Annotated in this window: 48 protein-coding genes (1 of these 48 cut by a window edge); 37 read left to right on the top strand and 11 right to left on the bottom strand. The window is 60.7% G+C overall.

Going from position 1 to position 57,671, the window contains the following annotated elements:
- A partial coding sequence (locus tag BK658_RS30280) for a retention module-containing protein (protein ID WP_259740052.1) occupies positions 1-2,510 on the bottom strand: 2,510 nt, incomplete at its 3' end.
- Between the two features lie 355 nt (positions 2,511-2,865).
- Between BK658_RS30280 and BK658_RS05430 the strand changes: the two genes are divergently transcribed.
- The 7 genes from BK658_RS05430 (at position 2,866) to BK658_RS05460 (ending at position 11,788) form a co-directional block, all read left to right on the top strand.
- Positions 2,866-4,218, top strand: a complete 1,353-nt coding sequence (locus BK658_RS05430) for a TolC family outer membrane protein (RefSeq protein WP_123581401.1) — start codon at positions 2,866-2,868, stop codon at positions 4,216-4,218.
- A gap of 37 nt (positions 4,219-4,255) precedes the next feature.
- Entirely contained in the window at positions 4,256-6,412 is a 2,157-nt protein-coding gene (locus BK658_RS05435) for a type I secretion system permease/ATPase (protein WP_123581402.1), read from the top strand.
- The gene (locus tag BK658_RS05440) at positions 6,402-7,769 is read left to right on the top strand and encodes an HlyD family type I secretion periplasmic adaptor subunit (RefSeq protein WP_123581403.1); all 1,368 of its coding nucleotides are present in this window, start codon (positions 6,402-6,404) and stop codon (positions 7,767-7,769) included. The genes BK658_RS05435 and BK658_RS05440 overlap by 11 nt, the downstream gene beginning before the upstream one ends.
- A 318-nt stretch (positions 7,770-8,087) precedes the next feature.
- The gene (locus tag BK658_RS05445) at positions 8,088-8,984 is read left to right on the top strand and encodes a TauD/TfdA dioxygenase family protein (RefSeq protein ID WP_123581404.1); all 897 of its coding nucleotides are present in this window, start codon (positions 8,088-8,090) and stop codon (positions 8,982-8,984) included.
- Between the two features lie 26 nt (positions 8,985-9,010).
- Positions 9,011-10,036: an ABC transporter substrate-binding protein gene (locus BK658_RS05450; protein WP_123581405.1), complete on the top strand. Its 1,026-nt coding sequence runs from the start codon at positions 9,011-9,013 to the stop codon at positions 10,034-10,036.
- Positions 10,037-10,041: 5 nt separating this feature from the next.
- Positions 10,042-10,902, top strand: a complete 861-nt coding sequence (locus BK658_RS05455) for an ABC transporter ATP-binding protein (RefSeq protein WP_123581406.1) — start codon at positions 10,042-10,044, stop codon at positions 10,900-10,902.
- A 19-nt stretch (positions 10,903-10,921) separates the two neighbouring features.
- Complete coding sequence (locus BK658_RS05460) at positions 10,922-11,788, top strand: ABC transporter permease (protein WP_123581407.1); 867 nt, start codon at positions 10,922-10,924, stop codon at positions 11,786-11,788.
- On the opposite strand, the gene BK658_RS05465 is transcribed toward BK658_RS05460, so the two are convergent.
- Positions 11,757-12,506: a DUF3142 domain-containing protein gene (locus BK658_RS05465; protein ID WP_123581408.1), complete on the bottom strand. Its 750-nt coding sequence runs from the start codon at positions 12,504-12,506 to the stop codon at positions 11,757-11,759. The two genes, BK658_RS05460 and BK658_RS05465, sit on opposite strands and share 32 nt — an antisense overlap.
- 3 nt (positions 12,507-12,509) lie before the next feature.
- Complete coding sequence (locus BK658_RS05470; protein WP_123581409.1) at positions 12,510-14,681, bottom strand: PA5441 family protein; 2,172 nt, start codon at positions 14,679-14,681, stop codon at positions 12,510-12,512.
- Between the two features lie 163 nt (positions 14,682-14,844).
- Between BK658_RS05470 and BK658_RS05475 the strand changes: the two genes are divergently transcribed.
- From BK658_RS05475 to BK658_RS05490, 4 genes are read left to right on the top strand one after another with little or no spacing between them, the layout of a single operon-like run.
- Positions 14,845-15,627, top strand: a complete 783-nt coding sequence (locus BK658_RS05475; protein WP_123581410.1) for an efflux RND transporter periplasmic adaptor subunit — start codon at positions 14,845-14,847, stop codon at positions 15,625-15,627.
- On the top strand, positions 15,624-16,943 hold the full coding sequence (locus BK658_RS05480; protein WP_123581411.1) for an efflux RND transporter periplasmic adaptor subunit: 1,320 nt from the start codon (positions 15,624-15,626) through the stop codon (positions 16,941-16,943). The genes BK658_RS05475 and BK658_RS05480 overlap by 4 nt, the downstream gene beginning before the upstream one ends.
- Positions 16,944-19,040, top strand: a complete 2,097-nt coding sequence (locus BK658_RS05485; RefSeq protein ID WP_123581412.1) for a site-2 protease family protein — start codon at positions 16,944-16,946, stop codon at positions 19,038-19,040. It begins immediately after the preceding gene.
- 16 nt (positions 19,041-19,056) lie between these two features.
- Entirely contained in the window at positions 19,057-19,572 is a 516-nt protein-coding gene (locus BK658_RS05490) for a GNAT family N-acetyltransferase (protein WP_123581413.1), read from the top strand.
- Here BK658_RS05490 and BK658_RS05495 read toward each other — a convergent pair.
- Both BK658_RS05495 and BK658_RS05500 read right to left on the bottom strand, forming a co-directional pair.
- Complete coding sequence (locus BK658_RS05495) at positions 19,565-19,876, bottom strand: DUF6916 family protein (RefSeq protein ID WP_123581414.1); 312 nt, start codon at positions 19,874-19,876, stop codon at positions 19,565-19,567. The genes BK658_RS05490 and BK658_RS05495 overlap by 8 nt on opposite strands.
- A 52-nt stretch (positions 19,877-19,928) precedes the next feature.
- Entirely contained in the window at positions 19,929-20,549 is a 621-nt protein-coding gene (locus BK658_RS05500) for a phage tail protein (protein ID WP_123581415.1), read from the bottom strand.
- A 172-nt stretch (positions 20,550-20,721) separates the two neighbouring features.
- Between BK658_RS05500 and BK658_RS05505 the strand changes: the two genes are divergently transcribed.
- From BK658_RS05505 to BK658_RS05535, 7 genes are all read left to right on the top strand, one after another.
- A complete protein-coding gene (locus BK658_RS05505) occupies positions 20,722-22,314 on the top strand; it encodes a glycosyltransferase family 39 protein (protein ID WP_123581416.1) in 1,593 nt (530 codons plus the stop codon).
- A 296-nt stretch (positions 22,315-22,610) separates the two neighbouring features.
- A complete protein-coding gene (locus BK658_RS05510; protein ID WP_123581417.1) occupies positions 22,611-23,456 on the top strand; it encodes a sulfotransferase family protein in 846 nt (281 codons plus the stop codon).
- Positions 23,457-23,507: 51 nt separating this feature from the next.
- Positions 23,508-31,712, top strand: coding sequence for an Ig-like domain-containing protein (locus BK658_RS05515; protein ID WP_123581418.1), 8,205 nt, complete (start codon positions 23,508-23,510; stop codon positions 31,710-31,712).
- 41 nt (positions 31,713-31,753) lie between these two features.
- On the top strand, positions 31,754-33,268 hold the full coding sequence (locus tag BK658_RS05520; protein WP_123581419.1) for a TolC family protein: 1,515 nt from the start codon (positions 31,754-31,756) through the stop codon (positions 33,266-33,268).
- Positions 33,252-33,857: an adenylyl-sulfate kinase gene (gene cysC, locus BK658_RS05525; protein ID WP_123581420.1), complete on the top strand. Its 606-nt coding sequence runs from the start codon at positions 33,252-33,254 to the stop codon at positions 33,855-33,857. Before BK658_RS05520 ends, cysC begins: the two co-directional genes overlap by 17 nt.
- Positions 33,854-34,645 (top strand): aspartyl/asparaginyl beta-hydroxylase domain-containing protein, encoded by a 792-nt coding sequence (locus BK658_RS05530; protein ID WP_123581532.1) that lies wholly within the window; start codon positions 33,854-33,856, stop codon positions 34,643-34,645. The genes cysC and BK658_RS05530 overlap by 4 nt, the downstream gene beginning before the upstream one ends.
- Entirely contained in the window at positions 34,633-35,622 is a 990-nt protein-coding gene (locus BK658_RS05535; RefSeq protein WP_123581421.1) for a sulfotransferase family protein, read from the top strand. The genes BK658_RS05530 and BK658_RS05535 overlap by 13 nt, the downstream gene beginning before the upstream one ends.
- A gap of 113 nt (positions 35,623-35,735) precedes the next feature.
- Here BK658_RS05535 and BK658_RS05540 read toward each other — a convergent pair whose 3' ends face one another.
- Together BK658_RS05540 and BK658_RS05545 are read right to left on the bottom strand one after the other, a co-directional pair.
- The gene (locus tag BK658_RS05540) at positions 35,736-36,494 is read right to left on the bottom strand and encodes a slipin family protein (protein ID WP_123581422.1); all 759 of its coding nucleotides are present in this window, start codon (positions 36,492-36,494) and stop codon (positions 35,736-35,738) included.
- A gap of 2 nt (positions 36,495-36,496) precedes the next feature.
- Positions 36,497-37,033: an NfeD family protein gene (locus BK658_RS05545; protein WP_123581423.1), complete on the bottom strand. Its 537-nt coding sequence runs from the start codon at positions 37,031-37,033 to the stop codon at positions 36,497-36,499.
- A gap of 216 nt (positions 37,034-37,249) precedes the next feature.
- Between BK658_RS05545 and BK658_RS05550 the strand changes: the two genes are divergently transcribed.
- From BK658_RS05550 to BK658_RS05575, 6 genes are all read left to right on the top strand, one after another.
- A complete protein-coding gene (locus BK658_RS05550; protein ID WP_123581424.1) occupies positions 37,250-37,711 on the top strand; it encodes an aminoacyl-tRNA deacylase in 462 nt (153 codons plus the stop codon).
- A gap of 155 nt (positions 37,712-37,866) precedes the next feature.
- Complete coding sequence (locus tag BK658_RS05555) at positions 37,867-38,112, top strand: DUF2789 domain-containing protein (protein WP_019691148.1); 246 nt, start codon at positions 37,867-37,869, stop codon at positions 38,110-38,112.
- Between the two features lie 99 nt (positions 38,113-38,211).
- Positions 38,212-39,687: a Fic family protein gene (locus tag BK658_RS05560; RefSeq protein ID WP_123581425.1), complete on the top strand. Its 1,476-nt coding sequence runs from the start codon at positions 38,212-38,214 to the stop codon at positions 39,685-39,687.
- Positions 39,688-39,826: 139 nt separating this feature from the next.
- The gene (locus BK658_RS05565) at positions 39,827-40,072 is read left to right on the top strand and encodes a type II toxin-antitoxin system prevent-host-death family antitoxin (protein ID WP_123581426.1); all 246 of its coding nucleotides are present in this window, start codon (positions 39,827-39,829) and stop codon (positions 40,070-40,072) included.
- Complete coding sequence (locus BK658_RS05570) at positions 40,062-40,343, top strand: type II toxin-antitoxin system RelE family toxin (RefSeq protein ID WP_123581427.1); 282 nt, start codon at positions 40,062-40,064, stop codon at positions 40,341-40,343. Before BK658_RS05565 ends, BK658_RS05570 begins: the two co-directional genes overlap by 11 nt.
- A 156-nt stretch (positions 40,344-40,499) precedes the next feature.
- Positions 40,500-40,925 carry a hypothetical protein gene (locus tag BK658_RS05575; RefSeq protein WP_259740053.1) on the top strand — a complete coding sequence of 142 codons (426 nt, stop codon included), beginning with the start codon at positions 40,500-40,502 and terminating at the stop codon, positions 40,923-40,925.
- 39 nt (positions 40,926-40,964) lie between these two features.
- Here the strand turns inward: BK658_RS05575 and BK658_RS05580 are convergent, their stop codons facing one another.
- A complete protein-coding gene (locus tag BK658_RS05580) occupies positions 40,965-41,246 on the bottom strand; it encodes a type II toxin-antitoxin system RelE/ParE family toxin (protein WP_123581428.1) in 282 nt (93 codons plus the stop codon).
- A complete protein-coding gene (locus BK658_RS05585) occupies positions 41,243-41,521 on the bottom strand; it encodes a CopG family ribbon-helix-helix protein (RefSeq protein WP_123581429.1) in 279 nt (92 codons plus the stop codon). The genes BK658_RS05580 and BK658_RS05585 overlap by 4 nt, the downstream gene beginning before the upstream one ends.
- Before the next feature lie 349 nt (positions 41,522-41,870).
- On the opposite strand from BK658_RS05585, the gene BK658_RS05590 reads away from it, so the two are divergent.
- From BK658_RS05590 to BK658_RS05650, 12 genes are all read left to right on the top strand, one after another.
- Positions 41,871-42,302 (top strand): MarR family winged helix-turn-helix transcriptional regulator, encoded by a 432-nt coding sequence (locus tag BK658_RS05590; protein ID WP_123581430.1) that lies wholly within the window; start codon positions 41,871-41,873, stop codon positions 42,300-42,302.
- On the top strand, positions 42,299-44,377 hold the full coding sequence (locus BK658_RS05595; protein ID WP_123581431.1) for an FUSC family protein: 2,079 nt from the start codon (positions 42,299-42,301) through the stop codon (positions 44,375-44,377). The genes BK658_RS05590 and BK658_RS05595 overlap by 4 nt, the downstream gene beginning before the upstream one ends.
- Positions 44,374-44,583 carry a DUF1656 domain-containing protein gene (locus BK658_RS05600; RefSeq protein ID WP_017478036.1) on the top strand — a complete coding sequence of 70 codons (210 nt, stop codon included), beginning with the start codon at positions 44,374-44,376 and terminating at the stop codon, positions 44,581-44,583. Before BK658_RS05595 ends, BK658_RS05600 begins: the two co-directional genes overlap by 4 nt.
- Positions 44,580-45,470 (top strand): efflux RND transporter periplasmic adaptor subunit, encoded by an 891-nt coding sequence (locus BK658_RS05605; RefSeq protein ID WP_123581432.1) that lies wholly within the window; start codon positions 44,580-44,582, stop codon positions 45,468-45,470. Before BK658_RS05600 ends, BK658_RS05605 begins: the two co-directional genes overlap by 4 nt.
- Positions 45,467-46,915, top strand: coding sequence for an efflux transporter outer membrane subunit (locus tag BK658_RS05610; protein ID WP_123581433.1), 1,449 nt, complete (start codon positions 45,467-45,469; stop codon positions 46,913-46,915). The genes BK658_RS05605 and BK658_RS05610 overlap by 4 nt, the downstream gene beginning before the upstream one ends.
- 83 nt (positions 46,916-46,998) lie before the next feature.
- Entirely contained in the window at positions 46,999-47,634 is a 636-nt protein-coding gene (locus BK658_RS05615) for an NADH:ubiquinone oxidoreductase subunit N (protein ID WP_123581434.1), read from the top strand.
- 285 nt (positions 47,635-47,919) lie between these two features.
- Positions 47,920-49,431, top strand: a complete 1,512-nt coding sequence (locus BK658_RS05625; RefSeq protein WP_123581436.1) for a YdgA family protein — start codon at positions 47,920-47,922, stop codon at positions 49,429-49,431.
- A gap of 302 nt (positions 49,432-49,733) precedes the next feature.
- On the top strand, positions 49,734-52,214 hold the full coding sequence (gene pgaA, locus BK658_RS05630) for a poly-beta-1,6 N-acetyl-D-glucosamine export porin PgaA (RefSeq protein WP_123581437.1): 2,481 nt from the start codon (positions 49,734-49,736) through the stop codon (positions 52,212-52,214).
- Between the two features lie 12 nt (positions 52,215-52,226).
- Positions 52,227-54,224: a poly-beta-1,6-N-acetyl-D-glucosamine N-deacetylase PgaB gene (gene pgaB / locus BK658_RS05635; protein ID WP_123581438.1), complete on the top strand. Its 1,998-nt coding sequence runs from the start codon at positions 52,227-52,229 to the stop codon at positions 54,222-54,224.
- 1 nt (position 54,225) lies between these two features.
- Positions 54,226-55,587, top strand: a complete 1,362-nt coding sequence (pgaC, locus tag BK658_RS05640) for a poly-beta-1,6-N-acetyl-D-glucosamine synthase (RefSeq protein ID WP_123581439.1) — start codon at positions 54,226-54,228, stop codon at positions 55,585-55,587.
- A complete protein-coding gene (pgaD, locus tag BK658_RS05645) occupies positions 55,584-56,105 on the top strand; it encodes a poly-beta-1,6-N-acetyl-D-glucosamine biosynthesis protein PgaD (RefSeq protein WP_123581440.1) in 522 nt (173 codons plus the stop codon). The genes pgaC and pgaD overlap by 4 nt, the downstream gene beginning before the upstream one ends.
- A gap of 122 nt (positions 56,106-56,227) precedes the next feature.
- Positions 56,228-56,407: a hypothetical protein gene (locus BK658_RS05650; protein ID WP_123581441.1), complete on the top strand. Its 180-nt coding sequence runs from the start codon at positions 56,228-56,230 to the stop codon at positions 56,405-56,407.
- Here the strand turns inward: BK658_RS05650 and BK658_RS05655 are convergent, their stop codons facing one another.
- Positions 56,408-57,007, bottom strand: a complete 600-nt coding sequence (locus tag BK658_RS05655) for a transglycosylase SLT domain-containing protein (RefSeq protein WP_123581442.1) — start codon at positions 57,005-57,007, stop codon at positions 56,408-56,410.
- A gap of 143 nt (positions 57,008-57,150) precedes the next feature.
- On the opposite strand from BK658_RS05655, the gene BK658_RS30660 reads away from it, so the two are divergent.
- Positions 57,151-57,324 carry a winged helix-turn-helix transcriptional regulator gene (locus BK658_RS30660; RefSeq protein WP_123581443.1) on the top strand — a complete coding sequence of 58 codons (174 nt, stop codon included), beginning with the start codon at positions 57,151-57,153 and terminating at the stop codon, positions 57,322-57,324.
- A gap of 108 nt (positions 57,325-57,432) precedes the next feature.
- Here the strand turns inward: BK658_RS30660 and BK658_RS05665 are convergent, their stop codons facing one another.
- On the bottom strand, positions 57,433-57,671 hold the end of the coding sequence (locus BK658_RS05665) for a sterol desaturase family protein (protein ID WP_123581444.1). Its footprint extends 637 nt past the window's final position; only the last 239 of its 876 coding nucleotides appear in the window; the start codon falls outside the window, past its right edge; it ends in the stop codon at positions 57,433-57,435.

The following is a 57,671-nucleotide window of genomic DNA, read 5'->3' on the forward strand; positions in this document are numbered from 1 at the left end:
TTGTAGACGTCGTTGGCCGGGGTGTCGACCACCACGGAACCGCTGGTTTTGCCGGCCTCGATGTTGATCACCGCGCCGTTCGACAAGGTCACACTCATCGCGGTGCCAGCCGGATTGCTCAGGGTCGCGGTGTAGGTGATCTGACCGCCTTCAGTAACCGAACCGGTCGCCGCCAGGGACAGGCCGGTATTGTCGATCGAATCGGTGATGGTGGTAACGGCCGGCGTCGTGCTCGGGGTCAACTGCTCGAAATTGCCGCCAGTGGTGCTTTCGATGGTGGTGCTGACGGTGCTGCCGTTCTTGTAAACGTCGTTGGCCGGGGTGTCGACTACTACGGAGCCGGAAGTCTTGCCGGCCTCGATATTGATCACGGCGCCATTCGACAGCGTGACAGTCATCGGTGTGCCAGCGGGATTGCTCAGGGTGGCGGTGTAGGTGATCTGACCGCCTTCGGTAATCGTGTTGTTGGCAGTGAGCGTCAGGCCGGTGTTATCGATCGAGTCGGTAATCGTCGTAACGGCCGGAGTCGTGCTCGGGGTCAGTTGCTCGAAGTTGCCGCCAGTGGTGCTTTCAATGGTGGTGCTGACCGTGCTGCCATTTTTGTAAACGTCATTCGCCGGGGTGTCGACCACGACGGAACCGCTGGTCTTGCCGGCCTCGATGTTGATCACTGCACCATTCGACAAGGTCACGCTCATCGCGGTGCCAGCCGGGTTGGTCAGCGTCGCGGTGTAGGTAATCTGCCCGCCTTCGGTGACCGAACCGGTTGCCGCCAGGGACAGGCCGGTGTTGTCGATCGAGTCGGTGATCGTGGTGACCGCCGGCGTCGTGCTCGGGGTCAGCTGCTCGAAGTTGCCGCCAGTGGTGCTTTCGATGGTGGTGCTGACGGTGCTGCCGTTTTTGTAGACGTCGTTGGCCGGGGTGTCGACCACGACGGAACCGCTGGTTTTACCGGCCTCGATGTTGATGACTGCGCCATTGCTGAGCGTGACGGTCATCGGCGTGCCGGCCGGGTTGGTCAGCGTCGCGGTGTAAGTGATCTGGCCGCCTTCGGTGACATTGCCAGTGGCAGTCAGGCTCAGGCCGGTGTTATCGATCGAATCGGTGATCGTCGTAACGACCGGAGTCGTGCTCGGGGTCAGCTGCTCGAAGTTGCCGCCGGTGGTGCTTTCGATGGTGGTGCTGACGGTGCTGCCGTTTTTATAAACGTCATTGGCCGGGGTATCGACGACCACGCTGCCGGTGGTTTTACCGGCTTCGATGTTGATCACGGCACCGTTCGACAGGGTCACGCTCATCGGTGTGCCAGCCGGATTGCTCAGCGTCGCGGTGTAGGTGATCTGACCGCCTTCAGTAACCGAACCGGTCGCCGTCAGGCTCAACCCGGTATTGTCGATCGAATCGGTAATCGTGGTAACGGCTGGCGTGGTGCTTGGCACCAGGTTTTCGAAGTTGCCACCGGTAGCCCCGGTGATGGTGGTGCTGACCGTGCTGCCGTTTTTGTAAACATCGTTCGCCGGGGTGTCGACGTTCACCGTACCGGTGGTTTTGCCGGCTTCGATGGTGATGGTCGAGCCGTTGGACAGGGTCACGGTGACCGGCGTTTGCGCCGGGTTGGTCAAGGTTGCGGTGTAGGTGATCTGACCGCCTTCGGTGATGGTCGAGCCTGCCGTCAGGGTGACGGTGGTGGTATCAATCGTGTCAGTGACCTGTGTGACGGCGGGCGTCGGATCGACGGTCAGCACCAGGCCGCCACCACCGGTGGTGCCGGTGACATTGACGGTGATCTGGTGCGGGTCGTTGTAGACACTGTCATTCGGTGCCAGCGGAACATTGACGCTACCACTGACCTGGCCGGCCGGGATGACGATGACCGAGCCATTGGACAGGGTGATGCTCAGGTCAGTCAACGGCGCCCGCGTGACGTTCGCGGTGTAAACCAGCACGCCGCCGGCTTCGGTGATGGTCGATGTAGCACTGAGGCTCAGGGTCGAGCCAACCAGCACGTTGGTGCCGTTATTGGTGTTCTGGCCACCCGTAGTGACGTCGGCGGCGGAAGTACTCGCGCCAATGCCTGCGGTCGGGAAACCAATGGTCGGGGCTACGCGGGCCGCTGTTTCGTCCAGTGCCACGAAGCTGTGGCCTCCGCCGGCAGCACCACCCGTGCCTGTTGCAGTCGGGCCTGCGGCGGCGGCTTCGATATCAGTGGTCGGGTCGGCGCCCGCGAGGATGGCTTGTTGCAGTTCTGCTACCGAGGGCGCGGCTTGCGCGGTGGCTTGTGCCAGGTCAGTGCTGGAGTCCGGAGCGCTGCCGCTCCACTGGGTATCGCGACCCAGGTCCAACGTGCGGCCGTCGGCCAGTTCAAGCGTCACCGCGCCCGTCGGACCGGTATCGAGCTGGTCGCCCGTGAACAATCGGTCACCCTCAATCAGCACACGTCTGATGCCCTCCGGGGACACCGCGAAAACTTGACCAACAATGCTTTTGACGATGGCAACAACACTGCTCATTGAGGACTCTCCAGGTGTTCCGTTCAGTAGGCTTCCATAGACCTGAAGAGGCTGTCTGCCAATTCAGTCTGGACGTACTTTCAAAGTGGGGCGCATTAACTTGACGCTAACTCGTCAATAATTTGGCTGATTTTTTTTGCTATTAACTTTATGCCAAACTATTGACCTTCTGGGTGCCATCCTAAACAATCGTCCCAGTAATGTCACATTGATATTTATGTGGCGACCTGCCGGCAGTGTGTGACCCAGTTCTGATTTTTAACTTTCCGACATACGGTCATTCCGGTTGCCATTTTTCCGTCGCAGCACTGCGATCTGCTGTGATTTGAGACAAGAAGTCCTGGGAAATTCTTATATGCGCTCACACCTGTTCAAGGCTCTACCCTTTGTCCTTGCCGCCAGTTTTGTACAAGCCCAAACCCTGCCCCAAGCCATGCAACAAGCACTGGATGTCCACCCGGAAATTCAGGCTGGCGTGAACAGTCGCCTTTCCGCGGACTATCAGCTCAGAGCTGCTCAGGGCGGCTACCTGCCAAAGGTCGATCTGCTTGGAGGGTATGGTCGTGAAGGCACTGACAACCCGACTACGCGTGCTGGCACCGGCAACAATCATTGGGAAACCTTGAACCGCGGCGAGTCGAGCGTGCGCTTGCAGCAAATGGTGTTTGACGGCTTTGCGACATCCAGCGAAGTGGGGCGTCAACAAGCCACCGTCAACTCCCGTGCCTACTCGTTGCTGGGGACGTCCGAGCGTACTGCGCTGACCGTGGCCCAAGTTTACCTCGACGTACTGACCCGTCGCGAGTTCGTGCGCTTGGCCGAAGAGAACCTGAAGAGCCACGAACGGATTTTTGACCAGATCAAACTGCGCACCTCGCGTGGCGTGGGCAGCGGTGCTGACCTCGATCAGGCCGAAGCGCGTATGGCCCAGGCCCGCAACAACCTGATCACCGAGCAGACCAATCTTGCGGACGCCGAGACGAACTTCCTCAGCGCAGTGGGTCAGATGCCCGATCAGCTGGAGCGTCCGGCCCCTTTCCTTGCGCTGCTGCCGGCGAATCTGAATGAAGCCCGCCAGCAAATGCTCGAAAACAGCCCGGTACTGCGTTCCGCCGAGTCCGATATTGCCGCGGCCGAGAAGCAGTACGATGCCGCCAAGTCGACGTTCTACCCACGTTTCGATGCCGAACTGGGCCGCACCGCCGACAATAATCTGGATGGTATGGCCGGTCATAACAATGAATGGCAGGCCATGCTGCGCATGCGCTTCAACCTGTATTCCGGCGGCAGCAACAAAGCTGATCTGGAATCGAAGTCTTATCTGTCGAACCAGGCGCTGGATATCCGCAACAACGCCTTGCGCGTGTTGAACGAAGAGTTGGGCCTGGCCTGGAATGCCCTGAACAACGCCAACGCCCAAGTGCCGATCGCTCAGCAATATGTCGATCGCAGCAGTGCCGTACGCACCGCGTATCAGCAGCAATTCAGCTTGGGTCAACGTACTTTGCTCGACTTGCTCGACAGCGAGAACGAACTGTTTACCGCTTCCCGTCGTCTGGCGGAAATCAAAAACATTCAGTTATTTACTCAATATCGAATCAAGGCGACCATGGGCGAATTGCTCAAAAGTCAGGGAGTGGTTGCACCGATGGCCTCCGTCGTGTCGAGCGATGTGAAGCCCAAGGTCCAACTCCCCGGCATGAATTGAGCAGATCCTTTTTAGTCGTTAGCCAAGAGTGCCAAGCGTGGAATCAGAAGCCAGTCGAGTTCATCTCCGTCATGATCCACGCGCGTTGCACGACGATCCGTTACTGGATGGCCTGCTAGCCCTCTGTACGCTGCACCAGAAACCTGCGAGCGCGGCAATGCTGACCACCGGTCTGCCATTGCCCAAACAGCGCCTGAGCGTCGAGTTGCTCCCGCGTGCGGCGGCCCGCGCCGGCCTGCAAGGGCGGGTGCTGCAACGCAAGCTGGCGCAAATTCCGGCGATTGCCATGCCGGCGCTGTTGCTGCTCAAGGACGGTCGCAGTGCCGTGCTGCTGGGCTGGCTCGGCGATGACCAGGCGCGTCTGCTGCTCAGTGAAAGTGATGGCGGTGAAGTTCACGTCAGCCGCGAACTGCTGGCTGACGATTACACCGGGCAAGCCTTTTTCGCCCAGCCTCAACATAAATTCGATGTGAACCACGGCACGCTGATCCCGCGTGCGCGCTCCTGGTTCCGCGACACCCTCAAGCGTTCGCGCTGGTTGTACGCCGACGCCATCGCTGCCAGTTTCCTGATCAACATCATCGCCATGGCCGCGCCGCTGTTCGTGATGAACGTCTACGACCGCGTGGTACCGAACCAGGCCGAAGCGACCCTTTGGGTGCTGGCTCTCGGCATCACCGGGGCTTACCTGTTCGACCTGGTCCTTAAAAGCCTGCGCAGTCTGTGCCTGGACCTGGCCGGCAAAAAAACCGACCTGATCATCTCCGCGACGCTGTTCGAGCGGATCGTCGGCATGGCCATGAAGTACCGCCCGGCGCGGGTCGGCAGCTTTGCCCAGAACATCCACGAGTTTCAGAGCCTGCGCGACTTCCTCGCTTCGCTGACCCTGACCAGCCTGATCGACCTGCCGTTCACCTTGCTGATTTTCCTGGTGATCGCCCTGCTGGGCGGGCACCTGGTGTGGATTCCGGTGTTGGCGTTCCCGATTGCCCTGCTGATCGGCTACGCGTTGCAGAAGCCGCTAGTGGCGACCATGGAGCGAACCATGGCGCTGGGGGCCGAGCGCCAGTCGAGCCTGATCGAAACCCTCGCCGGGCTGGATGCGGTGAAGGTCAACAACGCTGAAAGCGAGCGCCAGTACCAGTGGGAGCAGACTATCGGCACCCTCAGCCGCCTCGAGCTGCGGGTGAAAATGCTCTCCGGCCTGGCGATGAACATCACCTTGCTGATCCAGCAACTGGCCGGGGTGATCATGATCGTCTTCGGGGTTTACCAGATCATTGCCGGCAACCTCAGCATGGGCGGCCTGATCGCCTGCTACATGCTCAGCGGTCGGGCCCTCAGCCCGCTGGCGTCGTTGTCCGGTCTGCTGACCCGTTATCAGCAGGCGCGGGTCACCATGACCTCGGTCGACCAGATGATGGAGTTGCCGCAAGAGCGCAACTTCGAAGAGCGCCCGCTGAGCCGCAAAGTCCTGCAGGGTGGCATCGAGTGCCGTCAGTTGAGTTTCACCTACCCGGGTCAGCAGAATCCGGCGCTGAAGAACATCAACCTGATCATCAAACCGGGTGAAAAGATCGGCATCATCGGCCGCAGCGGCTCGGGCAAGAGCTCGCTGGCCAAACTGCTGGTCGGCCTGTATCAGCCGGACGATGGTGCGTTGCTGGTGGATGGCGTGGATATTCGGCAGATCGACGTCAGCGAACTGCGCCATAACATCGGCTATGTACCGCAGGACATCCAGTTACTCTCCGGTACGTTGCGCGACAACCTGGTGTCCGGCGCCCGCTATATGGAAGACGAACTTGTTCTGCAGGCTGCTGAACTGGCCGGCGTGCATGAATTCGCCCGTTTGCACCCGCAAGGTTACGAGTTGCAAGTCGGTGAACGCGGGCAAAACCTCTCCGGCGGTCAGCGTCAGAACGTGGCCCTGGCCCGTGCCCTGCTGCTCAATCCGCCGATCCTGCTGCTCGACGAACCGACCAGCGCTATGGATAACACCGGTGAAGAACGCTTGAAACAACGCCTGCAAGCCGTCGTAGAGAACAAGACCGTGGTGCTGGTGACGCACCGGGCTTCATTGCTGTCGCTGGTCGATCGGTTGCTGGTGATCGATCGCGGGCAAATACTGGCCGACGGTCCAAAAGCCTCGGTGATGGAAGCGTTGAAGAAGGGGCAGATCAGTGTTGCTTAAGTCCGGAATGCGCGACTCGATCCGCCGCTACTTCAAAGGCTCTGAATCGCTGCAAGGCCAACCCTTGCCCGAGGTGAACAAGGCGCTGATCGAAGACGCCCCGCGGGTGGTCCGCTTGACCATCTGGGCCATCATCGGCTTCTTTCTGTTCCTGCTGTTGTGGGCCAACTTTGCGGTGATCGATGAGGTCACCAAAGGCGATGGCAAGGCGATTCCGTCCTCCAAGCTTCAGAAAGTCCAGAACCTGGAGGGCGGTATCGTCGCTGAACTCTTCGTTCGCGAAGGGCAAATCGTCGAAGCCGGTGCGCCGTTGATTCGTCTGGATGACACGCGCTTTCAGTCCAACGTCGGCGAAACCGAAGCCGACCGTTTGTCCATGTTGCTGCGCGTGGAACGCTTGAGCGCGGAAGTCGACGACCGCCCGCTGAGCTTTCCTGAGGATGCGATGAAAGCTGTACCCGGTCAGGCCGCCAGCGAAAAATCACTCTATGAGAGCCGTCGTCAGCAACTGCATGACGAAATCGGCGGATTGCAGGAACAGCTGATCCAGCGCCAGCAAGAGTTGCGCGAATTCACCTCCAAACAGGCGCAGTACCGCAGCGGTCTGGCGTTGCAACGTCAGGAAATCAACATGTCGGAGCCACTGGTGGCTCAGGGCGCGGTGTCACCGGTGGAAGTGCTGCGACTCAAGCGCGCTGAAGTCGAAACCCGTGGTCAACTGGACGCCACCACCCTGGCGATTCCGCGTGCCGAGTCGGCGATCAAGGAAGTGCAGCGCAAGATCGACGAGACCCGTGGCAAGTTCCGCAGTGAGGCGCTGACTCAGCTCAACGAGGCCCGTACCGACCTGAACAAGGCGAAGGCGACCGGTAAGGCTCTGGAAGACCGAGTCAGCCGGACGCTGGTGACCTCGCCGGTGCGCGGTATCGTCAAGCAGCTGTTGGTCAACACCATCGGTGGTGTGATCCAGCCCGGCAGTGACATGGTCGAAATCGTGCCGCTGGACGATACCCTGCTGGTGGAGGCGAAGATCCGTCCGCAAGACATCGCGTTTTTGCACCCGGGCCAGGAAGCCATCGTCAAGTTCACGGCCTATGACTACACCATCTATGGCGGCCTGAAAGCCAAGCTGGAGCAGATCGGCGCCGACACCATTACTGACGAAGACAAGAAAACCACCTACTACATGATCAAGCTGCGCACTGACCGCAGCCACCTGGGCACCGATGAGAAACCCTTGCTGATCATTCCGGGCATGGTCGCCTCGGTGGACATCATCACCGGCAAGAAGACCATCCTCAGCTATCTGCTCAAGCCGATCATCAAGGCACGGGCAGAGGCGTTGCACGAGCGTTAGTCTCTGGCAGGGCTGATGGCCCCATCGCGAGCAGGCTCGCTCCCACACTGGATCGCGCCAGGCACATATTTTGTGCGCGCAGCCGATCCCTTGTGGGAGCGAGCCTGCTCGCGATGACGGCCTCAGTAGAACCGCATCTCAAAAGCCATATCGTTATTCGCTAACGGTATTTAAATTCGTGTTCTTATATCTATAAAGTCAAACCCCTGCGTACCCACCGACCAATCGGCGTGCCGCACGAAATGAACCCACACGGGACCTCCGTGAGTTTCTGATCGACGCGCACGCCATTGGGCGTGCTCTGCGTGGGAGTAATGTATGTCTTTACTGTCCGTTTTGCCCAGCGCCGCGACCCTTGCGCCGCAATCGTTCGAGATCCGCCCGTTCAGCGGCGCCGTCGGTGCCGAAATCATTGGCCTGAACCTCGCCTTGCCGGTCAACGACCAGGACTTCGCACGCATCCACCGCGCGCATCTGGATCATCATGTCGTGGTGTTCCGAAACCAGCGCATCAGCCCCGAACAACAGATCGCCTTCAGCCGCCGTTTCGGCGTGCTGCAGATCCATGTGCTCAAGCAGTTTCTGCTGGCCAATAACCCGGAAATCCTCATCGTTTCCAACATCATCGAAAACGGCCAGGCCATCGGTCTCGGTGACGCCGGCAAATTCTGGCACTCCGACCTGTCCTATAAAGAACTGCCGAGCCTGGGTTCGATGCTCCACGCTCAGGAGCTGCCATCCGAAGGTGGCGACACGCTGTTCGCCGATCAGCACAAAGCCTGGGACACCCTGCCCGAAGCGTTGCGCAAAGCGGTCGAAGGACGCTCAGCCGCGCACTCCTATACCGCGCGTTACAGCGAGAGCAAATTCGAAGGCAACTGGCGCCCGACCTTGACCCCGGAGCAACTCGCTCAGGTCAACGAAGTGGTGCATCCGGTGGTTCGCACTCACCCGGAAAACGGCCGCAAGGCGCTGTTCGTCAGCGAAGGCTTCACCACCCGCATTGTCGGTTTACCGGAAAACGAAAGCTGGCAACTGCTGGCCGAGCTCTACGCCCACAGCGTGTTGCCGGAAAACATCTACCGCCATCAGTGGCAGCCTCACGACCTGGTGTTCTGGGACAACCGCTCGCTGATTCACCTGGCGGCCGGTTGCCCGAGCCATCTGCGCCGCAAGCTTTATCGCACCACCATCCAGGGCGACGCGCCTTTCTGATCGGCCGCATTTCGGAGATACCTGCCATGTCCAAACGTATTCCATTCGCGCCGCTGGCCGCCGCCATCGGTCTGGGTTTCAGCCTGCTCGCCGGCAGTCTGGTCGCACCGACTGTGGCGCACGCCGAAGGCGAAATCCGTATCGCCGAGCAGTTCGGTATCGTTTACCTGCTGCTCAATGTGGTCCGCGACCAGAACCTGATCGAGAAGCACGGCAAGGAAGAGGGCATCGACATCAAGGTCGACTGGACTCAGCTCTCCGGCGGCGCGGCCGTCAACGATGCGTTGCTCTCAGGGTCCATCGACATCGCGGGTGCTGGCGTTGGCCCGTTGCTGACCATCTGGGACCGCACTCACGGAAAGCAGAACGTCAAAGCGGTCGCCTCGCTGGGCAACTTCCCGTACTACCTGGTGAGCAACAATCCGAAGGTCAAAACCATCGCGGACTTCACCGAGAAGGACCGTATCGCGGTGCCGGCGGTCGGGGTTTCCGTGCAGTCGCGATTCCTCCAGTACGCGGCCGCCAAGCAGTGGGGCGACAAGGAATTCCATCGCCTCGACAAATACACCCTCGCCGTCCCGCACCCGGACGCGACGGCTGCGTTGATCGCTGGCGGCACCGAACTGACCGGGCACTTCTCCAATCCGCCGTTCCAGGATCAGGCGCTGGAAAACCCTAACGTCCATGTCGTGCTTAACACCTATGACCTGCTGGGCCCGAACTCGCCGACCGTGCTGTTCGCCACCGAGAAGTTTCGCAACGAGAACCCGAAAACCTACAAGGCCTTCGTCGAAGCCCTGACCGAAGCTGCCGAGTTCGCCCAGAACGACAAGGGCGCAGCGGCGGACACTTACCTGCGGGTGACCAAAGCGAAAATCGACCGCGCCGCGTTGCTGAAAATCATCGACAACCCGCAGTTCGAATTCAGCGTCACACCGAAAAATACTTACCCGCTGGCCGAGTTCCTCTACCGCGTCGGCGCGATCAAGAACAAACCGGACTCGTGGAAGGACTACTTCTTCCAGGACGCCAAACCGCTGCAAGGGAGCTGATTGCCATGAATGCCCCCTTGCAAGGCCACGCGGCCAGCAACCTGATCGCCAGCACACAGGTGTTGCTCGCGGTCGATAACGTCAGCCTCGAATACCGCACGCCGCAACGGGTGGTGCGGGCAACGCATCAGGTCAGCTTCGAGGTCGATCCCGCCGATCGTTTTGTGTTGCTCGGCCCCTCCGGCTGCGGCAAGTCGACCTTGCTCAAGGCCGTTGCAGGGTTCATTGCGCCCAGTGAAGGGCAGATCCGCCTGCAAGGGCAGGCGGTCAGTGCGCCGGGGCCCGACCGGATTGTGGTGTTTCAGGAGTTCGATCAACTGCCGCCGTGGAAAACCGTCAAACAGAATGTGATGTTCCCGCTGCTGGCCTCGAAAACCCTCAAGCGTCGCGAGGCTGAAGAGCGGGCGTTGCACTACCTCGACAAGGTTGGGCTGACGGCGTTTGCCGACGCTTATCCACACACCCTGTCCGGTGGCATGAAGGCGCGGGTGGCGATTGCCCGGGCCTTGGCCATGCAGCCGAAAATCTTGCTGATGGATGAGCCATTCGCCGCGCTCGACGCGTTGACCCGACGCAAGATGCAGGAAGAATTATTGCTGCTGTGGGAGGAGGTGCGTTTCACCCTGTTGTTCGTCACCCACTCCATTGAAGAGGCGCTGGTGGTGGGTAACCGGATCCTGTTGCTGTCGCCTCATCCCGGTCGGGTGCGGGCGGAGATCCACAGCCATCAATACGATTTGCACAGCCTTGGCGGCGTGGCGTTTCAGCAGTCGGCACGACGCATTCATCGGTTGTTGTTCGATGAAGGCCAGTCTGCCGAGAGCGAACTCGAACTGGATTTCAACGATATCCGCATCGCTTATTGAGCGGCTGGAGGAGTGCCCGATGAGCCATTCATCACCTGCGCGACAAGAATATGAAGTTGAGTTGCAACCCCTGCTGAGCGTTGCGCTGGAGCGCGAATTGCCCCTTGGCCAGCGCCTCTGGCAGCAGGGCTGGTTGCGTAAAAGCCTGATCCTGATTCTGCTGGCGGTGCTCTGGGAAGTCGTCGCCCGCTATCAAGACAATGACCTGTTGCTGCCGAGCTTCCTGCAAACCAGCCATGCGCTGTACGACGGGTTGCTCAGCGGAGAGTTGTTGGGCAAGGTCGGGATTTCGCTGGTGGTGCTGCTCAAGGGGTATCTGATCGGTATCGTCCTGGCGTTTGCCTTGACCACGCTGGCCGTGTCGACCCAGTTCGGCCGCGATCTGCTGAGCACCCTGACCTCGATGTTCAACCCATTGCCGGCGATTGCCTTGTTGCCGTTGGCACTGCTGTGGTTCGGGTTGGGACAGAACAGCCTGATTTTCGTGCTGGTGCATTCGGTGCTCTGGGCACTGGCCCTGAATACTTATGCAGGATTTCTCGGGGTCTCGGAAACCTTGCGCATGGCCGGTCGCAACTACGGCCTGAAGGGCATCCGGTTTGTGCTGTTCATCCTGATTCCCGCCGCGCTGCCGTCGATCCTTGCCGGGCTGAAAATCGGCTGGGCCTTCGCCTGGCGCACGCTGATCGCCGCCGAGCTGGTGTTCGGCGCCACCAGCGGCAAGGGTGGCCTGGGCTGGTACATCTTCCAGAACCGCAACGAGTTGTACACCGACAAGGTTTTCGCCGGGTTGGCGGTGGTGATCCTCATCGGTTTGCTGGTGGAGAACCTGGTGTTCGACACCCTGGAGCGAATCACGGTGAAGCGCTGGGGGATGCAGCGCTAGGCTTCTGGTTCTGCAAAAACACCACATATCCGCGAAACCACTCGCTGTCCTTCAAATACCCCGGCTCCTCCCATTCGCCGCCCTGAATCAGCCCGACCTTGAACGCCAGGCCGAGCCTGTTCAGCCTTGGCAGGTAGGCGGCGTAGTTGGGGATGCTGTGGCGGCCCTGGTAGGTTTGCACCACCACTTCGTCGACCACGCCTTTGAGTTGGCTGATCACCTGCGGATCGGCGTGGCTGCTCCAGTCCATCAGGCCGGTGATGCTCAGGCGATACTGGGCGGGCAGGCGTTGGCGCAGGTCTTTGAGGAAGCTGACGTATTCGTCGAGGTAGCGGGTGCGGGCGTCGAAGTCGATCTGGATGCCGACCACCGGGTTACCCGCTTGCTGCCAGCGTTGCACCTGCCCCAGCAATTGCTGATAGACCGGCTCTGGCCAGCGCAGGGTGTGGGCGCGGTAGGTGACCCAGACTTCGCCCTGGGTCAGGCGCGGGATGGCGATGCCTTGGGCAATGAAGCGCACGCCGCGCTGTGGTGTGCGACGGGATTCGCTGATCTGCCCTTGCAGGACGTACAGGGTTTTGGCCTGGGCCAGCACCGGTTGCGTGTTGACCCCGCTCCACAGCCAAAAAGCGTCGTACTCGCCGGCGTCGACGACCGCAAGGGCCGGGGCGCTGACCAACAGTGCGAGCAGCGCCAGGCCTTGCAGAAAATCTTTCATGGCTTACCAGTAGTACTGCAGCGACTTGCCCCACTGGGTGTCGGCAAAAGCGCTTTTCAACTGGCGGAACCAGGCCTTGCGTACAGCGGGTTCGACGTCTTTGCCGCCGCAGCTGTTGTTGCCCGAGGGCGCATAGCAGTTGATGGCGCGGAACAATGCGTAAGCGCGATCTTCTTTCGGTGCTTTGGCGTTGTCGATGACCTGGCGATAGCCAGTGTGCCGAGAGTAGATTTCGCCTTTGAACGCCGACCCTGTGGCACCGAGTTCGGACTTGTTGGGTTTGGCTTCCAGCGGTGAACTGTCCAGGTCATTGCGCAGGATGAACTCACCCAGGCAGTTCAGGCCTTTGGGGTTCTTGCCGTCCGCCTGCAGGGTCGCGGCAATCTCGGCGATGCTCGGGCAGTGGTAACCCGATTCAGCCTTGTCGCCCTGCCAGCGGAACATCGTCAGCGGCTGACCGGTGCTGTAGAAATAGCCAATGCTGACGCCAAGTTTGTCCGTTGACGGCTCGGCCGGCAGTTGTTTGAAGTCTTCGGCAAACTCGGCGTACTGACTGCGCAGCAACTCTTTGTAGAGCAGCACGAACAGCGCGCTGTTGCGCTCGGTGGCGTCTGCGCCCTGGCTGATTTGCTGACGCAGCAGCGGCGCGTCGGCCACCAGCCGTTGCAGGCGATAACGCACGGCGGGTGTCTTGATCGGTGAGTCGGCGGCGAATACTTTGCCCAGCCGTTGGCTGAGTTCGTAGTTGAAGGCCAGCGCCAGTTCGACCTGCTCACGCTGCAACGGCTGTTTGATCTTGCCCAGCAACGCCAGCCACAGCGCTTCGGCTTCCGGCCATTTGTGCTGCTCATGCAGGGCAATGCCGCGCAGCATTTGTTGGCTGAAGGCCAGGTAGTCGAGTTTGTCCGGGACGCTGCTCGGGAGGACGTTCAGTGCCTGCTCGGGATTTTTCTCGAGGTACACCAACACCGCGGCTTGCAGGTAGTCGTAGAGCGCCGGTTGCTGGGCGAACGAGGCTTTCTGCGTTTGCAGCGCCTTGAGGTTGAAAGGCGTCTGGTAGGTGCCGATGCTCAGCAAGTCTTTGACCGCCAGCAGCAGCGGCGCCTGAATGCCATTGTCGGGCTGGGTCAGCAGTTTGCTGTCGACCTCTTCCACCAGTTCCGGCAGGGTTTTGTTGCGCTGGGCATCATTGGCCTGGGTGAGTTGCCAGGCGTAGTCATCGGCTAGTTTCTGATCCTCGCCGGCCAGCCAGTGCACGCGGCGGATCAGGCCTTTGGCCGACGCGCTGTACTCGCCCTGTGGATAAGTTTTCAGATAGCTGTCGAAACCGGTTTCGGCCAATTGCAGGTTGACGTTATCCACATGCTCGAGCGTCGGCAGGCCCATCTCGTCGAAAGCGTTTTGCTGGGCCGCATTGAGCGCAATGCGCGGCGCCATGTACAGCGCGGTTTCCTTGAGCCAAGGCTGATCACTGTTGTTCAGGCTGGCGAAGGTTTGCGTGGCCTCGGCGAATTGGCCGCCATAGAACTGGGCTGCGCCACGCAGGTACGTGAGAAAAGCTTTACCCGGTTCCGAGGTAACTGAAGCGGCGGGTAGCAGGCTGTCCAGCTGATCGGCTTCCCAACTGCAAGCGGCGAGCATCTGGAGGCGGCTTTGCGCCAGGCGTTGGCGTTCTTCGGCGGGCAGCTGAGTGGTTTTCAGCAGTTGCGTAAGGAACGCGGAGGCGCTCTCTTCACTGTTGCTGCGGCAGCGGCTGCCTTCGCCTTCGATGAACTGATTGCCGGCAATGGTCGAGGCTTCACGGCTGATACCGAGTTGGCGCAACGGCTCATCGAGTACTGAAACCGGGGCCGTTTCAGGGGCTGGCGTCGGCGCAGGAGCTGACGGTGAGTCGAGACGTGCAAGGTCGAACGGCACCGGGCCGTAGCCGGCCTCACGCTCGAAATCACTCAGCGGTGCCGGGTTCAGCGCCAGTGCGCCCTGATCCGAGAGCAACAAGCGCAAATTGGCGCGACTGTCGTTACCGGGGTTGAGGAGCGGCACGTTATTGCAGTGGCCGTCACCGCTGAGCGACAGTTCAGGCGTACAGGCGTCCTGATCGTAGCTGGCGTGGGCCGGGAGTGCACAGGTTGTGGCAAGTGCCAGAACGAGGGGCGACAGAAGACCGATACGCATGAATTGTCCTTAATCCGCAAACGCTGAAATCGAGGCCGCGATCATACCGCGTGCTGATCTAAATTTAGCAGTGCCAAGCCGCAATTTCGGGCAGTGATGGCTAATTGCTTGACGCTGGTCGAAGCTGTCTTAGACTCCGACCATCTGTCAGGGAGACACAGCTATGCAGCGCTTTCGTGGTTTGGCTTTAGGTTTGATCGGGCTGGCAGGCGTGGCACAGGCGCAAACGCCCGTGCCAGACGATCCGCTGCTGGAAAGCAGCACCGCAGGCAGTCACTCCACAACCAGCAGCGAAGCCCGCGGTGTGTTGCGCGCTCGCGATCAAGCGGTGCTTGCCAGCGAACTGCCCGGCAGAGTGGTCGAGTTGCCGTTCAGTGAAGGCGAGTCCTTCAAAAAGGGTGACACCCTGGCACGTTTCGACTGCTCGGCCTTTCAGGCGCAGCTCAACGCCGCACAGGCTGCCAGCCGGGGTGCCGGCGAAGAGCTGGCCCACAACAAACAACTCGCTTCGTTGAACTCGGTCGGGCGTTTCGAAGTGGCGCGAGCCGAAGCCAAACTCAGCGAAATCCAGGCGCAATCTCAGGTTTATCAGGTTCAGGTCAAACGCTGCAGCGTCGTCGCGCCGTTTGACGGCCAGGTCGTCGAACGCAAGGTTCAGCGTTATGAAAGCGTCGCCGCCGGTGCGCCGCTGTTGGACATCGTCGACAACCGCAGCCTGGAAATCCACCTGCTGGTGCCCTCGCGCTGGATGAGCAAGCTCAAGCCCGGGCAGACCTTCAGCTTCATTCCTGATGAAACCGGCCAACCGCTCGATGCCACGGTAAAACGCCTTGGCGCGCGAATCGACGAAGGCAGCCAGACCTTGCTGCTGGTCGCAACGGTGCCCAACGCCAGCGGCTTGCTGGCCGGGATGAGTGGCACGGCGCGCTTCGCGGAGCTCAAATGAACGCGCCCGTCACCGGTGGCGCCGAACAGGTCTTCGCGCGCTTTCTGGAGCTGGAGCGCCAGACCCGCGCCGCACGCACTACCGAACAGCTGGCTTACAGTTTGGCCAACGACGGTCAATCCTTGTTCGGCTTTCGTCACGCGGCGCTGTTGATCGCCGGCAAGGTGCGGGCGATCACCGGCGTTAGTGCCGTGGAGCCGAATGCGCCGTTTGTAGCGTTCGTCGAGCAAGCGGTGGCGCAGTTGTTCAAGCTCGAGCTGGTAAAACAGGCGCGGGTTATACCGGCTACTGTGTTAAGCGGCCCGATTCAGGCCGACTGGCAAAGTCTTTCTGCCGCACAGGTGTTCTGGCTGCCGTTGATTGATCGCCAGGGCCAGGTATTCGGCGGTTTGTGGCTGGCCCGCGATGTGCCGTGGAACCCGTCCGAGCAAGTGCTGTTGTCGCAACTGGGCGACACTTACAGTCACGCCTGGCTGGCGTTGCAACCGCGTCAACCGTGGCGCTTGCGCTGGACCCGCAGACGCCAGGTCGCCTTGGCAGCGGTGCTGGTGCTGGGCTTGTTGATCCCGGTACGCCAGTCGGTGCTGGCGCCTGCCGAAGTCGTGCCACTCGGCGGTCGGGTGGTGGCGGCACCGTTGGACGGGGTGATCGCCGAGTTCCTGGTCAAACCCAATCAGAGCGTGAAGACCGGCGACCTGTTGCTGCGCTTCGAAGGCACCACACTCAAAGCCCAGGCCGATGTCGCCAACCGTGCCTTGGGCGTGGCGGAAGCCGAGCTCAAGGCCAATGCCCAGCGCGCCTTTGCCGACGCCGAATCGAGTTCGAAAATTGATTTGCTGGCCGCACGCGTCGAGCAGAAGCGTGCCGAACGCGATTACGCCCGTGAACTGCTCAAACGCAGCGAAGTGCGTGCCGAGCGCGACGGCATTGCGGTGTTCGCCGACGCCGAACGCTGGACCGGCAAACCGGTGCAGACCGGCGAGCGGCTGATGGAAATCGCTGACCCGAGCCAGGCGGAGTTGCGTATTGAGCTGGCTGTTGGCGATGCCATTGCACTGGAGCCCGGCGCGCAGGTGGCGCTGTTTCTCGACAGCGATCCGTTGCAACGCCATTCGGCCAGGCTTGAACGCTCGGCCTATGAAGCGCAACCGACGGCCGGTGGCCAGTTGGCGTATCGGCTTGACGCCAGTTTCGAGGCCGCGCCGCCGCGTATCGGCTTGCGCGGTACGGCGAAAATCTTCGGGGATCGCGCGCCGCTGGCGCTGTACCTGTTGCGCAAGCCGCTGGCCGGTTTGCGCCAAAGCGTAGGTCTCTAGATGACATTGCCGAGCCTGCGTGCCGATTTACAGTTGCAGATGGCCGCCCCGGCGCTGGACGGGTCGCCGCGCTGGACCTTGGCCGACCCGCTACGCGGGCGCTACTTCAAACTTGGTGCAGCCGCCATGCGCTTGCTGCGTCATTGGTCTTTGGGCGATCCCGAGCAAGTACTGCGCGCCGCGAATCGCGAACCGGGCTTGCCGCTGGACGTCACGGAGCTTGAGCAGTTGCTGAGTTTTTTGCGGGCCCACGACCTGATTTCCGCCCTCGACCCGCAACAGCGCGCCAGTTATGGCATCAAGGCCGCGGCGCAACGTCAGAGTGTCTGGCAGATCTTGCTGCATCAATACCTGTTCTTCCGGGTTCCACTGTGGCGCCCCGACGCTTTCCTCAATCGCGCCTGGCCATGGCTCGCGCGTTTTGGCCCCGGTGCGCTGCGCTATGGTTTGCCGCTGACCCTGGGTCTGGGGATATTTCTGGTGTCGCGAGACTGGCAGCGCTTCATCGCGACCTTCCCGCACTTGTTCAGCCTCGGCGGTGCGTTGGCGTTCGGGGTCGCGTTGTTCTTCGCCAAGCTCTGTCATGAATTCGGCCACGCCTTCATGGCCAAGCGCGCTGGCTGTCGGGTGCAGAGCATGGGGGTGGCGTTCATGGTGCTGCTGCCGATGTTCTACACCGATGTCAGCGACGCCTGGCGGGTGAATGATCGGCGCGCGCGGTTGCTGATCGGCGCGGGCGGGGTGCTCGCCGAGTTGTTGCTGGCGTGTATCGCCTTGCTCGCCTGGTCACTGTTGCCGGACGGGCCGGCGCGGACGGCGGCGTTCATGCTCGCCAGCGCGACCTGGCTCACTACGCTTGCGGTCAACCTGAACCCGTTCATGCGTTTCGATGGTTATTTTTTGCTCAGCGACTTCTGGGAAGTGGACAACCTTCAGGGCCGGGCATTTGCCTTATGTCGTTGGCGATTGCGCGAGGCGCTGTTCGGTTACGGCGCGCCGGCCCCCGAGCCTTGGTCGCCGTCGATGCAGCGGCGTTTGCTGTGGTGGGGATACGGCTCGTGGCTGTGGCGCGCAGTGCTGTTTTTCGGGATTGCGCTGGCGGTGTATCACCTGTTCTTCAAATTGTTGGGGATCTTCCTGATGATGGTTGAGCTGGTGTGGTTCATCTTCTTGCCAATTGCGCGTGAATGGCGCGAATGGTGGAACCGCCGCGAACAGGCCCATGCGCCGCGGGCGTTGCTCAGTGGTTTGGGGTTGTTGGCGGTGATAGCCGTGTTGGTGCTGCCGTGGCGTAGCGCGGTGGAACTGCCGAGCATGCTGGAGGCTGGCCGTGTCAGTGCCTTGCATGCGCCGGTGGCGGCCCGGGTCAAACAGCTGAATGTCCGCGACGGACAGATCGTCGCCCAGGGCGATGTGTTGATTGAGCTGGAGTCGCCGGACCTGGACTCGCGTCAGGCCATCGCGCGCCGGGAAATCGAGATCCAGCAATTGCAGATGCGACGTCAGGCCGGACGCAGCGAAACCGCCGCCGATGCGGGCATCGTTGAACAGCGGTTGGCGGAGGCGGTGGCCGAGTATCGCGGTTTGGCGGCGCAGCGCGAGCGTCTGTTGCTGCGGGCGCCCCAGGCCGGTCAGGTGCGCGATCTGCTGCCGCAACTGGCCGTTGGCCGCTGGTTGTCGCCCAAGGAGACGCTGGCCCGGGTTGTCGAAGAGGGGGCGCGGCTGCGCGGTTATCTGGCCGAAGCCGAGCTGTGGCGGGTTGCGCCCGGTGCGACGGGACGGTTTATCGCCGAGGACCCGATGCACCCGGCGGTGGCGGTCGAGTTGACTGAAATCGACACCAACGGTGCGGCGGTTGTCGATCAGGAAGCGCTGACCTCCGACCACCACGGGCCGATCGCCGTGCGCCGTGATCAGAGCCAGCGCGCCGAGCCTGTGCAAGCGCAATACGCGGTGCGGCTCAAAGTCCTCGAGAGCATTGTCACCCCGGTGCAGCCATTGCGGGGCCTGGTGGTGTTGCAGGGTCGCAGTGAGTCGTTGCTGGGAACCGCCTGGCGTCGATTGGCGGCGTTGGGCGTGAGGGAGAGTGGTTTTTAGCGCAAGGAGCATCACGATGCTGAACAACAATGCCAATGCCGCAGAGGGTCTGGTGGTGCGCCCTTCACGGGCAACCGATGGGCCGTTTCTGGAAAGCCTCTATCATGCGGCGCGCCCCGATCTGCAATGGATCGACGGCGAACGCGAGTTGGTCGAGGAGGTCATCGCCCAGCAGTTTCGGGTGCAGGAGCTGGGGACCGGGGAGCGCTTCCCCAACGCGATGCACTATGTGGTCGAGAAACTCGACACCCCGATTGGCGCCTTGACCGCCGAGTTTGGCAGCAACGAAATTCGCGTCCTGTACCTGGCGTTCATTCCAGCGGCCCGAGGCAAGGGCTATGGCCGTACGGTGCTGCAAGGCGTGCAAAAAGCTGCCGAACAGGTGCGCTGCCCGGTGAGCACGGTGGTCTGGGCCAGCAACCCCCATGCGCGCCAGCATTATCTGGCGCTGGGGTTTTTGGTCGAGGAGCAAAATCCGGCGGCCGAACGCCTGGTCTGGTATCCCGGTCAGCCGCAGGTTCTGGTCAGTTGAAGGTGATGTAGAAATACGCCCGGCTTGCATCGCGCCCCGACGCCGGTGTGCGCGATACAAATATGCCTTCGGTACGACCCAGCTCAGGCAAGTCGATAGCACAGTGACCATCGACGAACGAGGTGAGATCCGGGCTGCTCAAGGTCACGCCAAAAGGCATTCGGCTGCTCTCTGACAAGCGTGCCCTGGGCGCGTCCTCTACCGATTCGATGATCACGGACAGCTCGCTGCCATCCTCCAGGTACAGCCTGGTGGGTGTTTCCAATAGCTGTCGAAAATGATTGCTGTTGACCTGTTGCTGCATGGCCTGGCTCCAGAAAAGTAAAGAGCCGGAGCCTTGGGCCCCGGCGGCATGTTCAGTTGCGAGACGGGAAAAGGCCGTTGAGGCACAGGCTGAAATTCAACACCAGGAAGGGGTTCATCGTGTCCATGGGCACGCCACCACCGATGGGCGCTACGGTGACGGCGACGTTGACTGTGCCGGCAACGCTGGTGCTGACGCCTTGCAGCGGCACGGGCGCAGTGCCCTGTGCGGTGGAGTAGATGTTGGCCAGGCCCGGGCCGCCGCCGGAGGCACCGAGAAAGGCATTAGTCGTTGATGGCACGCTCAGGGGAGTGGCGGCAACACTGGCCAGGTTGACGGTCGTAGTGGCGTTCAGGTTAGGGGTGCCGACGGCGGTCGCTGTGGGAGTGTGGATTGGCAGGTTGCTCACTTTGACCGCAGTTTGTTCGGCGCCGGAGGAGGTGCCGATCACCCGAGGGGTGAGGTTCAAGCCCAACCCCTGACACAGGGGCAGGCGCCCGCGCAGGTCCGGCAGCATGAAGTTTGTCGTGCCGTTGCCGCCATAATTGGTACCGAGCAAGGCGAACAGTGCCTGGAACTGGCCGACTTGCATGGTTTGCCCGTTGCACAGCGCCCAGCCGCTGGGCGGATAGTTGAAAGCGAAGGTCTGGATGGTTCCGGTAAACACTTCCATGGTTGTTATCCCTGTGTTTTTTGGAGGAAGCCGGCTTGTCCACCGACCACCGATCAGCGTAGCCGCTGAGACGAATGCCGCTACATTGCGTGCGTGCAGGGAATGGGGCAGCATCCACACCCAATTCAAGGTCCAAGCCTTATAGGGCCTTTTCAATCACCCAGGGGGACAGATGGAATACCGAAGAGAAACAGAGCTTGCCGGCAAGCCTGATGCGTGTGCTGCGCGCACTCGGCTGGCGGCCTCGGCGCGTCTGTTTCAATGGCTGACCGATTACGGGATCTGGCCAATTTTGCTGTTGGCGGCGTTCGTGCGGTTTTACGACCTGACAGCCGCGGCGATTTGGGGCGATGAAGGCTCCAGCCTGCTGATGAGCCAGTACGATCTGGCCGGGATCTGGTTCCACGCGGCCCGTGATGTGCACCCACCGCTCTACTTCATGGTGCTGCACGGCTGGATCGAGCTGTTTGGCGACAGCATGCTCTCGATCCGCGGCCTGAGTGCGCTGCCGGGGATCGCCACGGTGGCAATGGGCGTCTGGTTAGTACGGTTGATCGCCAACCCGCGGGTGGCGTTGCTGGCCGGGTTGTTGCTGGCGCTATTCCCCTCGGCGGTGCGTTACAGCCAGGAAGTGCGGATGTATTCGCTGCTGGGCGTGTTGCTGCTGGGTGCGACGATTGCACTGGTGTATTGGGTCAAACAGCCCCAGCGCGCACGGTATCTGGTGATCTATGCACTGCTGATGGCTGCCGCGTTTTACACCCATTACTTTACGGCCCTGTGCGTGATTGCCCATTGGTTGTACCTGCTGGTGCTGCGGGTTCAGCCAGGCGAGCGGTTGCGGCATATCAACCGCCCGGGCTGGTGGCTGACCAACGCGGCGATCGTGCTGCTGTTCCTGCCGTGGGTCCCGCAGCTGCTGAGCCTGGTTCAGCACATGCCGGAACTCAAGGCCAGCGGCGATGTGGGTTGGGAGGATCCGGTCAACCTCAGCTCCCTGCCGTCCATGGTCTGGACCTTCATGATCCAGAGCGATGACGACTTCCTGCCCAGGTCGGTGTTTTTTGCACTGCCGGTGCTGTTGCTGGCCGTGATCGTGTTGACGGTGCTGCGTGATCGTAGCGTCTACCGCTGGAGTGCCTTGCTGGCGATTTACGCGGTGGTGCCGCTGGTGCTGGTTTTCCTGGTGTCGTTCATTTCACCGGTGTTTATCGAACGCTACGTGACGGCCTTCGCGCTGGGGTTGCCATTGATCATGGCCCTGAGCGTCGATGGCCTGAAAAAAGGGGCTCGGGTGCTGGCCCTGGCATTTCTCGTGCTGTTTATCGGCACTGAAGGGGTGGGCCTGAAAAACAACGCGACGGCCGATCCAAATGACCAGCTCAATGTGACGGTGGAGTTCATCAATCAGCATTACGAGCCAGGTGATCAGGTCGTCATCAGCGATCTGCTCTGGTACATGCCGTATGTCTACTACGATCGCACCGTCGTCCAGCCACGGCTCTTTACTCCGCCCTTGGCCAATGGCACGTCCAGTCGGCCGAATGCCTACGGTTTCGGTACGCTGGTAGAGGAGGCTGCCGACAAGATTTACCTCGATCGGCTCACCGATCTGCCGCCCGGAGCGCATCGTGTGTGGTTGTTCAGCACCGCTGACCAACCGGATGAGTTCGCACCATTGCCTGCCGATTGGCAGAAGATCAGTGAAAAAGTCGCCGGCAATGCGCGGGCGCGGTTGTTTGTCATCAACAGCCCTAAAAAATAACGTGTAGTACGACGAAGAACGTCAGTTACCCGCAAATCGGAAAATCAAAAGATCGCAGGCTGCGCCTGAACCGCGGAGCTGCCGAAGGTTCGGGCCGCGTTCGGACGATCTTTTGACGTTCAGGCTTCAAACGACGGTATCTGCAAGTCAGTTATCAGCTTAAACGTTCCACTCTGTCCGCTTTCGTTACAACCACACCTTTAGAAGGGTTTTTGCTCCGATTTGATATCAAAACACCACTAGTTGGATCCAAATTCGTAGGCTACGCTCTGTTCTACAAAGGACTGACGACTACGGTGAAGGGATTGCAGAAGTTCCACTTTATCTCCGGCTTACCACGCTCAGGCTCGACCCTGCTGTCTGCGATCCTGTTGCAGAACCCGTGTTTTCACGCCGGTATGACCAGCCCGGTCGGAGCCCTGTTCAGCGGCGTTCTCGAGCAGTGCAGTGCCGGCAGCGAGTTCGGCGCGGTGATCGACACTCCGTTGCGGCGGCGCTTGCTTCGCGGTCTGTTTGACTCCTTCTACGCCGACCAGGCTGATAAACAGATCGTCTTCGACACCAATCGCCAATGGAGCTCAAGGCTTCCGGCGCTTAACGATCTGTTTCCCCAGGCCAAGGTCATCGCCTGCGTGCGCAATGTCGCCTGGGTCATGGACAGCCTTGAACGGCTGTATCGCGCCAATCCTTTCGAAAATACCAAACTGTTCGGCGATGCGGTCGAGCGCAACACGGTATACAGCCGTTGCGAAACGCTGGCGCAGCGCAATCGCCTGGTGGGGTTTGCCTGGGCCGCACTCAAGGAGGCCTATTACGGCGAGCACGCCGAATCGTTGCTGATCGTCGATTACGATCTGCTGACCCAGGCCCCCGAGCGGGTCATGCGGCTGATCTACGATTTCATCGGCGAACCCTGGTTCGAACATGACTTCAATCACCTGGCCTACGATGCGCCGGAATTCGATCAGGCGCTTGGGGTGGCGGGGTTGCACAAGGTCAAGCCCAGGGTTTCCCTGGAGTCACGGCGCACCATTCTGCCGCCGGACCTGTTTGCGCAATACGCTGAACTGTCCTTCTGGCTCGATGGCTCTGCCAGCGCTGCCAATGTCATTCGTATGAAAGCCGACGCCGCGATCAGTTGATCGCGGCGTTTTCATTTGCGTGGTATGAACGTTCGAGTCTGGGTGAGCAACATGTGGTGGAGCAAAGGCAAGTCGCGGATCACGGAGGGCGCACGCGTCCTGGCATCGCCATTGATCATGTCCCTGGAACCGCGAATGCTGTTCGACGGCGCGGTGGCGGCCACGGTGGCCGATACCGCTCAGGCTGACAGCCACACCACCGCAGACGCCGCTAAGGCACCGGTCACCGATCACCCGGCCGCGAGCAAGGACACCCATGCCCAGGCCGACAATGCGGCACCGGTGGCGCCAGCCCCCACCGCCGTTCCAGGGCAGAGCGTGGTGTTCGTCGACGCCCGGGTCAAAGACTCTGACAGCCTGCTCAAAGGCGTGGCCCCTGGCACCCAGGTGGTCCAGCTCGATGCGAGCAAGGACGGCTTGCAGCAGATCGCCGATTACCTCGGTCAGCATCAGGGCATCAGCTCGGTGCAGATCATCGCCCACGGCAACGCCGGTGACCTGTGGCTGGGTGACAGCTACCTGTCGGCCGACAATGTTGCGTCCCGCAGCGCGGTGCTGGCTGAAATCGGCAAGGACATGAACGTCGGCGGCGATATTCTGATCTACGCCTGCTACACCGCCGAAGGTACGAGTGGCTTGAGTTTTGTCGACTCGCTGGCGCAGTTGACCGGCCGTGATATCGCCGCCTCGAACAACCGCACCGGCGTGGGCGGCGACTGGGATCTGGAAGTCGCCACAGGGAATATCGAAAGCGCCAACGTGCTGTCTAAAACCGCCATGAGCGAGTACCAATGGGGCCTGGCGACCTGGACCGCCAGCAACAATAGCAACACGGGCGTGGGTTCGTTGCGCGCCGCGATTGCCTCGGCGCAGAACGGCGATATCGTCACCTTCAACACCAGCATGACGGTGCAGCTCACCTCCGAGTTGCAGGTCAGCAAGAACATCACCATCGAGGGTGACCTGAACCACGATGGCGTGGCGGATGTGACCCTGGACGGTCAGTACAAGACCCGGGTGATCGAGATCGCCTCGGGCAGCACCGTCACCCTCGACGGCTTGGTAATCACCCGAGGCCTGGTTTCGGGTACGGGTGGCAATGGTGGCAATGGCGCGACCGGGTCCATGGGCGGCGGGATTTTCAACGCCGGGCTCCTGACTCTGAAAAACGTCAGCGTGACTTCTAACGCGGCCTCGGGCGGCGGTGGTGGCGGCGGTGTTACCGGGGCGTTTTATGGCGGTGGCGGTGGTGGCGGCGGCGGGTTGGGCGGCCAGGGCGGCGGCCACGGCGGTACGGCCGGACCGGGCACCGGCACCTTGGGCGGTCAGGCGGGCGGTGGCGGCGTGGGCGGCTACGGCGGCGGTTACGACGCCGTTCACATGGGCGGTCGCGGCGGCACCAGCACCGGTGGTTCGGGCGGTATCGGGGTTGCCTATTACAGCAACGGCGGTAATGGCTCGACGGCCACCAACGGCACGATTTCCATCGGTGGCGGCGGTGGCGGCGCTGGTTGGGACAAGGTCGGCGGCGCGGGTGGCAACGCGGCGGGCGGGGTCTACAACGCCTCGACCGGTACCATGACCATCATCGGGACGTCGCACATCACCAACAACATCGGTGCCGGCGGCGGCGGTGGTGGCGGTGGTGGTTACGGCAGCAACGCCAGCAACGGCGGGATTGGCGGCAGGGGGGTCGGTGCAATCTGGAACAAAGGCACCTTGCTGATCACCGCGGCCAACTTCGCGGCCATTGCCGGCAACGCAGCCGGCAGCGGTGCCGGTGGTGCGGCACTGGGCGGTGGCACGACAGGCACCAGCCCGACGGCGGTAGCGACGATTTACAACGACGGTGGCGTCCTGAATACCGCGTATGCGCCGCCGGCCAATGCGACCATCGTGGTGGCGGACACCTCGCTGACAATCGGCGAAACCTCACTGGTCACCTTCACGTTCTCCGAGGCCGTCAGCGGTTTCACCAACGCCGACCTGACCGTGGCCAACGGTACCCTGAGCGCAGTGAGCAGCAGCGATGGCGGGGTCACCTGGACGTCGACCTTTACCCCGAGTTCAAGCGTCACGGGCAGCACCAACCACATCATCCTGGACAACACCGGCGTCCAGACCGTGTCGCTGGGCGGTGTCGGGGTCGGCACCACTTCGTCCAATAATTACGCCGTCGACACCGTGCGGCCAACGGCGACCGTTGTGGTCGCCAGTAGCACAGTGAACATCGGCGGATCCACAGTGACCATTACGTTCAGCGAAGCGGTGACAGGTTTCAGCAACGCCGACCTGACTGTTTCCAACGGCACCCTGAGCGCGGTGAGCAGCAGCGACGGCGGCATCACCTGGACCGGGACTTTCACCCCGACCGCGAGCATCACCGACACCACCAACCTGATCACCCTGGACAACACCGGGATCGCCGATCTGGCCGGTAATGCGGGCACCGGCAGCACCGATTCGAACAACTATGCCATCGACACCGTGCGCCCGACCGCGACCATCGTGGTGGCTGACAGTACCCTCACGGCCGGTGAGACATCGTTGGTGACCATTACCTTCTCCGAGGCGGTGAGCGGATTCACCAACGCCGACCTGAGCATCGCCAATGGCACCTTGAGCGCGGTGAGCAGCAGCGACGGCGGGATCACCTGGACCGCAACTTTCACCCCGACCGACGGGGTATCGGATGCCACCAACCTGATCACCCTGACCAACACGGGGGTCAATGACCTGGCGGGCAATGCTGGCAGCGGTACTACCGATTCCGGCAACTACGTGATTAACACCGCGCACCCGACCGCGACCATTGTGGTGGCCGACAACGCCTTGAGTATCGGTGAAACCTCGCTGGTGACCATCACCTTCAGTGAGGCGGTGACCGGTTTCACCAACGCCGACCTGACGATTGCCAATGGCACGCTGACCGCGGTCAGCAGCAGCGATGGCGGCGTGACCTGGACGGCGACCTTTACCCCGACCAACGCCATTACCGACGCGACCAACCTGATCACTTTGGACAATACCGGCGTGCAAAACTCGGTGGGCAACATCGGCCTGGGCACGTCCAACTCAAACAACTACGCTATCGACACTGTTCGGCCGACGGCGACCGTCGTGGTGGCAGACAACGCCTTGAAAATCGGCGACACCTCGCTGGTGACCATCACTTTTTCCGAGGCGGTGACCGGCTTCACCAACGCCGATTTGACGATTGCCAACGGTACGCTGACCGCGGTCAGCAGCAGCGATGGCGGCATTACCTGGACCGCGACCTTTACCCCAAGCGCCAGCACCACCGACGCGACCAACCTGATCACCCTGGACAACACCGGGATCGCCGATCTGGCCGGTAATGCGGGCAGCGGCAGCAGCGATTCGAACAACTATGCCATCGACACCGTGCGCCCGACCGCGACCATCGTGGTCGCGGACAACGCCTTGAAAATCGGCGACACCTCGCTGGTGACCATCACCTTCTCCGAGGCGGTGAGCGGTTTCACCAACGCCGACCTGACGATTCCCAACGGCACACTGAGCGCAGTCAGCAGCAGCGATGGCGGCATCACCTGGACCGCCACCTTCACCCCGACGGCGGGCATTCACGACACGACCAACCTGATCACCCTGGCCAACACCGGCGTGGCCGACCTGGCCGGTAATGCCGGTAGTGGAACCACCGATTCCGGCAACTTCACCATCGATACCGTGCGTCCAACGGCGACCATCGTGGTGGCCGACAACGCGCTGAAGATTGGCGAAACCTCACTGGTGACCATCATCTTCAGCGAGGCGGTGACTGGTTTCACCAACGCCGACCTGACGATTGCCAATGGCACGCTGACCGCGGTCAGCAGCAGCGATGGTGGCGTGACCTGGACGGCGACCTTTACCCCGACCAGCGCCATTACTGACGCCACCAACCTGATCACCCTGGACAATACCGGCGTGCAACACGGTTCCGGTAACGTCGGCAGCGGCACCACCGACTCGAACAACTACGCCATCGACACCGTGCGCCCGACCGCGACTGTCGTGGTCGCGGACAACGTCTTGAAAATCGGTGATACCTCGCTGGTGACCATCACCTTTTCCGAGGCGGTGACCGGCTTCACCAATGCCGACCTGACGATTGCCAACGGCACGCTGACCGCGGTCAGCAGCAGTGATGGCGGCATTACCTGGACCGCGACCTTTACCCCAAGCGCCAGCACCACCGACGCGACCAACCTGATCACCCTGGACAACACCGGGATCGCCGATCTGGCCGGTAATGCGGGCAGCGGCAGCACCGATTCGAACAACTTCGCCATCGACACCCAGCGTCCGACCACCACGATTGTGCTGGCCGACCCGACACTGGCAGCTGGGGAAACCTCGCTGGTGACCATCACCTTCTCCGAGGCGGTGACCGGTTTCACCAACGCCGACCTGACGATTCCCAACGGCACGCTGACCGCCGTGAGCAGCAGTGATGGCGGCATCACCTGGACGGCCACCTTCACCCCGACTTCGGGCATAAAAGACACGACCAACCTGATCACCCTGGCCAACACCGGCGTGGCTGACCTGGCCGGTAACGCCGGTAGCGGCACCACCGATTCCGGTAACTTCACCATCGACACCGTACGGCCGACCGCGACCATCGTGGTCGCTGACAACGCCTTGAATATCGGTGAAACCTCGCTGGTGACCATCACCTTCTCCGAAGCGGTAACCGGATTCACCAACGCTGACCTGACCATCGCCAACGGCACGCTGACCGTGGTCAGCAGCAGCGATGGCGGCATCACCTGGACCGCGACCTTTACCCCGAGCGCCAGCACCACCGACGCGACCAACCTGATCACCCTGGACAATACCGGCGTGCAGAACGGTTCCGGTAACGTCGGCAGCGGCACCACCGACTCGAACAACTACGCCATCGACACCGTTCGCCCGACCGCCACCATTGTGGTGACGGACACCGCGCTGGGGATCGGTCAAACCTCGTTGGTGACCATCACCTTCTCTGAGGCGGTGACCGGTTTTACCAACGCCGATCTGACGATCGACAACGGTACGCTGAGTGCGGTGAGCAGCAGCGATGGCGGCGTGACCTGGACCGCCACACTGACGCCGGTGAACGGCGTCACCCACAGCGGCAACGTGATCACGCTGGACAACACCGGGATTGCCGATCTGTCCGGCAACGCCGGTACCGCGACCACCGATTCCAATACATACGCTATCGACAGTCAGCGCCCGACCGCGACTATCGTGGTCGCTTCGCCAACGCTGGCAGCCGGGCAGACGTCGCTGGTGACCATCACCTTCTCCGAGGCAGTGACCGGTTTCGACAACAGTGACCTGAGCGTGCCCAACGGCACCCTGACCAGCGTCAGTTCCAGCGATGGCGGCATCACCTGGACGGCCACCTTCACCCCGACTTCGGGCATAAAAGACACGACCAACCTGATCACCCTGGCCAACACCGGCGTGGCCGACCTGGCCGGTAACGCCGGTAGCGGCACCACCGACTCCGGTAATTTCACCATCGACACCGTGCGTCCAACGGCGACTGTCGTGGTGGCCGACAACGCCTTGAATATCGGTGAAACCTCGCTGGTGACCATCACCTTCAGCGAGGCGGTGAGTGGTTTCACCAACGCCGAGCTGACCATCGCCAACGGCACGCTGACCGCCGTGAGCAGCGGCGATGGCGGCGTGACCTGGACGGCGACCTTTACGCCGACCAGCGCCATTACTGACGCCACCAACCTGATCACCCTGGACAATACCGGCGTGCAGAACGGCTCCGGCAACGTGGGGGCGGGCACCACCGACTCGAACAACTATGCCATCGACACCCAGCGTCCGACGGCGACCATCGTGGTGACGGACACCGCGCTGGGAATCGGCCAAACCTCGCTGGTGACCATCACCTTCTCTGAGGCGGTGACCGGCTTCACCAACGCCGATTTGACGATTGCCAACGGCACCTTGACCGCCGTGAGCAGCAGCGACGGTGGTATCACCTGTACGGCAACCTTTACCCCGAGCGCCAGCATCACCGACACCACTAACCTGATCACTCTGGACAACACCGGCGTGGTGGACCTGTCCGGCAACACCGGGGCCGGTAGCACCGACTCCAACAACTTCAGCATCGATACCCAGCGTCCGACCGCGACCATCGTGCTGGCCGACCCGACGCTGACCGCCGGTGAATCTTCGCTGGTGACCATCACCTTCTCCGAAGCGGTGACCGGGTTCGACAACAGCGACCTGAGCGTGCCCAACGGCACCCTGACCAACGTCAGCAGCAGCGATGGCGGTGTAACCTGGACCGCCACCTTCACCCCGACCTCGGGCATAAAAGACACGACCAACCTGATCACCCTGACCAACACCGGCGTGGCTGACCTGGCCGGCAATGCGGGCAGCGGCACCACCGACTCGGGCAACTTCACCATCGACACACAGCGTCCGACCGCGACCATCGTGGTGGCCGACAACGCGCTGAAGATTGGCGATACCTCGCTGGTGACCATCACCTTCTCCGAGGCGGTAACCGGTTTCACCAACGCCGACCTGACCATCGCCAACGGCACGCTGACGGCGGTCAGCAGCAGCGATGGCGGCGTGACCTGGACCGCGACCTTTACCCCGAGCGCCAGCATCACCGACGCGACCAACCTGATCACTCTGGACAACACCGGCGTGCAGAACGGTTCTGGCAACGTCGGTACAGGCACCACTGATTCGAACAACTACGCGATCGACACGCAACGTCCAACCGCAAGCATCGTGGTGGCCAATCCGCTGCTGGGCATTGGCCAGACCTCGCAGGTGACCATCACCTTCAGTGAAGCGGTCAGTGGTTTCGATCTGTCCGACCTCAGCGTGGCCAATGGCACATTGTCCAATTTGCTGAGCAGCGACGGCGGCAAGACCTGGACGGCGACCCTGACGCCGACCGCCGCGGTCAACGATGCCACCAACCAGATCGTGCTCGACACCGCCAATGTGCAGGACAGCGCCGGTAACGCGGGCAGCACCGTAAGCCTGTCCAACAATTACGTGCTCGATGCCGACCGGCCTACCGGGACCATCGTCGTTGCCAAACCGCTGCTGGGCATCGGTCAGACTTCGGGGGTGACCATCACCTTCAGTGAAGCGGTGACCGGTTTCGACCTGTCCGATCTGAGCGTGACCAACGGCACGCTGTCCAATCTGGCCAGCAGTGACGGTGGCAAGACCTGGACCGCGACGTTCACGCCGACGGCGAATGTGACCGATCCCACCAATCTGATTGTGCTCGACAACAGTAACGTGACCGACAAGGCAGGCAATGCCGGGGCGGGACTGGCCATCTCCAACAACTACGCCCTGGACAGTGATCGTCCCACGGCGACCATCGTCATCGCCAACCCGAACCTGGGCGTTGGCCAGACCTCGCAGGTGACCTTCACCTTCAGCGAGGCAGTGAAGCATTTCGATTTGTCCGACATCAGCGTGGCCAATGGCACCCTCACCAACCTGAGCAGCAACAACGGTGGCAAGACCTGGACGGCTACGCTGACCCCAACGGCCAATATCAACGATGCAACCAATTTCATCGGGCTGGACAGCAGCAATGTGACTGACCGCGCCGGGAACGCGGGCACTGGGGTCGCGATCTCCAACAACTTCGTCATCAACACCGTGCCCGCTGTGCCAGCGGTGGTCTCGGTCGGCGATCCGCAGTTCCGGATCAGCGACCCGGCACCGCCGCAAAGCACTCCGAACGCGCCGTTGCAGCCGATTGTCTTCACGCCGCCGACCGGAAATCTCGGCTCACCGCTGACTTTTGCACCGCTATTCGAACAGCGGGTGTTGGGCGATGGCATTCGCCCACTGGGGGATATTTTCATCAATCGCGGCGCACTGAGCCCCAGCTATATCGCTCAGGTGTTCACTAGCAGCGACAGCGCCGGGAATGGTTCCGCTCACGGCTTCCTGGGGTTTGGCGGGGGTGATGGCGGGGTGTTTGGCAGCAGCACGCTGTCGAGCCTGTTCAGTCATGAATCGAGCAGTGGCGACAGTTCGCTGAACACGTTCGGCGACAGATCGATCCAGCGTGGCGGTGATGTTTCCCAGGGCCTGCACGGTGTCTATGGCGCACTGACCTTGGGTGAACAACTTCAACAACTTGAAAATACGGAGAAGCAGCAGATCCAGGCATTGGCTGCGGCGTTGCAACAGGTCGGCGTCAGCGAAATGCAGGCCTGAATAAAAACCTGAATTGATGCGGTACTAGGGGCGGTCCAAGGATGAAAAGAAGTCAGAAACTATTCGGCGCCAGCCTGCTGGCGCTGGCAATCAGCGGATGTGCGGTGACCAGTGAGCCGATTGAACGCAGCGTCAGCGAGCAGCGCGCCAGAAGCGATTTGGCGAGCATGTACAAGGATCAGGAACCCCTTAGCGGCCCACTGACGCTGCATCAAGCCATGGCCCGCGCAGTGAAATACAACCTCGAAGGCCGGTTGAAAATCATGGAAGAGGCGTTGGCCAAGCGCCAACTCGACCTCGCCAGCTTCGACATGCTGCCGCGCATGGCTCTGGACGCCGGTTATGTAGGGCGCAACAACACCAGCGCCGCCAGCAGCCAGAGCGTTCGCACCGGCACCCAGTCCCTCGAACCTTCGACCTCCCAGGACCGCGATCGCAGAGTCGCCGACCTGACCATGGTGTGGAACGTCCTCGACTTCGGCGTCAGCTACATCAACGCCAAGCAGCAAGGTGATCAACGGCTGATCGTTCAGGAACGCCGGCGTAAGGTCATCAACACCATCGTTCAGGACGTGCGCTCGGCGTATTGGCGGGCAGTGGCTGCTGAACGTCTGCTCAAGCAGATCGATAGTCTGATGGCGCGGGTCGATGCCGCGCGCGACAACAGCCAGAGCATGAGCGAGCAGCGCATCGGCGACCCGGTGCAGGCCTTGGGGTACCAGCGTTCGCTGATCGAAGCCACGCGCCAGCTTGAAGAACAGCGGCGGGCACTGTCGTTGGCGAAAACCGAACTGGCAACCCTGATCAACCTGCCGATGGGCACCGAGTTGACGTTGGCGACACCAGAGGATTATCCGATTCCGGAGCTGAAGGTCGGCATGGCCAGCCTTGAACAGGAGGCCCTGGCCAGCCGTCCGGAACTGCGCGAGCAGGATTATCAGACGCGCATCAGCACCGCCGAAACCCGCAAAGCCATGCTACGGCTGTTGCCGGGGCTGGAACTTTCGGCTGGCGGGCACTACGACAGCAACTCGTTTCTGGTCAACGACAAGTGGGCCGACTACGGGGTAAAAATCACCTGGAACCTGTTCAACGTGATTTCCGCTCCGGCGGCCATCGACGTCGCCAAGGCCGGTGAAGAAGTGGCCAAGGCGCGCCGTCAGGCGATGTCGATCGCGGTGCTGGCGCAGCTCTACGTGGCCAACGCCAACTACCGCGAAGCGCTGCGCCAGTTCCAGACCAACCAGCAGCTGTCGGACATCGACGGGCAGATTCTTGGCCAGTTGCGTAATCGCCATCAGGCCGCGGGCATCGGCGAACTGGAGCTGATCCAGGGCGAACTGAATACCCTGCAAGCCGACCTGCGTCGCGACCTGTCGTACGCCGACTTGCGTAACGCTTACGGGCAGATCTTCGCCAGCGCCGGGCTCGACCCGCTGCCGGATCAGGTGCAATCGACCCAGGTGCAGTCGATCGCCACTGAGCTGGCCAGCCGCGAGGACGCGTGGGCCGCCGGCAACATCACCGTGCCGCCAGCCCATGTCCAGACCCACTAATCTGCTGGCGCCCACGGCCAGCATCAGCCGGGCGCAACGCGAAGACCGCCACGGCCATCGCGGAGCGGCGATCCTGCTGACCGGTTTACCGGCGGCAGGCAAGTCGACCCTGGCCCAGGCGCTGCACGCCGCATTGTTCGAGCGCGGCGTGCAAAGCCTGGTGCTCGATGGTGATGGACTGCGGGTCGGGCTTAATCGCGACCTTGGGTTTGCCGACAAAGATCGCCAGGAAAACATCCGTCGCGCCAGCGAGGTTGCAGCACTGCTGGTGGAAAACGGGCAAATCGTGATTCTGGCGATGATTGCGCCGCTGGTTGAACTGCGAGAAGTCTTCGCCCGGCGCTTGGGTGAGGACTATCGCGAAGTCTGGTGCAGTGCTTCGCTCAGCGTTTGCGAACAGCGTGATCCGAAAGGTCATTACGCCCGTGCGCGCAGCGGTGAACTGCCGGGCTTTACCGGTATCTCCGCACCTTACGAGCCACCCGCGTCGGCGGCATTGGTGCTCGACACCGGCGTGCTGTCGGTGGACGCCTGCCTCGACCGCTTGCTGACCTGGCTCGGCGAATGCGCGGTGCTACCGAAGCGATGAGTCGACCGGCGTTTTCCCGACTGTCGGTGACAGTGCATTTGCCGTTGCTGTTACAGGCGTTGGCGCAGATCAAGGACAGTGACTGGCACAGCCATTTCAACCGCGATTATTACAGCGGCGACTGGAGCGGCGTGGCGCTTGTCAGTGCGGTCGACGCGCTGACGGAACTGTCACCCGGCCGTGGGGAAGCGGTGCCACGAGCGCCTTGGCTGCTCGATGGTCGCTGGCAGCATGCATTGCAGGCATTGCCGTTGGACATTGTCTCGGCAAGACTGCTGAAGCTGGGGCCCGGCAGTCGCATTCACGAGCACCGCGACTACGACCTTGAAGGGCCAGAGGCCGATCTGCGACTGCACATTCCGTTGCTAAGCCCGCCTGACGTCGACTTTCTGCTCGACGGTTTACGTATGCCGATGGAGGCTGGCGAGTGCTGGTTTCTCGACTTGTCGCGGCCCCACAGCGTCGACAATCGCGACCGCTGCGAGCGGGTGCATCTGGTGATTGATTGCAGGCCCAGTCCTTGGTTGGAGCAGGCGATTATCGATGGTGCGTCAACCACGCCTGTGCCGGGTGTTGGTCATGCGGCGCAAGCGCTGGAACAGTTTCGGTGGCTGCTGGAAAACGATCCGCAGCTCTGCAAAGTCTTGCAGGGCGTGACCAACAGCGAAGCCTTTATCGCCGCCACCTTGAAGTTGGCCGCCGAGCAGGGCCTGGCGTTCTCCCGTGAAGAGCTGCGTGCGGCGATGCGCAATGGCCGCCGCCAATGGAACGAAAAATGGAGCACCTGAACCTCGACGGCTGGTTGCCGATTCGCGTCTGGCAGCAGGCCGGGGAGTGGCGGGTCGATTGGTGCTGGTTCGGTGATAACCCCCTGCGTCAGCCGTTTTTCCGCGACGCGGTGGACGAAGCACTGCGCCTGCCATTCAACCAGGCCTTCCGCCGTCAAACGCCGCTGAGCAGGCTGAGTGATTGGCAGACGATCAGCCCAGGGCTGGCGCCAAGCGCATTCATTTTTCACGCCTCACGCTGTGGATCGACGCTGATCTGCCAGATGCTGGCGCAACTCGACAACCACATCGTCATTTCCGAACCGCCTCCACTGGATGCTTTGCTGCGCAGCGCACTGCCGCCCGCAGAACGCAACGCGGCGATTCGCGGTTTGCTCTCGGCCTACGGCCAACCGCGCCGAGGTGTGGAACAACGGTTGGTGATCAAACTGGACGCCTGGAACATCGGTGAGTTGAAGCGATTGCGCGAGTGTTTTCCTGAAACGCCCTGGCTGTTTGTCTACCGCGATCCGCTGGAAATCGCTGTGTCCCACCTGCGTCGTCCGGGCCTGCACATGGTGCCGGGGCTGATCGGCGCCAGTGCGTTGGATGATGGGGCTGCGTTCGAGGGGCGAGAAGACTTCATCGCTCGGCGCTTGGGCGAACTGCTGCAATTGGGCGTTGAACATTGCCGCGAATTTTCCGGGTTGGCGGTCAATTACCGTGAGTTGCCGGGCGCCATGGAGGGCCGTTTGGCCGCTTTTTTTGCGCTGAATACCGAGCAGCAGACGCTGGTGTTCAGCGCCGTAAACCAGCACGCCAAGCAACCGGTCGAAACGTTTGTGGCCGACAGCGAAGGCAAGCAACGAGAGGCCTCGCCGCTGCTCAGAGAACGCGTTGAGTGTTGGGTGCACGGGCCTTACGAAGCATTGGAGCAATGGCGAAGCGCTTCTTGTGGCGAGGGAGCTTGCTCCCGCTGGGCCGCGGAGCGGCCCTAAGCCTGACAACGGTATTTTGTCAGGCGCACCGCAATGGCTGAATGACGACGGCTTCGCCCGAACGCGGATCGGCCGACGGGAGCAAGCTCCCTCGCCACAGGTGAATCAACAGCTCAACTCTTCGACGACAGATCCGCCATGCCCTTGAGCAATTCGATCGGCAACGGAAAGACAATGGTCGAGCTCTTGTCGCCGGCGATCGAACTCAGCGTCTGCATATAGCGCAGTTGCATGGCGCCTGGCTGGCGACCGAGCATTTCAGCGGCTTGCATGAGTTTTTCCGAGGCCTGCAACTCACCTTCGGCGTGGATCACCTTCGCCCGCCGTTCGCGTTCGGCTTCGGCCTGTTTGGCAATGGCGCGGATCATCGACTCATTGAGGTCGACGTGTTTGATCTCGACGTTGGCGACCTTGATCCCCCAGGCATCCGTTTGTGCGTCCAGCACCTGCTGGACGTCGAAGTTCAAGCGTTCGCGTTCGGCCAGCAACTCATCGAGTTCATGTTTACCGAGCACCGCCCGCAAGGTGGTTTGTGCCAGTTGGCTGGTGGCCATGAGGAAGTCTTCGACCTGGATGATCGCTTTTTGCGGGTCGAGCACACGGAAGTACAGCACCGCGTTGACCTTCACCGAGACGTTGTCGCGGGTGATCACGTCTTGCGGCGGTACGTCGAGCACCACGGTCCGCAGATCGACCCGAACCATTTGCTGGACCACCGGAATCAACAGGATAAGCCCCGGGCCCTTGACCTGCCAGAAGCGTCCAAGCTGGAACACCACCCCACGCTCGTATTCGCGCAGGATGCGGAAGGTCGACCCTGCCAGTGCAATCAGCAGCACCAACAGCGCGGCAAAACCCAGTTGTAGACCCATGATCATTCTCCTTGCGGCGCCGCGTCAGCCACGGCCACTTCCAGCAGCGTTCCCTTGCGCGCCACCACTCGCACCCGTTGCCCGGAATGCAGGGGTGTCTTGCAGTGCACCTGCCAGCGTTCACCTTGCAAATGCACCCAGCCCTTGTGCGTGTTGTGGCCCTGCAACGCAGTCACCTGCGTGACGCTGCCGAGCAGTCCGGCATCGCCACTGACAATGTGGCGCGGTCGGGTTTTCAGGGCGTGGATTAGCAGGGCGATCAACAGCAGGGCGCTGATCAGTCCAAGACCGATGATCAGTGGCGCAGGGACATCGGCGTTGCTCACCATCACCGCGCCGATCACGAACATCGAGATACCGCCCAGCCCGACCACACCGTAATTGGGCACCACCACCTCTGCCACGAGAAGCGCGATACCTACCATCATCAGCCAGACGCCGAGCGGGTTGGGGACGACCACCACAACCGTATCTGTCGCGAAAGCCGATCCGCTCAAACCCAACAACAGCGCAACCACACACCACCAGCGAGTGTTCACTTGACCCTCCAGGAGAGTCATCCGTCCGCGAGCCACACAGCGGCCCTGCCTTTAGTCTAGTTGAGCCTTGGATTGAACGAATTTTGATCAGCGATAGCTGACGCTTCCAGTGGGCAGATTTCTCATCGCAGTCCGATAGCGGGCCTAGACTTCAAAGGAGACGCCAACCTGTTTAATCATTGTCCGCCCGCCTTGCGACGGACACCGAGGTGCATCATGCGTATGGCAAGAACCGTGCAGCGCAGTCTGGAAGAGGCGCACTGCGAATTTGATGTAGTGACTCACCCGCATTCGGCCAGCAGCCTGGAAACCGCCCGGGTGGCGGGCATTCCTGCTGAGCGCGTGGCGAAATCGGTGATCCTCGACGACCACCACGGCCACTACCTGATGGCCGTGTTGCCGGCCAGCCGGCATCTGGACCTGACCAAAGTGCGCGGCAGCGGTGAATGGCAAGTCACCCGCGAAAGCACCCTGGCCCATCTGTTCAACGACTGTGAACGCGGCGCCGTTCCGGCCCTGGGTGAATCCTATGGCCTGGACATGGTCATCGACCCGTTGCTGACCCGTCAGAAAGAGATCTACGTCGAAGCCGGCAACCACAACAACCTCGTGCACTTGAGCATGGACCAGTACCTGAAAATGGTGCCTCATGCCGAAGTCTGCGAGTTGAGTCAGTAGCCATTATTGGCGGTGAATGCACCGCCGCCATCGCGGGCAAGAACTAGGCGTCCCCCCGGCTCCCACAGGAACCGCCGTGTGTGGGAGCGTGGCTTGCCCGCGATGGACTGCGCAGCAGTCCCCGACCATCCCCTCTGAAACCCAGGAGCCAACCCATGGAATCACCTACCCACAGTCTCCCCAACCTGTTCAAACAACTCGGCCTGCCCGACGATGCCGAAAGCATCGACAAATTCATCGCCACCCACTCACCGCTCAAACCCGAGCTGCACCTGGCCGACGCCTTCTTCTGGACCAAGAGCCAGGCGGATTTCCTGCGCGAGGACATCCTCGACGATTCCGATTGGGCGGAGGTGGTGGATCAACTGGATGTGCTGCTGAGGAAGGGGCGGGGGGTGTAAAAATCTTAGGAGAAATGGCAAATCGTGCAAAAAACTGATGAGCGATGAAAAAATCTGGGCTTTAATCGGATTTCTGAACTTTTTCTGTGGACTCGCACGATGCTCTTGGTTGGATACGCCTACCTGCACGATGCCTTAAGACTCAAAGCCATTGCGCCTACGCGTGTGGCGATGGTCAAACCCGTCACCCGCGTATCCATGATTGGAGATTGCCTGGCCGTTCCACAGTCAGTGGCACCTGCAAGCAACTCGACCCTTGAGCACATTTTTTTTGCGCTCAAACACGAAGGTATCAATCTCGGCATTCTGGCCCAAGCACTTGAGTCTGTGCCTGCTGAAGAGCTGCTCCAGGAATTAGCCAAGGCCCCGAACGGTGTATTCGTTCGAAAAGCCTGCTATCTCTGGGAAGGTTTAACCCACCGGCGACTCGACTACGAAGCATCAGTGAATAGCCGATTTTCACCGCTGTTTGATCCGGCGCGGTATATCACTGGCCCTGCTGTTAGAAACACACGCTGGCGCATTGAGTTTAACGGCCTCGGCTCCCTTCGCTACTGCGCCACTGTTGAGCGGACTTCCGAGCTTGAAGCCTTGCTCGGCCTCGACATCCTCGGCCGCGCCAAAACCTTCATCGCAACGTTACCGGCAGAGATGATGGACCGAGCCATCAACTGGGCGTATTTCCACGAAACCCGTGACTCCTTTGCCATCGAGAGGGAAGAACCCAGCGATGAAAAGTCCCGGCGCTTCGTTCAATTGCTGCGCCAGGCCCATGATGGTCGCGAGCTGAGCGAAGAGTACTTGGTGGAATTACAGAACAGCACGGTCTCCAATCCGTTCGACAAAGCCGCCTTGTTTCGCCACGAACAAAACCATCTGCATAACGGCCTACGTGGTGCTGCCGGGGTCAGCTATGTCCCGCCTGAACCGGGCCTGTGCCGTGAGTTGATGAGCGAGTTGATGACCTTCGCCAATCAGTCTTCGCAAAAGGTCGATCCGCTGGTGGCGGCTGCCGTGACCGCGTTTGGTTTCGTCTTTCTCCATCCGTTCATGGACGGTAATGGCCGACTGTCACGCTTTCTGATCCACCAGACCCTGTGTCATTCCGGCGCTCTGGAAAATGGCCTGCTGCTGCCGGTGTCCGTGGCCATGAAACACGAAGAGTCTAGCTATCTAGCCGCCCTTAAGGACTTCTCGCAACCGGCCCGCGACTTCTGGAATGTCACCTGGCTGGACGCCGACCAAATGGCTTTCGAGTTCATTGGCCATCCCTCGATCTACCGCTTCTGGGACGCCACCCGCTGCGTCGAATTTACCCTGCAAATGGCCCGCCGCGCCCTCGAAGTCGAACTGCGCGAAGAAACCGAATTCCTCGACCGCTATGACCGCATCGTCAAAGCCGTGAACCAACGTTACGACGTACGCGGCTGCGACCTGTCGAAGCTGGTGATGATGTGCCTGGACAACGAGGGCAAGGTTTCAAAGCATCGACGCAAGCAGTTCCAGTACAGCGTGCCGGAGGAGGTGTTTGATTTTATTGAGGGTGAGGCGGGGCGACTGCTGGGCGATGTGTGAAAGGGCCGGAAAGCTCGAGGAAAAATCTGGGGGAAAAGTAAAAAAATCTGAAGGAAAACTGTATCTGTCAGTTTTTTCTGGGGGGTTGCCCATAGGGAGTCTGTAGACCAGAATAACGACCTGAATTGAGGTCTTAATTATGCAAAATGTTCTGGCCGACATGGCCGTCAGCGTCTCCGAACTGAAGAAAAACCCGTCTGCGGTACTGAACGGTGCCCACGGTGGGCCAGTCGCAGTGCTTAATCACAACCGGGTAATGGGCTACATGGTACCGGCCGAGGTGTTCGAGTCCATGATGGAGCGTTTGGACGATCTTGAACTTGCCGAGCTTGTTCGCGCTCGAAGCCATGAAACCCCGGTCCCGGTCAGTCTGGATGACCTATAAACTCGAATTCCTGCCTTCCGCGCTCAAAGAGTGGGACAAACTGGGACATACCCTGCGTGATCAGTTCAAGAAGAAACTGGTTGAGCGACTCCAATTGCCCCGGATTCAGTCGGACGCCCTGCACGGGATGCCTGATTGCTACAAAATCAAACTGAAAGCTTCGGGATACCGGTTGGTTTACCAGGTGATTGACGAGCGCGTGGTCGTCTCTGTGGTGGCTGTCGGCAAGCGCGAACGCAGTGCCGTGTACGAACGGGCTAAAAAACGCTAGGAAAAGTCCGTAGCAGTTTTGCTCGGTTGCGCCCCCCGAAATGCCCCCCTATAGTTCGACACGTCGCCGCACATCGGTGACAGGATTTGGCGATCCTATTTATCTACGAAGCGTTAATAGCGCCCAGACCTCGTGCTTTCACCTTTTGGTGACGGCATGCTGTTCTATGGCGGCTGTACGCGGGAGACCTTCGGGTCTGCCGGTTTCGTAGATAACCGGTTCGCCAACCTGCGTGCAGTTGCCACCCTTATTCGTTTGGCGACGGATGGGGTGGTTTCAAAAACTATCTACGAGGTACTTCAAATGCACCCATATCGTCCACTGACAACCAACCCAACCCCCGTCTGCGTTTTGGCCTACAACATCCTCGCACCGACCCATTTTCTCCACGAAACTGCCTGTAGCCGAATCCGCATCGGCACCGATCTGCTGGAAACCCTCACCTCGATCACCCTTCGCGATCTCAACGACAAAGACTTCTATCGGCTGATCAATGCCGCATATGTGTCATTGCGCGATGGGCTGGATTTGATGGAAGAGCTGCAACACCGCTTGGCTGCACAGGCTGCGCAAGCGAGCTAAGGTTGCTGCAATGCGTTCCCGCGCAGGGCGCGGGAATGTTCATTTCTCAAGAGGCCATTGGCGAGAGGTATGAACCAAGGCGAGTATCCATGCGGTTCCCTGATCCAGTTGATAGACCAGTCGGTAACTTTGATGAGGAATCAATTCGCGAGTACCAGAAATCGTCCCTACAGGACCGCATTCAGGATGGCGTGAGAGGCGAGAAACCGACTCGCTGAACCGGTTGTCCATCTCGATGGCTGCTTGTGGGTTTACTGAGTGGAGATAATCCCAAATATCTGCACGATCCTGTGCCGCGGCTGGCGTCCAGATTACCCTCATCCTTGTCTGGCTGCTTGAGTACGCCTGACAGCAAACTCGGCTTCTACTTCATCGTTTGTCAGGCCTTCGCCTGCCCGCATGGAGACTCGCGCAATGTCGACTTTACGTTGCAAGAACGCCTCGTACTCACGCGACTCCCGTTGCGTTTGAACAAACTGACGCATCATTTCCCGGACAATTTGCGACGCTGGCCGATGGGACGCTTCTGCTTCAGCCATGAACTGTTCGCGCAGTTCGGGTTCAAGTTTCATCGTAAAAACGGCTTGTTTGGACATGGTCTGGTTTCCGGGATTGAGTGCTGAAAAAGTATATACGTCTTCAGTACATATTCATTACCGCCCAGATATTGCCGCGACGAGCGGGCGAAAAATGGTTTCAAACCGCGCTCGGGCGAAGCGCCCCTGAAATCAGCCACCGCGAGTATTCAGATGGAACGCGATTGCCGGATTACGACTGCTCCGCAGTCGAACGGGGGCAAGCCCCCTCGCCACAGGTTTTGTGTTTTGCCCGCTACGCTAATTTGTTTCGAAACTTGACTGAATTTCCCCTCCAGTGCGATATTGATAGTTAGCCAACTAACATTGTGTAAATTCTCCCGTGTCCCAGACCCTCGACGCCCTTCAGATGAACATCAGCAGTGCCATGGTGGTGGCCGCGCGGCATTGGCGGAAAATCTGCCAGACCACGCTGGTCAACTACGGCATCTCCGAAGCCTGCGCCGTCCCGTTGTTGATGATCGGGCGGTTGGGCGAGGGTGTGCGGCAGGTGACAGTGGCGCAGGCGGCGGGGATGGAGAGCCCGTCGCTGGTGCGTTTGCTCGATCAGTTGTGCCAGTCCGGGTATGTCTGCCGCACTGAAGATCCCCTTGATCGTCGCGCCAAGTGCCTGAGCCTGACCGATACTGGCCGTGAGTTGGTGCAGGCGGTGGAAGCCGAGTTGGTGCGCTTGCGCCGTGTGGTGCTTGAAGGCATCGATCCGGCGGATCTTGAAGCTGCGCTGCGGGTGATTCGCGCGTTCGAGACGGCAGAGCAGCCGTTACCGGTGACCCCCTCGTGAACGGATTTTTTAGCGGCATACCGCCGGCCCGCGACTGGTTTTACGGTGTACGTACCTTCGCCGCGTCGATGATCGCGCTGTACATCGCCATGCTCATGCAAATGCCGCGTCCGTATTGGGCGATGGCCACGGTGTATATCGTTTCCAGCCCGTTCGTCGGGCCGACCAGTTCCAAGGCGTTGTACCGCGCCATCGGCACCTTTACCGGTGCGGCAGCGGCGTTGCTGTTTGTGCCGATGTTCGTCCAGAGCCCGTATGTGCTGGTGCTTGTCATCGCGCTGTGGACCGGCACCCTGCTGTTTCTGTCGATGCATTTGCGCACCGCCAATAACTACGCGCTGATGCTTGCCGGCTACACCTTGCCGCTGATCGCCCTGCCGGTGGTGGATAACCCGTTGGCGGTGTGGGATGTGGCAGAAGCGCGGACCGAGGAGATCTTCCTCGGCATCGTCTGCGCAGCGGTGGTTGGCAGTATGTTCTGGCCACGGCGGCTGGCGCCGGTGTTCGATGACTCGGTCAGCAAGTGGTTCAGCGATGCGGTGACCTACAGCCAGCGCTTCCTGACCCGTAATGTGCAGCCAGACGAAGTCAGCACCTTGCGCGCCTCGATGGTTGCCACGTTCAACTCCCTGGAATTGATGATCGGCCAGTTGCCCCACGAAGGTGCGCGACCGCAAACCGTGCGCAACACCAAAGAACTGCGCGGGCGAATGATTCACCTGCTGCCGGTGGTGGATGCGCTGGACGATGCGTTGTATGCCTTGCAGCGCCGCACTCCCGAACTTGTGGATAAGTTCGCGCCATTGCTGGCCGCGACCGTTGAATGGCTTGACCGCACGGACGCTTCGGTCGAGCACTGGCAAGCCCTGCGCGCTCAACTTGAAGCCCTGCAACCGAGTGCCGAAGCGCTGGATGATCGCAAGCAATTGCTGTTTTCCAACGCGTTGTATCGCCTGGGTGAATGGATCGATTTGTGGCAAGACCTGCGCAGCCTGCAGGAAGCGATTCGTTGCGAAAGCCAGGACAACTGGCGTGCGGTCTACCGTCATTGGCGACTGGGTCGGCTGACACCTTTTCTCGACCGTGGCTTGATGCTGTATTCGGCGGCATCGACGGTGCTGGCGATCATCGTCGCCTCGGTGCTGTGGATTCTGCTCGGCTGGACCGACGGCGGCAGCGCGGTGATTCTGGCGGCGGTGGCGTGCAGCTTTTTCGCCGCGATGGACGACCCGGCACCGCAGATTTACCGGTTCTTTTTCTGGACTGCGATGTCGGTGCTGTTCGCCAGCCTCTACCTGTTTTTGATCCTGCCGAACCTGCATGACTTTCCGATGCTGGTGCTGGCGTTTGCCGTGCCGTTTATCTGCGTCGGCACCCTGACCGTACAGCCGCGTTTTTACCTCGGCATGCTGCTGACCATCGTCAACACCTCGTCGTTTATCAGCATCCAGGGCGCCTACGACGCGGACTTTTTGAGCTTCGCCAACTCCAACCTCGCCGGGCCCATCGGCTTGTTGTTTGCTTTTATCTGGACCCTGGTGGCGCGGCCCTTTGGTTCAGAGCTGGCGGCCAAGCGCCTGACCCGTTTCAGCTGGCGCGATATCGTCGGCATGACCGAGCCGGCGAATCTCGCCGAACACCGGCACTTGGGTGTACAGATGCTCGATCGGCTGATGCAGCATTTGCCGCGTCTGGCGATGACCGGTCAGGACACCGGTATAGCACTGCGCGAAGTCCGTGTGGCGCTGAACCTGCTGGACTTGCTGGCGTACGCGCCACGGGTGCAGGGTGTGCCGAACGTCTTGCTGCAGCAGGTGGTGGCCGAGGTCGGCGAGTACTTCAAGGCCTGTCTCAAGGCTGGCGAACGTTTGCCAGCACCGGCGCCGTTGCTGATGACTCTGGATCGCACCCGGCGCGCCGTCAATGGCCAAGGCCTGGAAGATGACGGCGAAACCCGCCTGCACCTGCTGCACGCCCTCGCCGGTCTGCGTCTGGCGCTGTTGCCGGGCGTGGAGTTCATCGGCAACGAGACCGATGAACCGTTTCCCCAAGGTATCGATGGAGCGCCTTTATGATCGGTGATCTGGACATCAGCGGGGTGTTCCTGCCCACATTGCTGGTGCTGATGGGCATTACGTACGTGCTGTACCTGGTGGTGCACGGGTTACTGACGCGCCTGCACTTTTATCGTCTGGTCTGGCACCGGGCATTGTTCAACGTTGGTCTTTACGCCTTGCTGCTCGGCGCCGTGGACTCACTCAGTCGATACCTGATGACATGAAAAAACCTATTTTGACCCTTGGCCGTGTGGTGTTGACCCTGTTGGTGGTGACCTTTGCGGTCGTTGTGGTCTGGCGCATGGTGATGTATTACATGTTCGCTCCGTGGACCCGTGACGGGCACATTCGCGCGGATGTCGTGCAGATCGCTCCGGACGTTTCCGGGCTGATTCAGCAAGTGGAAGTGCGCGATAACCAACCGGTGAAGCGCGGCCAGGTGCTGTTCAGCATCGACCAGGACCGTTTCAAACTGGCGTTGCGCCAGGCCAAAGCTGCGGTCGCCGACCGTCAGGAAACCCTGGCCCAGGCGCAACGTGAAGCCAAGCGCAACCGTGGCCTGGGCAATCTGGTGCCGGGTGAGCAACTGGAAGAAAGCCAGTCCCGCGCGGCCCGCGCCGAAGTGGCGTTGTCCGAGGCTCAAGTGTCGGTGGACAGCGCCCAGCTCAACCTCGACCGCTCGGTAATCCGCAGCCCGGTGGACGGTTACGTCAACGACCGCGCACCACGTACTCAGGAGTTCGTCACCGCCGGGCGTCCGGTGTTGTCGGTGGTGGACAGCAATTCCTTCCACATCGACGGCTATTTCGAAGAAACCAAACTCGACGGCATTCATGTGGGCCAAGGCGTCGATATTCGCGTGATCGGCGACCGTGCACGGTTGCGCGGGCATGTCGAAAGTATCGTTGCCGGCATCGAAGACCGTGACCGCAGCAGCGGTTCGAACCTGCTGCCCAACGTTAACCCGGCGTTCAGTTGGGTGCGGTTGGCGCAGCGGATTCCGGTGCGGATTGCCTTCGATGACGTGCCGGCAGATTTCCGCATGATTGCCGGTCGTACCGCGACCGTGTCGATCATCGGCGACAAGCCTGAGCAGGAGCCAGAGCAATGAAAGCGACCGCCTGTTTAGCGACGGCCGGTCTCGGCTTGCTGCTGTCGGCCTGTCAGGTGGTTGGCCCGGATTACCATTTGCCTAAAGAAGCGGCGGTGCACCGCGAGGACTTTCAGGGCGATCTGACCGCACACGGTAAAAACGTGGTGTCGGCGCCGGTGCCGGGCGACTGGTGGCGGTTGTACCAGGACCCGCGTCTGGATGCGCTGGTGCGTCAGGCCATGGCCACCAACACCGATTTGCGGGTGGCGGCAGCCAATCTGTCGCGCGCCCGTGCCCAGGTCGAACAAGCCGAGTCGGCAGGCGGCTGGAGTGGTGGCGTGAAAGTCGGCGCCCAGCGTTTGCAGGAGTCTGGCGAGGCATTTCTGATACCGGAAAAGGTTCCAGTGGCCAATGTCGGTGACATCGGCATCACCACCTCTTATCAGTTCGATCTGTTTGGCACGTTGCAGCGCGGCATCGAAGCGGCGAAGGCCAATGCCGATGCGACGCAAGCCGCGGCGGACACTGCGCGCATCACTCTGGTCGCCGACGTCGTGCGTGCGTATACCCAAGTCTGCGCGGCCAACGAAGAGCGTGAAATCGCCGAACACTCTCTGGACCTGCAAGGCCAGAGCACCGCGCTGACTCAGCGGCTGCGCGATGCCGGGCGCGGCGACGAAACCCAGGTCACCCGTTCGCAAACCCAGTTCAAATCCTTGCGCGCCGATATGCCGCGCTATGAAGCCGCCCGTCAGGCCGGGCTGTTCCGTTTGTCGATGCTGTTGGCCAAACCGGTGGATCAATTACCCGCCGGGACCAGCAGCTGTCATGAGCTGCCAAAGATTGCGCAATTGTTGCCGGTCGGTGACGGTGCCACCTTGCTCAAACGGCGACCGGATGTGCGTCAGGCCGAACGTCAACTGGCGGCCGCGACGGCGGACATCGGCGTTGCTACCGGTGCGCTTTATCCGGATATCAGCATCGGGGCGACCGTCGGCACCGTGGGTATTCTCGATCACCTCGGTCAACCGCAAACCAATCGCTGGGGCTTCGGCCCGTTGCTGACCTGGACAGTGCCGTCCAACGGCTCCCGGGCACGTGTGCGTGAGGCCGAAGCGGCGACGCAAGGTGCATTGGCGCACTTTGACGGGGTGGTGTTGAACGCGATCCGCGAAACCCAGACCGGTCTGGCGCAGTATTCCGCGCTGTTGCAGCGCCGCGATGCCTTGGTCGATGCCGAGCAATCGGCGCAGCTGGCGGCGGACCAGACACATCGCTTCTTCCAGGCGGGTCGGGCGTCGTTTCTCGCCGATTTGCAGGCGACCCGCACCTACACCGACGTGCGTGCACAGGTGGCGGCCGCCAATACTCAGGTTGCCATGAGCCAGATCGACTTGTTCCTGGCGCTGGGCGGCGGTTGGGAAAGCGGACGAACGCAAGGTTCACAGCCAACGAAACCCTGAGGCCGTTGCTATGCTTTTACATGTCGGGTCTGCACAGGCGGGTCCGGCAGTCAAAGCTCGCATTGGTCATGGGGATTCCAATAATGAAAAACCCTTATGCTCCCGGCTTCTGGTGCGCAATTGTCGCGCTGGTGCTGCTCTCGGCTACGTATTTTTATGGCGTGATGCTGGCGCACCAGCTTGATAAGGCTTTGATCTTTCTCGACAGTGCCAGTGCGCTGATCGGGGTGATGTCGATCGCAGTCGTCGCCTGGGCTTCGCTGCAAACCCGGCGGATCAAGAAAAAACAACTCGAACAAGGCAAGACCCTGGTGCTGATCTGGGACACCAAGGTGGCGTTGCGCCGGGTTGAAACGGTATTCGACCGGTATTTCTGGGGCAGTTACTGGCAACCGGGGCGCACTTTCCAGGAAGTCATGGGCGAACTCACTGGCACCCCGCTGGAAAAAAGCCTCGAAGCGCTCAAAACCCAATGCCTGGCCCTCGACAAACAGGTCACCGATGAAGGCTGGCACTGGCTGAACAACGCCCGCGAACTGTCTGACGTGGCCAACGCCATGGCCCGCGAACGCTATCAACTGGATTTTTGCGACCCGCGCTCGGAATCACCCAATGGCGCGGTGATCAATCGGGATTTTGAAGTGCTGGTCTATACGTGGACGGCACGGCTGAAAAGCTTTGATCATCAGCTCGATGAGATCGAAGTGCAGTATTCCTGATCCGATGTTGGCAGGACTACCGCCATCGCGAGCAGGCTCGCTCCCACATTGGATCTGTGATCAACGCAAATCCCCTGTGGGAGCGAGCCTGCTCGCGATGGCGATCGAGTAAGCAACGCAAATCCCGCCCCGCGCTCCATAGACACTCTTTCACCTTTAATCATTGGGCCGCTCCACGGCACAAATGCTAATCTCATCGCACTTTTAGCGGAGTCTAGCCGCAACCCGTCGAGGGTTCAGGGAAGACGACCACACTTTCAACAACGGACATTGATCGGGTTATTCATGAATAAATCAGCAGGCGTACTTCTGGGAATCGTCGTCGCCATCGGCGCAATCAGCGCCGGCGGCGCCTGGTACACCGGCACGAAACTGGAAGGGGTGCTGCAAACCTCGATCGCCGACGCCAACAAAGAGCTGCAAACGGCGATGGTCGGTTCCAAAGGCACCGCGACCCTGGAGCTGGTGTCGCTGGATCGCCAATTGTTCAGCAGCACCGCGCACTACCGCCTCAAGGGCCAGGGCGAAATGTTTGGCGAGAACCCGGAAGGCGTAGAGCTGTTGTTCGTTGACCATATCGAACACGGCCCACTGCCATTCTCGCGTCTGGTGTCGCTGAAATGGCTGCCGGTCATGGCGACGAATCACTATTCGCTGGAAAAGACCCCGACCACCGAAAAGTGGTTCGCCGCCACCAAGGACGCGTCTCCACTCAAGGGTGTGGTCAACATCGGCTATGACCGTGCCACCAGCGGCAACCTTGAACTGCTGCCTGTCGACACGGCACTGGACGACAAGTCCACGCTGAAGTTCTCCGGTCTGAACCTCGACGTGTCGGCCAGCGCCCAGGCACAGAAGGTCAAGGTGGACGGTTACATGGACAGCCTCACGCTGACCAGCGTTGGCGAAGATCAGTCCCCGGTGAAAGTCGAATTGAATGGCCTGACCCTGGCCAGCAACCTCAGCAAAAGTAGCTATGGCTACTACCTGGGGGAAAACGTCGTCGAGCTGACCAGCACCAGGACTACCTTTGGCGACAAACAGTCGGTGATGACCTTCAAAAACGCTGAAATGAAGAGCTCGACCACCGAGTCCGGGACCAACGCGGCAGGGCGTGCCGATTACAAGATTGGCGAAATCGCCCTCAACGACAAGCCCCTCGGCTCCGCGAAAATGGCCTGGAGCATGAAAAACCTCGATATCCCGTCGACGCTGTCGCTGGTGCAGATCTACCAGAACAAACTGCAGCCCTACGAAGCGGCCGCCGCTGCCGCTGCCGCAGCGGGTGAACCAGCGCCCGAGCTGAACCTGACCGAAGCCGAGCAGGCACAGGTCAAGGCGAGCCTGGAGACACTGCTGGCTGCCCAGCCACAGGTCGCGCTGGAGAACTTTTCGTTCACCACCCCGAACGGTGAAAGCCGTGCCAGCCTGGTGATTGACCTGACCAAGCCGACATCGCTGGACCTGCCACCCGACCAGTTGGGCAAGCAAATGATTGCCCTGCTGGACTTCAATCTGAAGATCTCCAAGCCGATGATCACCGATCTGGTGACGGTGCAGGCGCAGATGGAAGGCCAGACCGACGTCAAAGCCGTTGCCGATCAAGCCGCTGCGACCAGCGACATGGTCAGCAGCATGGCTGTCGGTACGCAACTGGCGACGCTGGACGGCAACAACATCGTTTCCAAACTGCACTACGCCAATAATCAGGTGGACTTCAACGGCCAGAAGATGACCGTCGAACAGTTTGTCGGTTTCGTGATGAGCAAGCTCAACACTGCTGGCGCACCCCAGTAAACGACCCACCGCTGGACTTAAGCGAACGCTCTAGACCGCAGCTTACAAGCTAGCGCCCGGCCATCCGAACTTGCGGATTGGCTGGGCGTTTTGCTGTCTGGTGCCCGCAAATCAAGGCTGTAGGGCGCACGGGGGTTAAGCCGTTGTACTGAATCTGAACAAATGTTGTGTTCCTGATAGTGGTCTAACCTTGCGTGAAATACTGCGTTTGCAAAACCTTGTCGGGTGATTGCCCGACTTCCCGTTTCGAACCAGGCAAGGGGGGTATGAGACTCCGGCTCGCCATGTAAGGATGCTGACGAATGCCACGTATTACTCGTCCTTTTATTGTTCTTGGCTTGCGCCCTCTGATTCGCGTGGCTTTGTGCAGCCAACTGCTTTGGCCGAGTCTGGCGTTCGCGGATACCGCCTACGACCAAATGATTCGCGATGCGCGTACTGGTAACTACGCACCGGTGTTGACGCTGTTACGCAACGTGCCTGCTAACCAGGTGACCACCGGCCAGATCAGCGACCATTTGCAGATCGCCAGTTGGGCCGGTCTCGACGCCGAAGTGGTTCAGGTCTATGAAACCCAGGGGCGCAACCGGGTGCTGCCGATTCAGGCGCTGACCGCCACCGCTCGTGCCTACCGCAATCTCAAGCGCTGGGACTCTGCCACCGAGCTCTACCGCAAGGCACTGGCGCTCGAGCCTGCGAATGCTGACCTGCAACTCGGCCTGGCCATGACCCAGGCTGATTCTGGAAACCCCGTCGAGGCCGTCAACCATGCCAAGGCTCTCGTCGCGGCCAAACCTGACGATCCGGCCCGGCGCCTGGCGCTGGGCTACGCCTTGACCCGTTCCGGTGCGACCTATGACGCGTTGTTCGAATACGACCAGGCGTTCATCCGCGCCGGGAGCAAACCTGACGTCGCCCGCGAATACGTTTTCGCCCTGCAACGCGCACGGCTGCCAGAGCCGGCTTTGCGTCTGGCCCGTCAACGTCCGGGATTGATCGATCCGGTGACGCAGCGCCGCCTCGAAGGTGATGTGGCGGCAGAGCGCGTGCGGCTGGCGGAATTTGCCACGCGCAGTGAAAAAGAACGTTACGACATCGCCGATCGTGCCTTGAGCGACTACGACCAGTTGCTGGCGACCTGGACCCCGGATGCACAGGCTCACGACGACGTGGTTCGTTGGCGCATCGACCGCATGGGCGCACTCAAGGCCCGCGCGCGCACGGCTGAGGTCATCGGCGAATACCAGAAACTGCTCGCTGAAAACGTGAAAATTCCAACCTACGCCATGCGTTGGGTGGCGGCTTCCTATCTGGATCAACGTCAACCGGACGTCGCGACAGACTTGTATCGCCAAGTGCTGGTCGCACCGGACGCCGACCCGGCTGACCGGGTAGAAGACACCACGGCGCTGTTCTACGCCTTGATGGAAAGCGACAAACCGCAGGAAGCACGCACCGTCGCCGAAAACCTGGCCAAGACTCAGAGCTCGCGGGTGGAGCTCAAAGGCTTGCCGATCGGCAATCCCAACGATTCATGGATGGACGCGCAACAACTGGCCGCCCAGGCGGGCATCTATAGCGGTAACTTGCCCGCTAGCCAGCAAGGCCTGGATGCCTTGGTCGAACAAGCACCGGGCAACGTCGGTTTGCGTCTGGCGCAGGCGAATGTCTACCTGGCGCGTGCCTGGCCACGCCGTGCAGAAAATCTGCTCAAGGAAACCGAGAGCATGGCGCCGCGAGATATCGGTCTGGAAGTCGCGCAAGGGCATACCGCGCAGGATTTGCAGGAGTGGCGCCAGCTCGATGCGTTGACCGATGACGTCGCTGCGCGATTCCCGGACAACCGTGCGGTGCAGCGTTTGAAGCGTCAGCGTGAGGTGCACGACATGGCCGAACTGCGCGTGTCGACTTATGGCGGCAAGAGTTATGGCGGTGGCAGCAACGGTGCCGGTGCAGTCGCTGGCAGCAAGGACTTTGGCATTGAGACCACGCTCTACAGTCCACCGATCGATGAGGACTGGCGTGTGTTTGCAAGTGCCGGTTATGCCACTGGTGACTTCCAGGAAGGCACCGGTCGTGACCGTGTCGAACGGCTTGGTATCGAGCGCCGAACCCGCGATATGACACTGGAAGCGGAAGTCTCCAATCACGACTTCGGCTATGGCAACAAACAGGGCGCGCGCCTGTCGATTGCCCGTGACATCAATGATGCCTGGCAGTATGGCGGCAGCCTCGACTACCTCTCGGCCAATACGCCGCTGCGGGCACTGAACAGTGACGTCACCGCCAACGGCGGCAGCGGTTTCCTGCGCTGGCGCGCCAACGAAAGCCGCGAGTGGAAACTGGCGGTCAGCCCGTCGCACTTCAGCGATGGCAACAATCGTCTCGAAGCATTGCTGACCGGACGCGAAGGCGTGTACAGCGCGCCGGGGGTGCAGGTCGACCTCGGTCTGGAGGTCGGCACCAGCCACAACAGCAAGAATGAGGACGTTCCCTACTTCAACCCCAAGTCGGACTTCAGCGTCCTGCCGACGGTCAGCGTCAATCACGTGCTCTATCACCGCTACGAAACTTCGTGGAGTCAGCAGTTCCAGGTCGGTGCCGGTACATACAGCCAGCGTGATTACTCCACTGGCGGTGTAGGCCTGCTCAGCTACGGCCAGCGCTTGAGCTGGAATGATGTGTTCGAGGTCGGTGCCGCGCTGAGCGCGATCAACCGGCCCTTCGACGGCGATCGAGAAACCGATCTGCGCCTGCTCGTCGACCTTACCTACCGTTTCTAGAAGAGTTTGAAGATGCCTCTGATGACCCGTTGCATCCTTCTGCTGGGCGTTTTGCTGATCAGCGCCTGCGCCCGGCAAGCCCCGACCTTTGCGCCACCGGCACAGCGACCGCTGCCGGCCAATGAAGCGCCATGGCCGAAAAACCATGTGTTGGGAATTGCCTATCACGATGTCGAAGACCGCGACCCTGATCAGGCGCTCGTTGCGGTGCGCACCGAGCGGATGATCGAGCAGCTCGCGTGGCTGCGTGAGAACGGCTACAAACCCGTCACCGTCGATCAGATCATCGCCGCGCGCAAGGGGGGGGCCGAACTGCCAGCCAAAGCCATTCTGTTGAGTTTCGACGATGGTTATTCGAGCTTCTACACCCGTGTGCTACCGGTGCTGCGGGCCTATAACTGGCATGCCTTGCTGGCGCCCGTCGGTACCTGGATCGATACACCACCGGATAAGCTCGTGGACTTCGCAGGTGATATGCGACCGCGTTCGGAGTTTTTGACCTGGACGCAGATCACTGAAATTTCCAGGTCCGGGCTGGTGGAAATCGCCGCTCACACCGACGCCAGCCACAAAGGCATCCTGGCCAATCCGCAAGGCAACCTGCAGCCGGCGGCGGCGACTCGTCGTTATGACGCTGCGACCGGTCGCTATGAGTCGGAAGCGGATTTCCAGGCTCGTCTGCGCAAGGACGTGGTCACCATTACCGAAAAAATCCGCAAGGCTACCGGTTATAACCCGCGTGTATGGGTCTGGCCGTACGGCACGGCCGATGGCACCGCATTGCAGGTGGTTGATTCCCAGGGTTACCAGATGGCCCTGACCCTGGATGACGGGCTCGATGCACTCGACAACCTGATGAGCAGTCCGCGTTTCCTGGTGGCCTCGGACCCGGATGGCGAACACTTTGCCAACAGCATCGTCGCGGTGCAGTCCAGCTCACCGATGCGCGTGGTGCATGTCGACCTGGACAACGTTTATGACCCGGACCCGGCCCAGCAGGAAGTCAATCTGGGCAAGCTGATCCAGCGCATGGCCGACATGGGCGCCAACACCGTGTTCCTGCAAGCCTTCGCCGATCCACAGGGCGACGGTCTGGTGCACTCGTTGTACTTCCCGAACCGCCACCTTCCGGTTCGCGCCGACATCTTCGACCGGGTGGCCTGGCAGTTGCGTACTCGCGCCCACGTCAAGGTTTTTGCCTGGATGCCGGTGCTCAGCTTTGCCCTCGATCCAAAACTGCCCCGGGTCACCCGTTGGGACCCGGCCACAGGCCAGACCTCGGTTGACCCGGGACAGTATCGACGGCTGTCGCCGTTCGACCCGAACGTGCGGCGCATCATCGGTGAAATCTACGAGGACGTGGCGCGTCTGACCTCGGTCGACGGCATCCTCTACCACGACGATGCAGTGCTGTCGGACTTCGAGGACGCCAGTCCCGAGGCCTTGCGCACCTATGCGGCCAACGGCTTGCCGGGGGCGATGGCGGCCCTGCGCGATGATCCGGCGATGATGCAGCGCTGGACTCGGTTCAAGAGTCGCTACCTGATCGACTTCACCAAAGAGCTCACCGCCAAGGTTCGCGCCATTCGTGGGCCACAGGTGCTGACGGCGCGCAACATCTTCGCCGAACCGATGCTCAATCCGCCCAGTGAGGCTTGGTTCGCGCAGAACCTCGACGACTTCCTCGGCACCTACGACTGGACCGCACCGATGGCTATGCCGTTGATGGAAGGTAAACCCCTCAAGCAATCGGGTGAATGGCTCGAAGAGTTGGTGGCCACGGTCAAGGTCCGGCCGGGAGCACTGGAGCGCACGGTGTTCGAATTGCAGGCCCGGGACTGGACGAAGAAAAGCGGCGCCGACATCGATGGCGGGCAACTGACTGACTGGATGGGTCGCCTCAAACGCCAGGGAGCGACCAGTTTCGGTTACTACCCGGACAACTTCCTTGAGAACCAGCCGGACCTGAAAACCGTGCGTCCCGCGCTCTCCGACAAGTGGAATCCATAACATGCGGGATAGACTTCTAGCTCTGCTGGTCCTGGCGATCGTCCTGGGGATTCCCCTGGGGCTGATCTTTCTGGTCACCGGGCAATTCTTGATGGACTTCGTGTTTTTCTATCCGCTGTTCATGTCCGGACTGTGGATCGCCGGTGGCCTGTATTTCTGGCTGCACTGGGAGCGCCACTGGCCGTGGAAGGACGATACGCTGCCACCGCCGCTGGCGGGTGAGCCGCTGATTTCGATCCTCATCCCTTGCTACAACGAGGGCGATAACGCGGCCGATACCATTCACGCCGCGCTGGGCCAGCATTACCCGAACATCGAAGTGATCGCCATCAACGACGGCTCCAAGGACAACACCGCCGCCGTCCTCGATGCTATCGCTGCCGAGGACCCGCGCCTGCGGGTGTTGCACCTGGCGGAAAACCAGGGCAAAGCGGTGGCCTTGCGCATGGGCGCCATTGCCGCGCGCAGTGAGTACCTGGTGTGTATTGACGGCGATGCCTTGCTCGCGCCGAACACGGCGGCCTATCTGGTGGCTCCCATGCTGGACAACGCCCGGCTTGGTGCGGTGACCGGCAACCCACGGATTCGAACCCGTTCAACGCTGGTCGGGCGTGTTCAGGTCGGCGAGTTCTCTTCGATCATCGGTTTGATCAAGCGCACCCAACGGGTCTTCGGGCGGATTTTTACCGTGTCCGGGGTGATTGTGGCGTTCCGTCGTTCGGCGTTGCATCGGGTCGGCTATTGGAGCCCGGACATGATCACCGAAGACATCGACATCAGTTGGAAGCTGCAACTGGATCACTGGAGCATCTTCTACGAGCCACGCGCACTGTGCTGGATTCTGATGCCGGAAACCCTGTCCGGGTTGTGGAAGCAGCGTTTGCGTTGGGCCCAGGGCGGCGCCGAGGTGCTGTTCAAAAACATCCGCGGCATCTGGCAATACCGCCATCGCTACCTCTGGCCGCTGCTGTTCGAGTACTGCCTGTCCACCGGCTGGGCCTTCGCCTTTTTGCTGTCGGTGATTTTCTGGGGCGTGGGCAAGTTCGTCGACATGCCGGCCGCCATTGCCGTGCACCACTTGCTGCCGCCGGCCTTCACCGGGCTGTTGCTGGCGATGGTTTGCTTGCTGCAATTCGCGGTCAGCATCCTGATCGACCGTCGCTACGAGCGCGGGCTGTGGAAAACCATGTTCTGGGTGGTCTGGTATCCGTTGGTGTTCTGGTTCATCAGCCTGCTCACCACCCTGGTCAGCTTCCCCAAAGTTCTGTTTGGCCAACATCAGAAGCGTGCTCGCTGGGTCAGTCCCGACCGTGGCATCAAGCCGCTGAATGAGGATGACGATGACGAGGAGTTCAGCAAATGAAAATCATCAGAACCCGTCAACGACCATTTCTGGTCGTCATCGATGCCTTTTTCACGGTATTGGCCTGGTTCGGCTTGCTGTACCTGCTGGTAAGCGGCCTCTGGCCATTGATTGATACCCACGAAGGGTTGCGTATCGAATCGACGATGCTCGACGACCTTGGCACGCTGCAAATCTACTTGTGGGTGGCGCTGTTCAACGCGGTGGTCCTGATCTCCTGGGCGCGTTACCAGCACCGCAAGAGCAAAAGCTTCGCCCAGCGTCGTCTACCGGCACCGGTGATCGATGACAAAGACTTGAGCATAAGCTTCAACCTGACCGAAGAGCATCTGGCTCAGCTGCGCGATCTGGGAACCATGGTGATCCACAACAACGAAGACGGCGACGTCAGCCACGTTGTCCCACGCTTCTTGCGCATCGATCCCGAGCTCCAGAAGCAGTTGCACCCGCCGGCCTCACTGGTGCATCAGAAGGCGTTGGTGTTGGCGGCAAATGACGATCAGATGCCTGTGACGTGAGCTGCGGTAAGGTTTGACTGAAAGTTTTACAGGGCTATTGCGGTCTGAGTGTTCAGGGCATTGGCGTCGTTCGTCGAAAGCGAGCACTATCGAGCCAATTACTGGTGCGTTGGAGGCCAGCTGTGACACAACGAATAGACCGCATTGCCCAATTGCTCAACTGCCCGATCAAGGGCGAAGAAATGCGTCGGGCGATCACTGAAGCGCGCAAGGACTTTCTTCTCGACGACGATGAAGAGGATGACGACGAGGAGGAGCCTGCCGAGGTGGATGTCGTGGATGAAAAGTCATCCAGGGCATGACTACCACCAACTGCGGTTGCTCTCCAGCTCGCCCCTGCATTGCCGGAGTTGCCAGCCATAGTCTTTCGCCTGTTGCTCAACCTTGCGCGCGACCTGCACCAGCCAGGGTTTTTGCAGATAGCTCTGGCGACTGAACCCGCCACGTCCTTCATGGTAGGCAAGGTACTGGCTGTAGGCGTCCCACTTGGATACCCCCAACTGACGCTGAGTGCCGGCGACGTACCAGCCGACGAACATGATCGCGTCGTCAAAGTTGTCACGCGAACCGCCGTTGCCGGTCGCGCTCTTGTACTCGCCCCACACCGGATCCTGCGCCTGGGCATAGCCGTATGCCGAGCTGACCCGTCCCCAGGGAATGACCCACAAAAAGTAGTAGCGAGGGGGCAGGGCATCGTGCACAAAGCTGCTTTCCTGTTTGATGATCGCCATCGCCACATGCGGTGGCAGGCCCCAGGCCTTCTCCATTTTCAGCGAATCTTCGTACCAGGCCGGGTATTGGCGGTAGATGCTGCAAAGGTTGCTTTGCTCTCTTGGCGGTGTCGTCGAACAACCCGCCAACAAGCCCAAGGCGATGAGTACGACTAAAAAACGTCCGTGCAAAAAACACTCACTTGGCGGTTGGCCAATCCTTATCGGTTAAAAACAGGGTGGGGGATACAGCGCGATCGTTGTTTGCGAACAAGCCAGCCGCCAAACCACAGACTACCCAAGAAACCACCCAAGAAACTACCTAAGAAATCAGCATGGAACCGGCGCGAGGGCAGGTCGTGGCTGTGTTGACCGTCCGGCGCGAGCTGGCGAAACAGCTCGGCCTGAGCCCTGATGGCGTCAAATATCATCTGGACAAACTGCGGGTAGCCGGGGTAATCCGGCATGTGGGCCCAACGAAAATCGGATATTGGGAAGTGCTCAAATAACTGAGATTGGTAAAGCCGAATGCGTGACACAGAGTCGTGTAGCCGACCATTTTTCTCAAGAACCCGACAGGTGAGCCTCTTTCCTGGCACCTAAAAAAAACTCCGAACTCAAGACCCAGACGATATTGAGTGCGCTTTTTTCTCTTGCTTGAGATCGCCTTGCCGCACTCGTTTTGGCGAACGAACCAGCGGCCAGAACAGCTCCTGCTGCCACGTCACCGGATGCAGATCCTCAATGCCATAGGTCGAGGGGCGACGCCGGGTGATCTTGGCCGTGCCGAACAGCACGTCCCAGAAGAACAGCAGGTTGCCGAAGTTTCCCTTGTAGTGGGTCACGCCATCATTAG

The organism is Pseudomonas brassicacearum, from assembly GCF_003732175.1.
Taxonomy (GTDB): Bacteria; Pseudomonadota; Gammaproteobacteria; order Pseudomonadales; family Pseudomonadaceae; genus Aquipseudomonas; species Aquipseudomonas brassicacearum_G.

Coding starts and splice junctions, on each gene's coding strand:
- BK658_RS05430 (WP_123581401.1), top strand. CDS start 2,866: ATGCGCTCACACCTGTTCAAGGCTCTACCCTTTGTCCTTGCCGCCAGT.
- BK658_RS05445 (WP_123581404.1), top strand. CDS start 8,088: ATGTCTTTACTGTCCGTTTTGCCCAGCGCCGCGACCCTTGCGCCGCAA.
- BK658_RS05450 (WP_123581405.1), top strand. CDS start 9,011: ATGTCCAAACGTATTCCATTCGCGCCGCTGGCCGCCGCCATCGGTCTG.
- BK658_RS05455 (WP_123581406.1), top strand. CDS start 10,042: ATGAATGCCCCCTTGCAAGGCCACGCGGCCAGCAACCTGATCGCCAGC.
- BK658_RS05460 (WP_123581407.1), top strand. CDS start 10,922: ATGAGCCATTCATCACCTGCGCGACAAGAATATGAAGTTGAGTTGCAA.
- BK658_RS05465 (WP_123581408.1), bottom strand. CDS start 12,506: ATGAAAGATTTTCTGCAAGGCCTGGCGCTGCTCGCACTGTTGGTCAGC.
- BK658_RS05470 (WP_123581409.1), bottom strand. CDS start 14,681: ATGCGTATCGGTCTTCTGTCGCCCCTCGTTCTGGCACTTGCCACAACC.
- BK658_RS05475 (WP_123581410.1), top strand. CDS start 14,845: ATGCAGCGCTTTCGTGGTTTGGCTTTAGGTTTGATCGGGCTGGCAGGC.
- BK658_RS05480 (WP_123581411.1), top strand. CDS start 15,624: ATGAACGCGCCCGTCACCGGTGGCGCCGAACAGGTCTTCGCGCGCTTT.
- BK658_RS05485 (WP_123581412.1), top strand. CDS start 16,944: ATGACATTGCCGAGCCTGCGTGCCGATTTACAGTTGCAGATGGCCGCC.
- BK658_RS05490 (WP_123581413.1), top strand. CDS start 19,057: ATGCTGAACAACAATGCCAATGCCGCAGAGGGTCTGGTGGTGCGCCCT.
- BK658_RS05495 (WP_123581414.1), bottom strand. CDS start 19,876: ATGCAGCAACAGGTCAACAGCAATCATTTTCGACAGCTATTGGAAACA.
- BK658_RS05500 (WP_123581415.1), bottom strand. CDS start 20,549: ATGGAAGTGTTTACCGGAACCATCCAGACCTTCGCTTTCAACTATCCG.
- BK658_RS05505 (WP_123581416.1), top strand. CDS start 20,722: ATGGAATACCGAAGAGAAACAGAGCTTGCCGGCAAGCCTGATGCGTGT.
- BK658_RS05515 (WP_123581418.1), top strand. CDS start 23,508: ATGTGGTGGAGCAAAGGCAAGTCGCGGATCACGGAGGGCGCACGCGTC.
- BK658_RS05520 (WP_123581419.1), top strand. CDS start 31,754: ATGAAAAGAAGTCAGAAACTATTCGGCGCCAGCCTGCTGGCGCTGGCA.
- cysC (WP_123581420.1), top strand. CDS start 33,252: ATGTCCAGACCCACTAATCTGCTGGCGCCCACGGCCAGCATCAGCCGG.
- BK658_RS05530 (WP_123581532.1), top strand. CDS start 33,854: ATGAGTCGACCGGCGTTTTCCCGACTGTCGGTGACAGTGCATTTGCCG.
- BK658_RS05535 (WP_123581421.1), top strand. CDS start 34,633: ATGGAGCACCTGAACCTCGACGGCTGGTTGCCGATTCGCGTCTGGCAG.
- BK658_RS05540 (WP_123581422.1), bottom strand. CDS start 36,494: ATGGGTCTACAACTGGGTTTTGCCGCGCTGTTGGTGCTGCTGATTGCA.
- BK658_RS05550 (WP_123581424.1), top strand. CDS start 37,250: ATGCGTATGGCAAGAACCGTGCAGCGCAGTCTGGAAGAGGCGCACTGC.
- BK658_RS05555 (WP_019691148.1), top strand. CDS start 37,867: ATGGAATCACCTACCCACAGTCTCCCCAACCTGTTCAAACAACTCGGC.
- BK658_RS05560 (WP_123581425.1), top strand. CDS start 38,212: ATGCTCTTGGTTGGATACGCCTACCTGCACGATGCCTTAAGACTCAAA.
- BK658_RS05565 (WP_123581426.1), top strand. CDS start 39,827: ATGCAAAATGTTCTGGCCGACATGGCCGTCAGCGTCTCCGAACTGAAG.
- BK658_RS05570 (WP_123581427.1), top strand. CDS start 40,062: ATGACCTATAAACTCGAATTCCTGCCTTCCGCGCTCAAAGAGTGGGAC.
- BK658_RS05575 (WP_259740053.1), top strand. CDS start 40,500: ATGCTGTTCTATGGCGGCTGTACGCGGGAGACCTTCGGGTCTGCCGGT.
- BK658_RS05580 (WP_123581428.1), bottom strand. CDS start 41,246: ATGAGGGTAATCTGGACGCCAGCCGCGGCACAGGATCGTGCAGATATT.
- BK658_RS05585 (WP_123581429.1), bottom strand. CDS start 41,521: ATGTCCAAACAAGCCGTTTTTACGATGAAACTTGAACCCGAACTGCGC.
- BK658_RS05590 (WP_123581430.1), top strand. CDS start 41,871: ATGAACATCAGCAGTGCCATGGTGGTGGCCGCGCGGCATTGGCGGAAA.
- BK658_RS05600 (WP_017478036.1), top strand. CDS start 44,374: ATGATCGGTGATCTGGACATCAGCGGGGTGTTCCTGCCCACATTGCTG.
- BK658_RS05605 (WP_123581432.1), top strand. CDS start 44,580: ATGAAAAAACCTATTTTGACCCTTGGCCGTGTGGTGTTGACCCTGTTG.
- BK658_RS05610 (WP_123581433.1), top strand. CDS start 45,467: ATGAAAGCGACCGCCTGTTTAGCGACGGCCGGTCTCGGCTTGCTGCTG.
- BK658_RS05615 (WP_123581434.1), top strand. CDS start 46,999: ATGAAAAACCCTTATGCTCCCGGCTTCTGGTGCGCAATTGTCGCGCTG.
- BK658_RS05625 (WP_123581436.1), top strand. CDS start 47,920: ATGAATAAATCAGCAGGCGTACTTCTGGGAATCGTCGTCGCCATCGGC.
- pgaA (WP_123581437.1), top strand. CDS start 49,734: ATGCCACGTATTACTCGTCCTTTTATTGTTCTTGGCTTGCGCCCTCTG.
- pgaB (WP_123581438.1), top strand. CDS start 52,227: ATGCCTCTGATGACCCGTTGCATCCTTCTGCTGGGCGTTTTGCTGATC.
- pgaC (WP_123581439.1), top strand. CDS start 54,226: ATGCGGGATAGACTTCTAGCTCTGCTGGTCCTGGCGATCGTCCTGGGG.
- pgaD (WP_123581440.1), top strand. CDS start 55,584: ATGAAAATCATCAGAACCCGTCAACGACCATTTCTGGTCGTCATCGAT.
- BK658_RS30660 (WP_123581443.1), top strand. CDS start 57,151: ATGGAACCGGCGCGAGGGCAGGTCGTGGCTGTGTTGACCGTCCGGCGC.